57 protein-coding genes and 1 other RNA gene (1 of these 58 running past the window's edge) are annotated in these 56,369 nt (G+C 62.1%); 19 read left to right on the top strand and 39 right to left on the bottom strand.

Annotated elements, in window-relative coordinates; translation table 11 throughout:
* The 4 genes from rsmH to rsmI form a co-directional block, all read right to left on the bottom strand.
* Positions 1-351, bottom strand: the start of a protein-coding gene (rsmH, locus tag B3397_RS22375; RefSeq protein WP_414704425.1) for a 16S rRNA (cytosine(1402)-N(4))-methyltransferase RsmH. The gene continues 597 nt to the left of window position 1, outside the view; the window shows 351 of its 948 coding nt (coding positions 1-351); it begins with the start codon at positions 349-351; its stop codon lies off the left edge, out of view.
* Complete coding sequence (gene mraZ / locus B3397_RS22370; RefSeq protein ID WP_296254101.1) at positions 348-803, bottom strand: division/cell wall cluster transcriptional repressor MraZ; 456 nt, start codon at positions 801-803, stop codon at positions 348-350. Before mraZ ends, rsmH begins: the two co-directional genes overlap by 4 nt.
* 308 nt (positions 804-1,111) lie before the next feature.
* An RNA gene (gene rnpB / locus B3397_RS22365) (RNase P RNA component class A) lies at positions 1,112-1,471 on the bottom strand.
* Positions 1,472-1,545: 74 nt separating this feature from the next.
* Positions 1,546-2,448, bottom strand: coding sequence for a 16S rRNA (cytidine(1402)-2'-O)-methyltransferase (rsmI, locus tag B3397_RS22360; protein WP_296254100.1), 903 nt, complete (start codon positions 2,446-2,448; stop codon positions 1,546-1,548).
* 165 nt (positions 2,449-2,613) lie between these two features.
* Here rsmI and B3397_RS22355 point away from each other — a divergent pair, with 165 nt between their 5' ends.
* From B3397_RS22355 to B3397_RS22340, 4 genes are all read left to right on the top strand, one after another.
* Positions 2,614-4,410, top strand: coding sequence for a penicillin-binding protein activator (locus B3397_RS22355; protein ID WP_296254099.1), 1,797 nt, complete (start codon positions 2,614-2,616; stop codon positions 4,408-4,410).
* On the top strand, positions 4,410-4,781 hold the full coding sequence (locus tag B3397_RS22350) for a YraN family protein (RefSeq protein ID WP_296254098.1): 372 nt from the start codon (positions 4,410-4,412) through the stop codon (positions 4,779-4,781). Before B3397_RS22355 ends, B3397_RS22350 begins: the two co-directional genes overlap by 1 nt.
* Before the next feature lie 120 nt (positions 4,782-4,901).
* The gene (locus tag B3397_RS22345) at positions 4,902-5,495 is read left to right on the top strand and encodes a phosphoheptose isomerase (protein WP_296254097.1); all 594 of its coding nucleotides are present in this window, start codon (positions 4,902-4,904) and stop codon (positions 5,493-5,495) included.
* The gene (locus B3397_RS22340) at positions 5,492-6,070 is read left to right on the top strand and encodes a BON domain-containing protein (RefSeq protein ID WP_296254096.1); all 579 of its coding nucleotides are present in this window, start codon (positions 5,492-5,494) and stop codon (positions 6,068-6,070) included. The genes B3397_RS22345 and B3397_RS22340 overlap by 4 nt, the downstream gene beginning before the upstream one ends.
* Positions 6,071-6,131: 61 nt before the next feature.
* Here the strand turns inward: B3397_RS22340 and B3397_RS22335 are convergent, their stop codons facing one another.
* The 7 genes from B3397_RS22335 to rplM all read right to left on the bottom strand — a co-directional run bounded on the left by B3397_RS22335 (position 6,132) and on the right by rplM (position 10,739).
* A complete protein-coding gene (locus tag B3397_RS22335; protein ID WP_296254095.1) occupies positions 6,132-6,563 on the bottom strand; it encodes a ClpXP protease specificity-enhancing factor in 432 nt (143 codons plus the stop codon).
* 18 nt (positions 6,564-6,581) lie between these two features.
* The gene (locus tag B3397_RS22330) at positions 6,582-7,199 is read right to left on the bottom strand and encodes a glutathione S-transferase N-terminal domain-containing protein (protein ID WP_296254094.1); all 618 of its coding nucleotides are present in this window, start codon (positions 7,197-7,199) and stop codon (positions 6,582-6,584) included.
* Between the two features lie 89 nt (positions 7,200-7,288).
* On the bottom strand, positions 7,289-7,939 hold the full coding sequence (locus B3397_RS22325; RefSeq protein WP_296254093.1) for a cytochrome c1: 651 nt from the start codon (positions 7,937-7,939) through the stop codon (positions 7,289-7,291).
* Positions 7,939-9,150, bottom strand: a complete 1,212-nt coding sequence (locus B3397_RS22320) for a cytochrome b (protein ID WP_296254092.1) — start codon at positions 9,148-9,150, stop codon at positions 7,939-7,941. The genes B3397_RS22325 and B3397_RS22320 overlap by 1 nt, the downstream gene beginning before the upstream one ends.
* Positions 9,150-9,746 (bottom strand): ubiquinol-cytochrome c reductase iron-sulfur subunit, encoded by a 597-nt coding sequence (gene petA, locus B3397_RS22315; protein ID WP_296254116.1) that lies wholly within the window; start codon positions 9,744-9,746, stop codon positions 9,150-9,152. The genes B3397_RS22320 and petA overlap by 1 nt, the downstream gene beginning before the upstream one ends.
* Before the next feature lie 157 nt (positions 9,747-9,903).
* Positions 9,904-10,296 carry a 30S ribosomal protein S9 gene (rpsI, locus tag B3397_RS22310; RefSeq protein ID WP_296254091.1) on the bottom strand — a complete coding sequence of 131 codons (393 nt, stop codon included), beginning with the start codon at positions 10,294-10,296 and terminating at the stop codon, positions 9,904-9,906.
* Between the two features lie 14 nt (positions 10,297-10,310).
* Positions 10,311-10,739 (bottom strand): 50S ribosomal protein L13, encoded by a 429-nt coding sequence (gene rplM, locus B3397_RS22305; RefSeq protein WP_007928449.1) that lies wholly within the window; start codon positions 10,737-10,739, stop codon positions 10,311-10,313.
* A gap of 251 nt (positions 10,740-10,990) precedes the next feature.
* Between rplM and B3397_RS22300 the strand changes: the two genes are divergently transcribed.
* Both B3397_RS22300 and B3397_RS22295 read left to right on the top strand, forming a co-directional pair.
* A complete protein-coding gene (locus tag B3397_RS22300) occupies positions 10,991-12,031 on the top strand; it encodes an NADP(H)-dependent aldo-keto reductase (protein ID WP_296254090.1) in 1,041 nt (346 codons plus the stop codon).
* 264 nt (positions 12,032-12,295) lie between these two features.
* Positions 12,296-13,192 (top strand): GlxA family transcriptional regulator, encoded by an 897-nt coding sequence (locus tag B3397_RS22295; RefSeq protein ID WP_296254115.1) that lies wholly within the window; start codon positions 12,296-12,298, stop codon positions 13,190-13,192.
* A gap of 51 nt (positions 13,193-13,243) precedes the next feature.
* On the opposite strand, the gene zapE is transcribed toward B3397_RS22295, so the two are convergent.
* The 3 genes from zapE to B3397_RS22280 all read right to left on the bottom strand — a co-directional run bounded on the left by zapE (position 13,244) and on the right by B3397_RS22280 (position 16,427).
* Positions 13,244-14,338: a cell division protein ZapE gene (gene zapE, locus B3397_RS22290; protein ID WP_296254089.1), complete on the bottom strand. Its 1,095-nt coding sequence runs from the start codon at positions 14,336-14,338 to the stop codon at positions 13,244-13,246.
* An 85-nt stretch (positions 14,339-14,423) separates the two neighbouring features.
* A complete protein-coding gene (locus tag B3397_RS22285; protein WP_296254088.1) occupies positions 14,424-15,773 on the bottom strand; it encodes a tryptophan--tRNA ligase in 1,350 nt (449 codons plus the stop codon).
* 24 nt (positions 15,774-15,797) lie between these two features.
* Positions 15,798-16,427 (bottom strand): alpha/beta hydrolase, encoded by a 630-nt coding sequence (locus tag B3397_RS22280; RefSeq protein ID WP_296254087.1) that lies wholly within the window; start codon positions 16,425-16,427, stop codon positions 15,798-15,800.
* Positions 16,428-16,566: 139 nt separating this feature from the next.
* Between B3397_RS22280 and B3397_RS22275 the strand changes: the two genes are divergently transcribed.
* On the top strand, positions 16,567-17,004 hold the full coding sequence (locus tag B3397_RS22275; RefSeq protein ID WP_296254086.1) for a YhcB family protein: 438 nt from the start codon (positions 16,567-16,569) through the stop codon (positions 17,002-17,004).
* A 94-nt stretch (positions 17,005-17,098) separates the two neighbouring features.
* Here the strand turns inward: B3397_RS22275 and B3397_RS22270 are convergent, their stop codons facing one another.
* The 4 genes from B3397_RS22270 to B3397_RS22255 form a co-directional block, all read right to left on the bottom strand.
* Entirely contained in the window at positions 17,099-21,691 is a 4,593-nt protein-coding gene (locus B3397_RS22270) for a hypothetical protein (protein WP_296254085.1), read from the bottom strand.
* A gap of 200 nt (positions 21,692-21,891) precedes the next feature.
* Entirely contained in the window at positions 21,892-23,790 is a 1,899-nt protein-coding gene (gene cysN, locus B3397_RS22265) for a sulfate adenylyltransferase subunit CysN (protein WP_296254084.1), read from the bottom strand.
* 14 nt (positions 23,791-23,804) lie between these two features.
* Positions 23,805-24,722, bottom strand: coding sequence for a sulfate adenylyltransferase subunit CysD (cysD, locus tag B3397_RS22260; RefSeq protein ID WP_296254083.1), 918 nt, complete (start codon positions 24,720-24,722; stop codon positions 23,805-23,807).
* Positions 24,723-24,927: 205 nt separating this feature from the next.
* On the bottom strand, positions 24,928-25,686 hold the full coding sequence (locus B3397_RS22255; protein ID WP_296254082.1) for a Nif3-like dinuclear metal center hexameric protein: 759 nt from the start codon (positions 25,684-25,686) through the stop codon (positions 24,928-24,930).
* A 123-nt stretch (positions 25,687-25,809) separates the two neighbouring features.
* Here B3397_RS22255 and algW point away from each other — a divergent pair, with 123 nt between their 5' ends.
* Positions 25,810-26,973, top strand: coding sequence for a Do family serine endopeptidase AlgW (gene algW, locus B3397_RS22250; protein WP_296254081.1), 1,164 nt, complete (start codon positions 25,810-25,812; stop codon positions 26,971-26,973).
* 64 nt (positions 26,974-27,037) lie between these two features.
* Here the strand turns inward: algW and hisC are convergent, their stop codons facing one another.
* The 10 genes from hisC to B3397_RS22200 all read right to left on the bottom strand — a co-directional run bounded on the left by hisC (position 27,038) and on the right by B3397_RS22200 (position 34,923).
* Positions 27,038-28,081, bottom strand: a complete 1,044-nt coding sequence (gene hisC / locus B3397_RS22245; protein WP_296254080.1) for a histidinol-phosphate transaminase — start codon at positions 28,079-28,081, stop codon at positions 27,038-27,040.
* Between the two features lie 2 nt (positions 28,082-28,083).
* Positions 28,084-29,412, bottom strand: coding sequence for a histidinol dehydrogenase (gene hisD, locus B3397_RS22240; protein ID WP_296254079.1), 1,329 nt, complete (start codon positions 29,410-29,412; stop codon positions 28,084-28,086).
* A gap of 127 nt (positions 29,413-29,539) precedes the next feature.
* Entirely contained in the window at positions 29,540-30,175 is a 636-nt protein-coding gene (gene hisG / locus B3397_RS22235; protein ID WP_296254078.1) for an ATP phosphoribosyltransferase, read from the bottom strand.
* Between the two features lie 68 nt (positions 30,176-30,243).
* Positions 30,244-31,509: a UDP-N-acetylglucosamine 1-carboxyvinyltransferase gene (gene murA / locus B3397_RS22230; RefSeq protein ID WP_296254077.1), complete on the bottom strand. Its 1,266-nt coding sequence runs from the start codon at positions 31,507-31,509 to the stop codon at positions 30,244-30,246.
* 21 nt (positions 31,510-31,530) lie between these two features.
* A complete protein-coding gene (locus tag B3397_RS22225) occupies positions 31,531-31,770 on the bottom strand; it encodes a BolA family protein (protein WP_296254076.1) in 240 nt (79 codons plus the stop codon).
* Between the two features lie 113 nt (positions 31,771-31,883).
* Complete coding sequence (locus B3397_RS22220) at positions 31,884-32,186, bottom strand: STAS domain-containing protein (protein WP_296254075.1); 303 nt, start codon at positions 32,184-32,186, stop codon at positions 31,884-31,886.
* Positions 32,186-32,839, bottom strand: coding sequence for an MlaC/ttg2D family ABC transporter substrate-binding protein (locus tag B3397_RS22215; RefSeq protein WP_296254074.1), 654 nt, complete (start codon positions 32,837-32,839; stop codon positions 32,186-32,188). The genes B3397_RS22220 and B3397_RS22215 overlap by 1 nt, the downstream gene beginning before the upstream one ends.
* Before the next feature lie 10 nt (positions 32,840-32,849).
* Complete coding sequence (gene mlaD / locus B3397_RS22210) at positions 32,850-33,317, bottom strand: outer membrane lipid asymmetry maintenance protein MlaD (protein WP_296254073.1); 468 nt, start codon at positions 33,315-33,317, stop codon at positions 32,850-32,852.
* A complete protein-coding gene (gene mlaE, locus B3397_RS22205; protein ID WP_296254072.1) occupies positions 33,317-34,114 on the bottom strand; it encodes a lipid asymmetry maintenance ABC transporter permease subunit MlaE in 798 nt (265 codons plus the stop codon). Before mlaE ends, mlaD begins: the two co-directional genes overlap by 1 nt.
* A complete protein-coding gene (locus tag B3397_RS22200; protein ID WP_296254071.1) occupies positions 34,114-34,923 on the bottom strand; it encodes an ATP-binding cassette domain-containing protein in 810 nt (269 codons plus the stop codon). Before B3397_RS22200 ends, mlaE begins: the two co-directional genes overlap by 1 nt.
* A 268-nt stretch (positions 34,924-35,191) precedes the next feature.
* Between B3397_RS22200 and B3397_RS22195 the strand changes: the two genes are divergently transcribed.
* From B3397_RS22195 to B3397_RS22150, 10 genes are all read left to right on the top strand, one after another.
* Complete coding sequence (locus B3397_RS22195) at positions 35,192-36,166, top strand: KpsF/GutQ family sugar-phosphate isomerase (RefSeq protein WP_296254070.1); 975 nt, start codon at positions 35,192-35,194, stop codon at positions 36,164-36,166.
* Complete coding sequence (locus tag B3397_RS22190) at positions 36,167-36,706, top strand: KdsC family phosphatase (RefSeq protein ID WP_296254069.1); 540 nt, start codon at positions 36,167-36,169, stop codon at positions 36,704-36,706. It begins immediately after the preceding gene.
* Between the two features lie 8 nt (positions 36,707-36,714).
* Positions 36,715-37,287: an LPS export ABC transporter periplasmic protein LptC gene (gene lptC, locus B3397_RS22185; RefSeq protein WP_296254068.1), complete on the top strand. Its 573-nt coding sequence runs from the start codon at positions 36,715-36,717 to the stop codon at positions 37,285-37,287.
* Positions 37,274-37,819 (top strand): lipopolysaccharide transport periplasmic protein LptA, encoded by a 546-nt coding sequence (gene lptA, locus B3397_RS22180; RefSeq protein WP_296254067.1) that lies wholly within the window; start codon positions 37,274-37,276, stop codon positions 37,817-37,819. The genes lptC and lptA overlap by 14 nt, the downstream gene beginning before the upstream one ends.
* Positions 37,819-38,544 carry an LPS export ABC transporter ATP-binding protein gene (lptB, locus tag B3397_RS22175; protein WP_296254066.1) on the top strand — a complete coding sequence of 242 codons (726 nt, stop codon included), beginning with the start codon at positions 37,819-37,821 and terminating at the stop codon, positions 38,542-38,544. The genes lptA and lptB overlap by 1 nt, the downstream gene beginning before the upstream one ends.
* A 161-nt stretch (positions 38,545-38,705) precedes the next feature.
* Entirely contained in the window at positions 38,706-40,199 is a 1,494-nt protein-coding gene (locus tag B3397_RS22170) for an RNA polymerase factor sigma-54 (RefSeq protein WP_296254065.1), read from the top strand.
* Positions 40,200-40,276: 77 nt separating this feature from the next.
* Positions 40,277-40,585, top strand: coding sequence for a ribosome hibernation-promoting factor, HPF/YfiA family (gene hpf, locus B3397_RS22165; RefSeq protein ID WP_049860579.1), 309 nt, complete (start codon positions 40,277-40,279; stop codon positions 40,583-40,585).
* 12 nt (positions 40,586-40,597) lie between these two features.
* On the top strand, positions 40,598-41,062 hold the full coding sequence (gene ptsN / locus B3397_RS22160) for a PTS IIA-like nitrogen regulatory protein PtsN (protein ID WP_296254064.1): 465 nt from the start codon (positions 40,598-40,600) through the stop codon (positions 41,060-41,062).
* Between the two features lie 2 nt (positions 41,063-41,064).
* Positions 41,065-41,922, top strand: coding sequence for an RNase adapter RapZ (gene rapZ, locus B3397_RS22155; protein ID WP_296254063.1), 858 nt, complete (start codon positions 41,065-41,067; stop codon positions 41,920-41,922).
* Positions 41,923-41,938: 16 nt separating this feature from the next.
* Positions 41,939-42,211, top strand: a complete 273-nt coding sequence (locus B3397_RS22150) for an HPr family phosphocarrier protein (RefSeq protein ID WP_296254062.1) — start codon at positions 41,939-41,941, stop codon at positions 42,209-42,211.
* 170 nt (positions 42,212-42,381) lie between these two features.
* Here B3397_RS22150 and B3397_RS22145 read toward each other — a convergent pair whose 3' ends face one another.
* The 5 genes from B3397_RS22145 to pmbA form a co-directional block, all read right to left on the bottom strand.
* Positions 42,382-42,993 carry a superoxide dismutase gene (locus B3397_RS22145; RefSeq protein WP_296254061.1) on the bottom strand — a complete coding sequence of 204 codons (612 nt, stop codon included), beginning with the start codon at positions 42,991-42,993 and terminating at the stop codon, positions 42,382-42,384.
* 1 nt (position 42,994) lies between these two features.
* Positions 42,995-43,447 carry a hypothetical protein gene (locus B3397_RS22140; protein ID WP_296254060.1) on the bottom strand — a complete coding sequence of 151 codons (453 nt, stop codon included), beginning with the start codon at positions 43,445-43,447 and terminating at the stop codon, positions 42,995-42,997.
* 31 nt (positions 43,448-43,478) lie between these two features.
* Complete coding sequence (locus B3397_RS22135) at positions 43,479-44,855, bottom strand: class II fumarate hydratase (protein WP_296254059.1); 1,377 nt, start codon at positions 44,853-44,855, stop codon at positions 43,479-43,481.
* The gene (locus B3397_RS22130) at positions 44,848-45,243 is read right to left on the bottom strand and encodes a FagA protein (protein ID WP_296254058.1); all 396 of its coding nucleotides are present in this window, start codon (positions 45,241-45,243) and stop codon (positions 44,848-44,850) included. The genes B3397_RS22135 and B3397_RS22130 overlap by 8 nt, the downstream gene beginning before the upstream one ends.
* Before the next feature lie 140 nt (positions 45,244-45,383).
* Entirely contained in the window at positions 45,384-46,730 is a 1,347-nt protein-coding gene (pmbA, locus tag B3397_RS22125; RefSeq protein WP_296254057.1) for a metalloprotease PmbA, read from the bottom strand.
* A gap of 108 nt (positions 46,731-46,838) precedes the next feature.
* Here pmbA and yjgA point away from each other — a divergent pair, with 108 nt between their 5' ends.
* Positions 46,839-47,360, top strand: coding sequence for a ribosome biogenesis factor YjgA (gene yjgA, locus B3397_RS22120; RefSeq protein ID WP_296254056.1), 522 nt, complete (start codon positions 46,839-46,841; stop codon positions 47,358-47,360).
* Between the two features lie 42 nt (positions 47,361-47,402).
* Here yjgA and tldD read toward each other — a convergent pair whose 3' ends face one another.
* The 6 genes from tldD to mreD all read right to left on the bottom strand — a co-directional run bounded on the left by tldD (position 47,403) and on the right by mreD (position 56,243).
* Positions 47,403-48,845 (bottom strand): metalloprotease TldD, encoded by a 1,443-nt coding sequence (gene tldD, locus B3397_RS22115; protein WP_296254055.1) that lies wholly within the window; start codon positions 48,843-48,845, stop codon positions 47,403-47,405.
* A 2-nt stretch (positions 48,846-48,847) separates the two neighbouring features.
* The gene (locus B3397_RS22110; protein WP_296254054.1) at positions 48,848-49,699 is read right to left on the bottom strand and encodes a carbon-nitrogen hydrolase family protein; all 852 of its coding nucleotides are present in this window, start codon (positions 49,697-49,699) and stop codon (positions 48,848-48,850) included.
* 17 nt (positions 49,700-49,716) lie between these two features.
* The gene (locus B3397_RS22105; protein WP_296254053.1) at positions 49,717-53,535 is read right to left on the bottom strand and encodes a YhdP family protein; all 3,819 of its coding nucleotides are present in this window, start codon (positions 53,533-53,535) and stop codon (positions 49,717-49,719) included.
* A 70-nt stretch (positions 53,536-53,605) separates the two neighbouring features.
* Positions 53,606-55,063: a ribonuclease G gene (gene rng / locus B3397_RS22100; RefSeq protein ID WP_296254052.1), complete on the bottom strand. Its 1,458-nt coding sequence runs from the start codon at positions 55,061-55,063 to the stop codon at positions 53,606-53,608.
* Positions 55,064-55,123: 60 nt separating this feature from the next.
* Positions 55,124-55,711 (bottom strand): Maf family protein, encoded by a 588-nt coding sequence (locus tag B3397_RS22095; RefSeq protein ID WP_296254051.1) that lies wholly within the window; start codon positions 55,709-55,711, stop codon positions 55,124-55,126.
* 37 nt (positions 55,712-55,748) lie between these two features.
* Positions 55,749-56,243, bottom strand: a complete 495-nt coding sequence (mreD, locus tag B3397_RS22090) for a rod shape-determining protein MreD (protein ID WP_296254050.1) — start codon at positions 56,241-56,243, stop codon at positions 55,749-55,751.
* Positions 56,244-56,369: the final 126 nt, after the last annotated feature.

Genomic DNA, 56,369 nt, shown 5'->3' with positions numbered 1-56,369 from the left:
TTCGGCGTCGTCCAGTTGCGGCGAAGACACGCCCAGGTCCAGCAGGATGCCGCTGACCTTGCCGTGCATGCCACGGGCGGTCACTTCCGCGCCGAGTTCGGCAAAGCTGCGCTGCACAATGACAAAGCGGCCGTCTTCGGCCGCCAGCGCTTGCCCAGTGGCAATCGCTTGAGGGTCTTTGTCGAACCCTAGCAGTTGGCCATCGGGCCCTAGGTGCTTGAGGATCAAGCGGCTGTGGCCACCTCGGCCAAAGGTGCCATCCAGATAGCAGCCATCGTCGCGCACGGCCAGAGCCTCGACAGCTTCGTCGAGCAGCACGGTGATGTGGTTGTAGCCGCTATCAATAGTCACAGAATCAGATCACGCAGTTCGTCAGGCATGGCGCCCGGTTGTTGTATAGCTGCCAGGTCCGCCGCACTCACGGCATTCCAGGCACCCTCGTCCCACAGTTGAAACTTGTTGAGCTGGCCCACCAGCATCGCGTGCTTGTCGAGCCTGGCGTATTCGCGCAGCCGCGGCGGCACCAGAAAACGCCCACTGCCATCGAGCTCGAGGTCGACGGCATTACCGATCAAGAGACGTTGCAGACGGCGGTTGCTTTCTACCAGCGATGGCAAGGTGCGCAATTTGGCTTCGATGATTTCCCATTCATCCATGGGATAGACGCAAAGGCAGGGATCGACCGTGTCGACAGTGATGATCAACTGTCCGGAGCACCTCGAATCCAACTCGTCACGATACCGACTCGGCATGGCGAGCCGACCCTTCGCATCGAGATTGATCGGATTTGCTCCACGAAACACGTCGCGCTTCCCCTGATTTTAGAATTTTGCGCTGGAAAAACCCACTTTATGCCACTTTCCGCCACTCGCGCACACTATAGGAACCCCCCCACCACACCGTCAAGGCGCGTCTGTAGGGAAAATCCTTATAGATCGGAGATTTAGGACGCAAACTAATACGCGGGGAGTGTTTCTGACGGATGTTTCACGAATAAACGCTTTAGAGTTCAAGCAGCTGCGGCCCGAACTTAAAGTAGTTTGTTAAGACTAAGAATTTTTCGACATTACAAATGGGCTTCTGCTATCGATTCAAGCAGGGGAAGGAAGAGGTGGAGAGTCGATCTGTAAGCCGGGTTTTGTCGAGGACAGTCATTCCTCTACGATGGCCATCACTGGACACCTCTAGCAACCTACCCGGTTCCAACGCGGGCCGCGCCATATGGAACCCTATTTGGTCTTGCTCCGAGTGGGGTTTACCTAGCCACGAACTGTTGCCAGACGTGCGGTGCGCTCTTACCGCACCTTTTCACCCTTACCGGCGCTTGCGCGCTTAGGCGGTTATTTTCTGTGGCACTTTCCGTAGGCTCGCGCCTCCCAGGCGTTACCTGGCACTCTGCCCTATGGAGCCCGGACTTTCCTCCCCCCCTTTTTGCGGAACAAAAAGAGGCAGCGACTGTCCGATCGACTCTCCGCCGCGCAGGTTAACGGCATGGGCAGCAGAGAACAAGCTTTTCCGGTGCGGCCTGAGGGCGCAGCGACCCGATCATTCCTTCTGCTTGTCCAGCGCCGCCTGGTAGAGCAGGTTCTTGCGCACCCCGGTAATCTCTGCTGCCAAGGCAGCAGCGCGCTTGAGTGGCATCTGCGCCAGCAACAGGTCGAGCACCCGCAGGGCTTCACTGCCAATGGCGTCGTCGCTCTCCGGCGCCGTCCAGCCCGCCACCAGCACCACACACTCGCCCCGTTGCTGATTGCTGTCGCCTTCCACGAACGCACACAACTCGGACAATGGCAGCCCTTTGAGGGTTTCAAATGTTTTGGTCAGCTCCCGCGCCAGCACAGCCGGGCGCTCGCCCCCGAACACGCGCTCCATGTCCTGCAGGCTCTCGAGGATGCGATGCGGCGCCTCATAGAAGATCAAGGTGCGCGTTTCCTCGCGGACCTGTTGCAGCCGCGCCTGGCGGCCTACCGTCTTGGCCGGCAGGAACCCTTCGAAGATGAACCGATCCGACGGCAGACCGGCGGCCGATAATGCCGCAATCAGGGCGCAGGCTCCTGGCACTGGCACCACCTGCACGCCCGCCGCACGCGCCTGGCGCACCAGGTGGTAGCCCGGATCGGAAATCAGCGGCGTGCCGGCATCGGAAATCAGCGCCACGTCATCACCCGCCAACAGACGGGTCAGAAAGCGGCTGCCCTCGTCACGCTCGTTATGCTCGTGACAGGCCGCCAACGGCGTATTCAAGCCGAAATGCTGCAACAGCCGAATGGAGTGGCGGGTGTCCTCGGCGGCGATCAGCGCAACATCACCCAGCACCTTCAGCGCCCGGGCACTCATGTCGTCCAGATTACCGATGGGCGTTGCCACCACATAAAGTGTGCCCGCAGTGGAATTAGAAGCGCCTGAAACAGTCACAGCACACACCTTATCGTTCGGCAAAACCGGCATTGTACAGGCTCACACCGGGTCAATGCGCGGCGGGCTGCCGTCGACTAGGCTGCTGGAAACATTTGCACGCCGTATATAAAGGCTTTGGCGCCATCTTCATCGCGTCATCGCCGACGCTTGGGTACACTTGCCCGTTAATTTGATCGAGTAATCAGGACGATATCCATGACAGCCTGCCTGCGGCTTCTATCTGCCCTATGCCTCGCCGCCCTGCTGGCCGCGTGCGCCAGTTCACCGTCATCCAACCTGGGTGAACTGCCCCGCACCCCGGACGCCACCATCGAACAGTTGCTCGAACGCGCGGCGGCCAGCAAGACGCCTGAAGACGCCGCCGTGCTGCGCCTGAGCGCCGCCGACCAGGCCGCCCGCCAGGGCGATCCCACACGCAGCGCGCAGATCCTGCAGCAGGTGCGCCTTGAACTGCTCAAGCCTGGCCTGCAAGTGCTGGCCAGCACCCTGGCAGCCGAGCTGGCCATGGGCCGCAACGACCCCAAGGCCGCTCTGACCGCACTGAGTCACCCCAGCCTGGAGCGCCTGGCGGAGCTGCCGGTGGATCAACAGGTGCGTACCCACACCGTGCGTGCACGCGCCTTCGAAGCCGACGGCCAGACCCTGGCCGCCGCCCGCGAGCGCATCTTCGTTGCGCCCTTGCTCAACGGCGACGCCGCCAGTCAGAACCACGAGGCCATCTGGAGCCTGATCGGCTCGCTACCGGTCGAACAGCTGCAAGGCGCTGGCACCGATGACCTGGGCGGCTGGATGAGCCTGGCGCTGGCGGTCAAATCCGCGGGCACCCTGGAGCAGCAGCAAGCCGCCATCGACAACTGGGTCACCCAGCATCCTGGCCACCCTGCTGCCAAGCAGCTGCCCGCGCCGCTGGTCAAGCTCAAGGAGCTGGCCAGCCAGCCACTGACCAAGATAGCCCTGCTGCTGCCCCAGGATGGTCAGTTGGCCGGCGTGGCGCGCGCGCTGCGTGAAGGGTTCATGGCTGCGCACTTTCAAGCCCAGCAGGCCGGCCAGAAGCCTCCGGTCATCGAGGTGTTCGACAGCTCGCGGCTGACTTCGCTGGATGACTTCTACCGTCAGGCCCAGGCACAAGGTGTGCAATTGGTGGTTGGCCCGCTGGAGAAGCCGCTGGTCAAGCAATTGGCCGCGCGCCCTCAACTGCCGCTGCCGACCCTGGCCCTGAACTACAGCGACAGCACCCAGGCCGGCCCGCCGCAACTGTTCCAGTTCGGCCTGGCCGCCGAAGACGAAGCCCGCGAGGTTTCGCGTCGCGCCCGTGCCGACGGCTTGGTCAGCGCCGCCGCCATGGTGCCCAAGGGCGACTGGGGCGATCGCGTGCTGGCGGCCTTTCGCCAGGACTGGGAAGCCAACGGCGGCACCCTGGTGGCCGCTCAGCGCGTCGACCAACCGGTGCAACTGGCCCAGCAGATCGCCGATCTGTTCAACGTGCGCAACGCCAGCAGCGGCAGCCTGCAAGACGGTAGCGGTGCGCAGCCTTCGCGCCGCCAGGACATCCAGTTCATTTTCCTCGCCGCCACGCCTCAACAGGCACAGCAGATCAAGCCGACACTGAACTTCCAATACGCCGGCGATGTTCCGGTCTACGCCACATCCCACGTGTTCAGCGCCAGCGGCGATCAGGCCCAGTACAACGACATGAATGGCATCCGCTTCTGCGAAACTCCCTGGTTGCTGGATGTCGGCGGCACGTTGCGCCAAGAGGTTGCGCGCCAGTGGCCCCAGGCCAACGGCAGTCTGGGCCGGCTGTACGCCATGGGCGTGGATGCCTACACCCTGGCCCCACGACTGGGCCAGTTGAAGGCCCTGCCCGATAACCGCGTCGAGGGTCAGTCGGGCAGCCTGAGCATGAACCCCGTGCAGCGCATCGAGCGCCAGCTGCCGTGGGCCCAGTTCGTCAACGGTCAGGTCCAGCGCCTGCCGAACACGCCGCAGTAATGCCGCTCAGCCCGCGCCAGCAGGCCGGCCGCGAGGCCGAGGAGCAAGCCCTCGAGCATCTGCGCCAGCACGGCATGACCCTGCTGGCGCGCAACTGGTTGTGCAAACGCGGCGAGCTTGATCTGGTCATGCTAGATGGCGATACAGTAGTATTCGTCGAAGTCCGCTACCGGCTGCATTCCGGTTGGGGCGGCGCGCTGGCCAGTGTCGATGCACGCAAGCGTGAGAAACTGGTCTTCGCGGCGCAGTACTTTCTTTTGAAAGAGTCGCGCTGGAGCCACTCCCCGTGCCGTTTCGACGTGGTTGCCTTGGAAGGCACCGCCAGCCAGGCCACTCGCCTGAACTGGATACGCAATGCGTTCGACAGCTGACACCCACACTAAAATCAGACGTTTTTGCACTTTGCTTTGCGGGCTGCACATTCTTGTGCCGGGAGCCGCCGCGGATACGCGGTATTACCCGACCAGCCGCCCTAATTAAGGTCACCTTTGATGGACATGCAATCCCGAATTCGCCAGCTTTTCCAGGCCAGTATCGATACCAAGCAACAGGCGATGGAAGTCCTTGCACCGTACATCGAACAAGCCAGCCAGGTCATGGTGGGCGCCTTGCTCAGCGACGGCAAGATGTTGTCCTGCGGCAATGGCGGCTCGGCCGGCGATGCCCAGCACTTTTCCTCGGAGCTGCTCAACCGCTTCGAGCGCGAGCGCCCCAGCCTGCCGGCCATCGCCCTGACCACCGACAGCTCCACCCTCACCTCGATCGCCAATGACTACAGCTACAACGAGGTGTTTTCCAAACAGATTCGCGCCCTGGGCCAGCCCGGTGACGTGCTGCTGGCGATTTCCACCAGCGGCAACTCGGCCAACATCATCCAGGCAATCCAGGCCGCACATGACCGCGATATGGTGGTCGTAGCACTGACGGGCCGCGACGGGGGTGGCATGGCCTCGCTGCTGCTGCCAGAAGACGTGGAGATCCGTGTACCGGCCAACGTCACCGCTCGCATCCAGGAAGTCCATCTGCTGGCGATCCACTGCCTCTGTGACTTGATCGACAGCCAATTGTTCGGGAGTGAAGAATGACCCCTAATCGCCTAGCCCTAGTGGCACTGACCCTCGCCCTGAGCGTTACCGGCTGCAGCTCGGTGCTCACCGCCACCCGCGACAAGCCCATCGACGACGACCGCGGCACCCGCACCCTGGGCAGCAAGATCGACGACTCACTGATCGAAACCAAGGTGTCGGTGAACATCGCCAAGGCCAACGTCGACCTGGACCAGAACTCCCACATCGTGGTGACCAGCTACAACGGCGTGGTCCTGATCGCCGGGCAGACCCCACGGGCCGACCTCAAGGCCATGGCCGAGCAGGCTGCCAGCGAGGTGCAGCGAGTCAAGAAGGTGCACAACGAAATCCAGGTACTGCAGCCCTCCTCGCTGCTGGCGCGCAACAACGATGCCTGGCTGACCACCAAGATCAAGACTCAGATGCTGGCGGACAGCGCCATTCCGGGTTCGCGCATCAAAGTCGTGACCGAGAACGGCATTGTCTACCTGCTGGGCCTGCTGACCCAGGCCGAAGCCACCCGTGCCACCAATCTGGTGCAGGGCGTTTCCGGCGTACAGAAGATCGTCAAGCTGTTCGAGTACATCGACTGATCACCACCCGTTGGTAGAAAAAAAGGCGGCCCCGAGGGGCCGCCTTTTTTTCACCTGTAGATCACTTCACCACTTTCAGGCTTGGGCGCCCGGACGGCCGGGGTGGCTGACCACCAGGCGGCGGGACATTGTCGTCGGGATCGACGATATCCTCGAATTCGGCCTCTTCCTCATCGAGCACCGGAGGCTCCAGGTCGAACACCATGCCTTGGCCATTCTCCCGGGCATAGATGCCCAGAATGGCACCCGAAGGCACGAACAGGGTGTGGGATACGCCGCCGAAGCGACCATCGAAGCTCACCGCATCGTTGTCCATGTGCAGGTTGCGCACGGCACTGGGGGAAATGTTCAGCACGATCTGGCCATCGCTGGCGAAACCCTGCGGGACCTGTACCGAAGGGTATTCGGCATTGACCAGCATGTGCGGGGTGCAATCATTGTCCACGATCCACTCATACAGAGCGCGGACCAGATAGGGACGACTGGAGTTCATCAACGGCTCCTCAAAAACCTAGCGCATTTCACGTTCAGCGGCCGACAGGCTGGCCTGAAAGGCTTCCCGGGCGAACTGACGGTCCATATAGTCGAGCAGCGGCTTGGCAGGCCGCGGCAATTCGATACCCATGATCGGCAAACGCCAGAGTATCGGCAGTAGACAGCAGTCGACCAGACTTTGCTCCTCACTGAGGAAATAAGGCTTGTCGGCGAACAGCGGCGAAACACCGGTCAGACTCTCGCGCAGCTCCTTGCGCGCCTGCACGCGGGCCGCTTCCTTGCTGCGCGGATCGAGAATCAGATCCACCAGCCCACACCAGTCGCGCTGGATGCGGTGCATCAGCAACCGGCTGTTGGCCCGCGCCACCGGATACACCGGCAACAGCGGTGGATGCGGGTAACGTTCGTCCAGGTATTCCATCACCACGGTCGACTCGAACAACGCCAGGTCGCGGTCGACCAGCGTCGGCGTGCTGCCATAGGGGTTCACTTCGATCAGCTTGGGCGGCAGGCGGTCTGCGTGCACATCGATGATCTCTGCGCTGACACCCTTCTCGGCCAGAACGATGCGTACCCGGTGAGAATAGTGGTCGGCGGGGTCGGAGTAACAGGCCAACCGATTGGTCACGCCCATGGCGGTCCTCCTCGCGTATAGATTATGAACATGCAAAAACAAGCGCGCCCCGCAGGGCGCGCAAACAAGCCGCGAAGTTTACCGCACTTTCAGTGCACGTCCTTCCAGTATTCGCGTTTCAACAGGTAAGCAAAAATGAAGAAGACCGCCAGGTACAACAATACGTAGGTACCGATGCGCTGACTCTGCAGTTTTACCGGGTTGGCCGAGTAGGCCAGGAAGGTCACCAGATTCTTGATCTTCTCGTCGAACTGCTCAGGCGCCAGGCTTTGTCGGACGCCAGCGAGCACGTCGGGCATGCCGACATTGGGAAATACCGTGTTGTTCACGCCCCAGGGCCGCGACGGGTCGGCGTAGAAGCCACGCAGGTAGCCGTACAGCCAATCGATGCCGCGCACCCGCGCCACCAGGGTCAGGTCCGGCGGCGCGGCACCGAACCACGCCTTGGCATCGGCAGACTGCATGCCGATGCTCATGTGGTCACCGATCTTGGCACCGGTGAACACCAGCTTCTCCAGCATCAGGTCATGGGGTATGCCCAGGTCATCGGCCACCCGCTCATAGCGCTGGAACCTGGCGCTGTGGCAACCCATGCAATAGTTGACGAAGGTCCTCGCCCCGTCCTGCAGCGCAGGCTTGTCGGCGACGTCGATGTCGACCTTTTCCAGCGCACCCTGTTCGGCCGCCAACGCGAGTGCCGGCAGCAACAGCAGCATCAGCACCGCCATCAGTGTCTTCATCAGCCGGTCACTCGTTCGGGGACGGGCCGGGTCTTTTCCAGACGCGTATAGAACGGCATCGTCAGGAAGTAGGCGAAGTACACCACGGCACAGATTCTCGACACCACCGTGCCGGTGGGCGTCGGGGCTTGCACACCCAGGTAGCCGAGAATCACGAACGCTACGCAGAATGCGGCCAGGGCAATGCGGCTGAGCCAGCCCTTGTAGCGCATCGACTTCACCGGGCTACGATCCAGCCACGGCAGCACGAACAGGATCGCGATCGCAGACCCCATGGCAATAACGCCCATGAGCTTGTCGGGAATTGCCCGCAAGATGGCGTAGAACGGCGTGAAGTACCACACCGGCGCGATGTGTTCAGGCGTCTTGAAGGCGTTGGCCTGCTCGAAATTGGGTTTCTCCAGGAAGTACCCGCCCATCTCCGGATAGAAGAACACCACCGCGCTGAACACGAACAGAAATACCACCACGCCCACCAGGTCCTTGACCGTGTAGTAGGGGTGAAAGGCGATGCCGTCCAGCGGCTTGCCGTGCTCATCCTTGAATTTCTTGATGTCCACCCCATCCGGATTGTTCGAGCCCACCTCATGCAGGGCCAGGATATGCAGCACCACCAGGCCGAGGATGACGATCGGCAGGGCAATCACATGCAGCGCAAAGAAACGATTGAGGGTGATCCCGGATACCAGGTAATCACCGCGAATCCACTGGGTCAGGTCGCCGCCGATGACGGGAATGGCGCCAAACAGCGAAATGATCACCTGGGCGCCCCAGTAGGACATCTGCCCCCAGGGCAACAGGTAGCCCATGAAGGCTTCCGCCATCAAGGCCAGGTAGATCAACATGCCGAAAATCCACACCAGCTCCCTGGGCTTCTGGTACGAACCATAGAGCAGGCCGCGAAACATGTGCAGGTAGACCACGATGAAAAACGCCGAGGCGCCGGTCGAATGCAGGTAGCGCAGAATCCAGCCGTACTCGACATCACGCATGATGTATTCGACCGAAGCAAACGCTTCTTCTGCCGATGGCGTGAAGTTCATGGTCAGCCAGATGCCGGTGAGGATCTGATTGAGCAGCACCAGCAGGGCCAGGGAGCCGAAGAAGTAGAAAAAGTTGAAGTTGCGCGGCGCGTAGTACTGCGTCAGGTGGTCCTGCACCAGCTTGCTGGCAGGAAAGCGCGCGTCGACCCATCGCATGAGCTTGCTCATCAGGCGTTCTCCTGATCGACGCCCAGTACCACAATGTCATCGGACTCGTAGGAATGGGGCGGCACGGGTAGGTTCAGCGGTGCGGGCTGAGCTTTGTAGACGCGCCCCGCCAGATCGTAGTGCGAACCGTGGCAGGGGCAGAAATAGCCGCCTAGCCAATCGGCCCCCAGATCCGCCGCCGCGACTTCGGGACGAAAGGTAGGCGAGCATCCCAGATGGGTGCAGATGCCCACCACAATCAGCAGTTCTGGCTTGATGGCTCGCAGCTTGGGATCGACATAGTCAGGCTGGTCGGAATTCTTCGACTCGGGATCGGCCAGGCGGTCGGCCATGGTGTCGAGGGTGGCGAGAGTCTGGGCGGTACGCCGGCAAATGAACACCGGTTGGCCACGCCATTCGGCAACCATCTGCTGGCCGGGCTCGATCTTGCTGACGTTGACTTTGACCGGGGCACCGGCAGCCTTAGCTCGAGCGCTGGGTTGCCATGAACCGACGAAAGGTATCGCCGCGCCCACCGCACCTGCCGCGCCGACCAACGCGGTCGCCGTTACCAGAAAGCAACGGCGCCCCTCGTTGATGTCGCCATCGTTGATCAGGTCCTCTGCCATGGCGTAACCCCGGCCTGTTGCGACAGGCGTCTGCATTGTTCTGAAATGCAGTGTAGCAGCGGATTCGAAGCCGCCAGGGCCGATACGCAGACGAAAAAAAACCCGGTTCGCGAGAACCGGGTTTCTTTTTGAACGAAGACGCGAATTAACGCTTCGAGTACTGAGGACGCTTACGCGCCTTACGCAGACCGACTTTCTTACGTTCAACTTCACGGGCGTCGCGAGTCACGAAGCCAGCTTTACGCAGCGCAGGACGCAGCGCTTCGTCGTAGTCCATCAGTGCACGGGTGATACCGTGACGGATCGCACCGGCCTGACCGCTGACACCACCACCGATAACGGTGACGTAGATGTCGAACTTCTCGGTGGTCTCGGTCAGCTCCAGCGGTTGACGAACTACCATGCGGGCAGTTTCGCGACCGAAGAAGGTGTCCAGAGTGCGGTTGTTGATGGAGATGTTACCAGTGCCCGGACGCAGGAAAACGCGTGCGGTTGCAGTCTTGCGACGGCCAGTGCCGTAATTTTGAGTCGCCGACATAATGAACTATTCCGTTAAATCTTCAGTTCTTGGGGCTGCTGAGCAGTATGAGGGTGTGCAGCGCCCGCATAGACTTTCAGCTTACGGTACATGTCGCGACCCAGCGGGTTCTTGGGCAGCATGCCCTTGACCGCGGTCTCGATCACGCGCTCAGGCGCTTTGGCGATCAGCTTTTCGAAGTTGATCGACTTGATACCGCCCGGGAAACCGGAGTGGGAGTAGTACATTTTGTCAGTGGTTTTGGCACCAGTGACACGCACCTGCTCGGCGTTGATGACGACGATGTAATCGCCGGTGTCAACGTGAGGAGTGTACTCAGGCTTGTGCTTGCCACGCAGACGGCTCGCGATTTCTGTAGCCAGACGACCCAGGGTCTGACCAGCAGCGTCAACGACGAACCAATCGCGTTTTACTGTTTCCGGTTTAGCAGTAAAAGTTTTCATTCTTTATAGCCTCAGGGGCCGCCCAGCAAAAATAGACGGCGGATCTTACTGAATAGTGCTTACTTTGACAAGTCAAAGGCAGCCGGGCACAGGACGCTTTTGGGGGGCTCGGGTCTTCGCGTCACATACACGGCAAAATTCTTCCACGAAGCGGGGCATCACTTCCACTTCACAGAGAGGTGCCGAATTATCCAGATTGCGAAAAAAATATCAACCTGCTTTTATGATTCCTTTGCCAAGAGGAGCCACCGATGCACTATCGCCAGCTGGGACGTACCGACCTGAACGTGAGCGCGCTGTGCCTGGGCACCATGACCTGGGGCGAGCAGAACACCGAAGCACAAGGCTTCGAGCAGATCGAAAGGGCCAAGGCGGCCGGCGTCAACTTCATCGACACCGCGGAGATGTATCCGGTGCCGCCGCGCCCGGAAACCTACGCCGCCACCGAACGGGTGATCGGCAACTGGTTCAAGCGCCAGGGCGATCGCGCCGACTGGATCCTGGCCAGCAAGATCGCCGGGCCCGGTAATGGCATCAGCCATATCCGCGATGGCCAGCTGAAATTCAACCGCGAGCACATCGTCGCCGCCCTGGACGCCAGCCTGCAACGCCTGCAGACCGACTGGATCGACCTGTACCAGTTGCACTGGCCGGAGCGCAGCACCAATTTCTTCGGCAAGCTGGGCTACCAGCATACCCAGGACCATCTGGACACGCCGCTGCAGGAAACCCTGCAAGTGCTCGACGAACAGGTCAAGGCCGGCAAGATCCGCCACGTTGGCCTGTCCAATGAAACCCCCTGGGGCACCATGAAGTTCCTGGGCCTGGCCGACAGCGGCAGCCTGCCCCGCCCGGTATCGATCCAGAACCCCTACAACCTGCTCAACCGCAGCTTCGAGGTGGGCCTGGCGGAAGTCGCCATTCGCGAGCAGTGCGGCCTGCTGGCGTACTCGCCTCTGGCCTTTGGCATGCTGTCGGGCAAGTTCGAGAACGGCGCCCGTCCCGAGGGCAGTCGTCTGGCGCTGTTCAGCCGCTTTACCCGCTACGCCAACCCCGAGGCGGTGGCCGCCACCAGCCGCTACGTAGCCCTGGCCCGCGAGCACGGTCTGGACCCCGCGCAGATGGCCCTGGCCTTCGTGACCGCACAGCCGTTCGTGACCAGCAATATCATCGGCGCCACCTCGCTGCAGCAGTTGGAGAGCAACCTGGGCAGCATCGATCTGGTGTTGTCCGAGGAGGTCTTGGCCGGTATCGAGGCGATTCACAAGGCTCAGCCTAATCCGGCGCCTTGATTGAGTGGTGTCAGTGTCGGCCCCTTCGCGGCTGTACGCCGCTCCTACAAGGGACCGTATGCCTCTGGGCCGGCGCTGACACACCCTACCCTCCCCAGCAAACTTGAACCCAACGACACTTCAGCCATATCCTGACCGCTTTCACCCTACAAGAATAAAACAATGATCCTCACGCCCCATACGCCCTCCCTGCGGCGGGTCAGCATCCTGGCCACCGATCAGGTGCTCGCCTCGACCTTGATGCAAGCCAAGGACTTCTTCCACATGGCCAGCCTGCGCTACGGCAAGCAGATGGGCCTGGGCCTAAAGGCACTGTTCGAAACCCGCCTGGTGAGCCCCGACGGGCTGCCTGTGCGCAGCTTCAGCGAGGTCGTGCTGCCAGTGGATGGCGGGCTGGAAGACAGCGACCTGATCGTGCTGCCGGCCTACTGGGACGATTTCGACGCGGTGATCCAACGCTACCCGCAGGTGTTGCCTTGGCTACGTCAGCAGCACGCCCGCGGCGCCGTGTTGTGCGCCGAAGCCAGCGGCGTGTTCTGGCTGGCCGCCAGTGGCCTGCTGGACGGCAAGGAGGCGACCACCTATTGGCGTTTCTTCGAAGAGTTCAAGCAGCGCTTCCCCAGGGTATTGCTCAACCCGGACAAGCACCTGACCGATGCCGACAACCTGTTCTGCGCCGGCGGCCCGGTGTCGGCGTGCGACCTCTACATCTATCTGATCGAACGCTTCTGCGGCGCGCCCGTGGCCCAGGCCGTGTCCCGCGACACGCTCTATGAAGTGCAGCGCAGCTATACGCCCGGACGCATGGGCTTTGGCGGGCAGAAGCTGCACCGTGACGTGCCGATCCTGCATATCCAGCAGTGGCTGGAGGAACATTTCGCCGAGAAATTTCGTTTCGAGGATGTGGCCCGAGAGCATGGCATGAGCATTCGCAACTTCATGCGCCGATTCCACACCGCCACCGGCGACAAGCCGTTGCACTACTTGCAGCGCTTGCGCATCGAGACGGCGAAGGGGCTGCTGTCCGGCACGCGCAAGAGCATCAAGACCATCAGCTACGAGGTGGGCTATGACGATGCCAGTTTCTTTGCGCGTTTGTTCCGCCAGCATACGGAGCTGTCGCCCAATGAGTACCGGCAGCAGTTCATGCAGGAGGCTTAGGATCGGGCAGAGGCGGGATGTGGGGTGAGGGGTCTCCTCACCCCACACGTGTCAGGGCTTGTGCGCCCGCGAAAGAAACTCGTGGCTCTGCATCTCCAGCAATCGGCTCAACGTGCGCTGAAATTCGAAATTCAGCCGGCCACCGGTGTAGAGATCCTTGAGTTCCACCTCGGCCGAAATGATCAGCTTCACGTTGCGATCATAGAATTCGTCGACCATGTTGATGAAACGCCGAGCGATGTCGTCGGTGGTCACGCTCATCTGCTCCACGCCGCTGAGCAGGACAGCATTGAAGATCTTGCCCAACTCGATGTAATCGTTCTGGCTGCGCGGCCCGTCGCACAGTTCGCGGAAGTCGAACCAGGCCACGTCATCACAGGTACGCAGCGCGCGGATCTCGCGGTTCTCGATCATCAGCGGATCGTTTTCCACGACCTTGGTGCTGCTGTGGGTCAGCGCCTTGAAGCTGTCGCGCATGCTCTTGTCCGCCGCCTCGTCCAGAGGCGAGTGAAACAGTTCGGCCTGTTCCAGATGACGCAGGCGATAGTCCACGCCGCTGTCGACGTTGACGATCTCGGTGTTCTCCTTGATCAGCGCAATGGCCGGCAGGAACCGCGCACGCTGCAAGCCATCCTTGTACAAACCGTCGGGAACGATGTTGGACGTCGCCACCAGGGTCACGCCGTTCTTGAACAGCTCTTCCATCAAGGTGCCCAGGATCATCGCATCGGTGATGTCGGAGACGAAGAACTCGTCGAAACAGATGACCCGCGCTTCATCGGAGAAGCGCTTGGCGATCACCGTCAACGGGTTCTTCTGGTCCTTGAGCGACTTGAGCTCTTCATGCACGCGCTTCATGAAGCGGTGAAAGTGCGTGCGCACCTTCTGCTCGAACGGCAGCGCATCGAAGAAGGTATCCACCAGGTAGGTCTTGCCGCGACCTACGCCACCCCAGAAATACAGACCCTTGACCGGCTTCTGTTCTTTCTTGCCGAACAGCTTGCCGAACATGCCAGGCTTGCTGTGGTCGGCGGCGATCAGATCGTCGTAGAGACGCTGCAGATGGCGAACGGCATTTTCCTGGGCGGCGTCATGAAAGAACTCAGGACGTTTGAGATCGGCTTGGTATCGTTCTAGGGGCGTCATATTCGTTAGCAAGGCAACAAAAACGGGCCGTCACTGTAGCGACGGCCCAGGATAATGGCAATGAGCGTTGCGACAGACCGTCGCATCACTCCCCTTGTGGCTGCAAGGCCTGGCGCAGTGTGGCAATGGCCGCATCGCGCGCGTCGCTATCGGCGAAGGCCGGACTGTCGGCCACACAGGCGCCATCGAGCCACAGCGTGAAGCTCGCCGCTTCGACGCGGATGTCCAACTCGCCGCCCTGCTGCAACTGCTTGCTCACCTGCCCGGCAGCCTTGCCGTCGGCGAAGCTGCGCGACAGCACCAGCTGCTCGCCTGCGGCATCGAGCAGGCGGAAGCGGAAGCTGCCGTCGTCTTCACGAAAGCTCACGAAACGCGCAGCCTTGACGGCTTTTTTCTTGCTGGCGGTACCGGCCTGAACCTGCTCGCGGAACGAACGCAGGCCCACGGCTTCGCGCAGTTCGCCGAGGAACGGAGTCGCGACCCTGCGGGCTTTCTGTGCACCGGCCAAAAGGATGTCTTCCAGATCGGCCGGGCGTTCGATGAAATGATGGTAGCGCTCACGCGCTTCACCCAGCTCCGCGTCCAGCAGGGAGAACAGGCGATTCTTGGCCTCGCCCCAGCCCAGCCCCTCACGCAGTGCAGCCGCGAACTCGGCGCTCTGCTCGGACGTGGCGAAGGCCTGGAACAAGGTGAACAGGTGAGCGTTCTCCGGGTCCTTGGCTTCGCCCGGCGCACGGGAATCGGTGACGATCCGCGAAATGGCGTCTTTCATGTCCTTGGCGCTGGTGAACAACGGGATGGTGTTGTCGTAGCTCTTGGACATCTTGCGTCCGTCCAGGCCGGGCAACGTGGCCACGCTCTCCTCGATCAGCGCTTCAGGCATGACGAAGAACTCGCGCCCCTGGCCGAACAGATGATTGAAACGCTGGCCGATATCCCGAGCCATCTCAACGTGCTGGATCTGGTCCCGGCCCACCGGCACCTGGTGCGCGTTGAACATCAGGATGTCGGCGGCCATCAGCACGGGGTAGCTGTACAGGCCCATGGTGATACCGGCATCCGGGTCTTCACCGGTCTCGACGTTCTTGTCCACCGAGGCTTTGTACGCGTGGGCACGGTTGAGCAGGCCTTTGGCGGCGACACAGGTCAGCAGCCAGGTCAGCTCGGGAATCTCGGGGATATCGGACTGGCGATAGAATGTCACGCGATCCACATCGAGGCCGGCTGCCAGCCAGGTCGCGGCGATTTCCAGGCGCGAGCGCTGGATGCGCAGCGGGTCATCGCATTTGATCAGGGCGTGGTAGTCAGCCAGGAAGTAGAACGAATCGGCGTCGCTCTGGCGGCTGGCGACGATGGCCGGGCGGATGGCCCCGGCGTAGTTGCCCAGGTGAGGCGTGCCGGTGGTGGTGATGCCGGTCAGGATACGAGTGGTCATGGGTCGGTTCTTATTCAGGAGCGATCAATTCGAAAGGCGCGGCAGCAACAGATCCTTGAGATCGGTGAGCTTGCCGTGGAAAAAGTGTCCGCATTCTGCCACTTTCAGCAGCTCGTGGGGGCGTTCGAGGTTGTTCGACCAGTCGTACACCAATTGCGGATCGACCACTTCGTCGGTTTCCGGCTGGATCACGGTCAACGTGCTGTGCTGCGGCATGTTCTCGGTGATGCGCATCACCGCCGGTGCCACCATGAACAGATGCTTCACGGCTACGCCCTGAGCCTCCAGTCGGCTGTTCAAGGTCGCGGCAACGAAGCCGCCGAACGAGAAGCCCAGGATCGTCAACGCCAACTGTGGATGACGCTCCCTGAGCCACGCGGCAACGGCCTGGGCGTCGTCGACTTCACCACTGCCCATGTCGTGACTACCGGCACTCTGCCCCACACCCCGATAATTGAACCGCAAGGTGATCAGGCCGGCATCGCGCGCCGTACGCTGCAGGGTCGAAACCACTTTGTTGAGCATGGTCCCGCCCTGCACCGGGTTGGGGTGGCAGATCAGGGCGATGCCTGTGGCATCGGCGGTGTCCAGATACAACGCTTCTAGCTGGCCCAGCGGGCCATCGATGAAAACTTCGGTTTCGCGGATGAGCAAGTGATGAACTCCGTGACCTGAAAATGGGTCGACTCGTCTAGCTGAAAGATTCTGTCCTGCGAAAATGCACAAGCGCGCGGTATACAGCGCAGGTCCGAGCCGTTAACGTAAAGCAAAGCCGTTTATAGAGGAAGGACTCGTGGAACTCTCGCTCTTAGTTTGGTTGTTGCCAACCCTGGCCCTGGTGGTCGGTGTAGTCATCGGCTTCGCCGTCGCTCGCCTGGCGCCCAACGCCGTGCCCAATGGCACGCAACGCCAGCTGGATGATATCCAGGAACGTTTCGATACTTATCAGAATGAGGTGGTAACCCACTTCAACAGCACCGCGATCCTGGTCAAGAAACTGACCCAGAGCTATCAGGAAGTGCAAGATCATCTGGCCGAAGGCGCCGACCGCCTGGCCCTGGACGAACTGACCCGCCAACGCCTGCTGGCCGCGCTGCACTCCGATGCGCCGCAAGGCCCGCGCGAGCGCCTGACGCCACCTCGCGACGCCGAGCCGCCCCGTGACTACGCGCCCAAGGCGCCGAACTCGCCTGGCATGCTCGATGAGCAGTATGGCCTGAAGCGCAAGTAACCTCGCCAGGTCAAAAAAAGCGGCGCCTGCTGTCAGGCGCCGCTTTTTTTTTGTGCCGGTGTCGTGTCGATACCTTAGCCGGTTCGCCCGAACGCTACACGTCCAGATACGCCTGATCCAACGGCGGATCGATGCGACTGCGCAGGATGCCGATCACTTCTTCCCCGCTCATCTCCTGAGCTCGCTGGGTCTGCACGCCATCGAACCGCTGCGCCACCGTCTTCAGGTGGGCGCGAGTGTAGGCAAGGGCCGGCCCACGCAGTTGGTCGTAGTGGAAATGGGCATACCACAACGCCTTGCCCTCCAGGTCGTTGACCACATACTCCTGCATGAAATCCCGACCCTTGCGCAGCACCTTGCGCTCACCCACCTTGGCGATCCGCACCGCCTCCTGACGCAGCAAGTAGTCCACGCGCAGGGCAGTCGGCGGCTGACGCTTGATCATGTCGATGCGAATCAGTCGTCCCTCCTCGGTGATCTGCGCGGCCTTCTCTCGCAAGGTCTTGGCCTTGACCTCGGCGGACTCATGGGATGCGGTGGCCAGGTCCGTGGCATTGTTGCGGGTCAGGTACTGCTCGATCGCATCGGCACTGTCTTGCAGGTGTCGGGCATAGGCCACTACCTGATCCTCGACCTCACTGGGGAGCCAAGGCTTGTTCACCAGACGCCAAGCGTTGAGCACTTCCTTGTCGGCCGCCTTGAGCAACTGCTGGCTCTTGTTGACCAGTGCATCGAGCGAGCCTTGAGTCTGGCGCCGGGCTACTGGCTCATCGATTTGCGCCCAGTCGCCCGCCACCGTGTCCTTGCCGAACGAGGCGACGACACGCTGTTCGATCGGATCGATGACATCGATGATCTCCTGGGCCGCACCGGGAGCCCGCGCCCGGTGCTGGCCGACCACCAGGCCGCGGCGGCGTGTCACCACGATATTGCGGTCGCGGGCCAGGCGCCGCTCCTTGCGCGACATCTTCAACTGCTCCCGCGCCAGCGGCACCAGGGTTTCCTGCGCCTGGGAGCGCAACTCGTCGATCAGTTCGCCCAGGCGCAGCAGCGCCGGTTGGTCCAGGCCATTGCCCAGAATCCCGCGATAGTAGTCCAGCGATGCCTTGGCTCCGGCGTATTGCAGGTCCAGGCTGTTGAGCACCTCGACCCGATCGTTGAGCGTGTACTGAGCGGTTTCCTGCAGCGCTGCGTGGCTCTGAGCGGCCAGCCGTACGGGCTCGGTAACGGCCTGAAGCATGCGCGCGGCGGCCTCCATCTCGGACACCTTGCGGACGCACACCAGCCCCAGGCCGTCCACCAGCATGCCGATCCAGCGCTGCACTGGCAGGGTCTCGATCCAGGTCGCGTCGAATTCCTTGAGCGCGCGCGGCCCTTCCAGGGGCATGCGCTGCAGCTGGCCTTTCCAGTCCAGCAGCTCACGGGTCAGACGAATCTGCTTTTCCAATAACGCCGTACTTTCGCCGACAAAGCCGAAGAACCTCTTGGACTGTGCCGGAGTCAGGTGATCCAGAGCGGCGAGCGCTTCCATCTCATCGGCATAGCGCTGATTTTCCTGGCTGCGCAGGCGCAGATTGACCACCTGCTCCTGGCCGACTTCGTACAGCTGGGAAAGAATATTGGCATGATCCCGGGAGCGATCCAGCGCCGGATCCAGACGAATCATGTCCACGCACACCTCCAGCACTTCGCGCAGGGCCTGCATGTAGCTATCGGCCTTGGCGTCGAACTCGATACGCAACGCACGGGTGCTGGCGGCGTCCTTGGCCAACACGGCAGCCTCGACCTTGGTCAGGACATTGTTGACCTCTGCGTGCAGGGCCGACTTGCGCTGGTTGAATGTCACCAACTTGGCATTGCCGGCCAACAGCAACGCACGGTTGGCTTGCCGCTGCGCGGCAATGCGTCCGGTGGGGCCGCCCCCGCGCAGGCGCAGGCGCAGATCCAGACGCCAGCGGTCGACCTCGTCGCGCTCCACCCAGGGCCCGGGCTCGGCGGGACGCAGCGGGTCAACGATGCGCATCTGTTCGCCGCTGACGTCGACGGGGTAGAACTGGCCGTCCAGTGGCATCAACCAGCGGTCCTGATCCAGATACAGCCCGCGAAAGGTGCCGTGAGGCACCGCAGCGAGTTGGGCCGGCGGGGCGGTAACCGCATAGCTGGCCAGGCGGCGCTGGTCTAGCGCGCTGAGCACATGGCGGGCGCGGGCCCAGCCGAAGTCGAGATTGCCCCGCAGCTGGTTCACCTCCAGCGCCGTAGGTGCAATGCGGGCGGTAGCCTTGGCAGCAGGTACGGGCGGCCTCACACGGTAGGCCTTGTCCAGCGGTGCTCGGGGCGCACCGTGGGCCAGCAGCACCAGGGCGATATTGAACAGCAGGTCAATCATCTGCTCCTCGGCCGGCTGACCATCGCCCGCTGCTTGCGCGCGCAGCGCGTCCTGCAGGGTAGCCAAGGTCTGAATCAACCAGGCCGCTGTCGCTACAGGTCCGCAGAGAAAAGGCATGAGGCCATTGAACAAGGTCCAACCCAGAGCCTTGTAGCCGATCCAGCGGCTGCGTTCGGTACTCAGCGATTGCCGCGAGGCCACGGTGGTCAGTGCTTGGACATTTTGCCGATAAAGCTGGGCCAACAGTGGCTGGGCAAGTGCCGTCAGCCTCAGCTGCGCGGGTGCCGGCGTGGACAGCGGAGCAAATTCCGAGCCCTGGCCAAAACGCACCACGTGAGGCTCCAGGAAGCCGCCGTTGGCATAGCGGGCTTGCGCCGACTCGTCCAGCCAGTCCAGGACACTGCGCTGCAACTCGCCCTCCTCGGCCACCGCGTCGAACAACGCCCGCGCGTCCTCGAATTGCCTGAGGATGGGTTGGCACAGCGGGCGGTACAGAACCTGCGGCCCCATGCCACCCACGGCACCGATCACGTACATGTTGGTAACCTTGTCCACCGCAGCCTCGGGCGTGGCACGAAAGCCCAATTGACTGAGCACCAGCGGCGGATCGTTGCTCGCAGTGGTTTCGTCACCCAGCAACACCTGATCCACATAACGCCAACCGGTGTGGGTGAACCCATGAAGCTTTTGCACACTGTTCTGCAACGCCAGCATCGGCAACTGCAGGGTCAACTGCGCACCGAAGTTCTGCTCCCGCCAGGCGCTGCTGACCGGGTCCTTGAGCAGTTTTTCATCCAGCAGCTTGAGATAGCAACCGCCGACGTCAGCCGCTTCGATCAGGTTCTCGATGGCGTCGCTGGTCACCCAGGCCGGTAATGACGCCCCTTCGCGTGCCTTGATCAAAAGCCGCCCGCGCGGCCGGCCGGACAGGTTGAACAGAGAAAAGTCCACCAGGCTGATCTGCTCGTCCTCAAGCGTGCTGTCGCCGGCGTTGACGATGCTGAGCAGGGCATTGGGTGCGGTCAGGATATGCACCTCGACATCATCCAGGCTGGCCAGAGGTGCGTCCGGCCACTGCGTGGCAATCTGCTCGACCAGGCGTTGGGCGGCGAACTCGAGAATCGGGGCGATGCCGTCCAGGAACGACTTGCCGCCCTGCTCGGTACGCAGCAGTGCCAGACTCGCCAGATACAACGAGTAGTTGCGGCGCTCGCGGGTGTCGGCCCCGGAAAGCCAGGTGGGCAGCGCGGCGTTCAATTCCTGAAGTTTGGCGCGCTCTTCCGTGGAGTCGATTTCGAACAGGCAGGTGACCTGCTCGGTTCCCAATTCCAGCGCGGGAATGCCTTGGGCGTGGGTGCGACAGTAGTTGCCAACTGTTTCCACCGCCGCCAGTTGCTGTTCCAGAATGGCTTGCGCCTGGGCTTCGAAAATATTGCCGACGGGCGCGTACAGGGCCAACTCCAATTGTTCGGCGGTCCACTGCATGCCAATGTCGGCGCCGATGGATTCAGCCAGCGCCTGCAAGGTAGGGAACGTCTCCAGACCGTTGAATGGCGTGTACAGCATCACCAGATCACGTTGCTGCTGGCTGACATGACGCTGGATGACCAACGCGTGGGTCAGCTGGGCGAATCGGTTCGGGGGCGCGCCCAGCGCGTCGATGGCCACCAGGCTGGCCGTGAGCGTGTCGCCATTGTAACGGCCGCGCTCCAGAGCATCGGGCATGCCGACCAGCAGCATCGCCGTGGCGCCCTGGGCGTTGTCCAACTGCCCCGCCTTGCCGAGGCGATCGACGTGGCGCTTGAGGCGCACCTGCAACGCAGTGGCCAGCCATTGCCAACGACTGCTACCGTCGGGCTTGACCTGGTCCCAATAGGCGCACAAACGCTGGGCATACTCGACCAGCAACTGCGGGCCCCACTCGTTGATCAATCCCTGAATGAGCGGCATGGCAACGGCCAGCGCTGAAGGATTCTCGGCGCCAGCTTCGACGCTGAGAAAATGGAAGCCTTCCTTGAGACTGATGTTGCGGCCGTGAAGATAACGCCCCAGCAGGGTGTCCACCAGCGACTCTCGACGATATCCGCCAAAGCCTCGGATGCCATCGTTTTGCAGGGGCTCGAACAGCTGCACGGCGGCAGTGTCCAGCAGCAGCTTGGGGTAAAGCCTGGTCAACTCGCGACTCAGCAGTTCCTTGGTCGATTCGCGCAGGGTGGGCCGGCTGGCGAAATGCTTGCTGACGCTGCTGGCCAGCGGGGCCTGCTCAGCCACGCGCGCACTCAGAGACATGAAATCGGTCATGAAGCGGGTCCTTGGTTTGCTAAAAGGACCCCTATCAAGCGCCCGATCGACGGCGCTCAGGTGGTAGACATGTCTGCAAGAATGGTCGGCAGACCTTCACCGCATCGGTGTCATCGACCCCGAACCCATCCTGGATGAAGGCTTTCAGAGGGCATGAAAAAACCCCGCCGAAGCGAGGTTTTTTTGTCCAGCCACAAGCTTTAGATCGCGCCGCGGCTACGCAGCAGATCCAGCACTTGCTTGACGCCTTCATCGACCGACGAGGCCTGGGTGTCGATCACCAGATCGGCGTTCAACGGCACGTCGTACGGGAAGGACTCGCCCGGAATGTTGTCCTGATCAGCGGCATACAAGCCCTGTGGATCACGCTCGCGGCACACCAGCGGCGACGCCTGGACGTAGACCGTAATCAGGCGGTCGGCGCCGATCAGGTCCTTGGCCTGGTCACGCCCGGCAGCATCCGGCGCCACGAAGGCTGCCAGAGTCACCAGACCGGCTTCGTTGAACTGACGCGCCACGTGGGCGGCACGCCGCCAGTTCTCGGTACGGCCAGCGCGATCCTGAGGCAAGCCCTTGTTCAGATCATGGCGCAGGTTCTGGCCATCGAGCACATAGACCGCGCGGCCCATATCGAACAGCTTGCGTTCCACGGCATAGGCCAACGTGCTCTTGCCGGCGCCCGAGAGGCCGCTGAACAGCACGGTGGCCGGTTGCTGGCCAAAGCGCTGAGAGCGTTCTTCGGTGGTCACATGGGCCGAACGGCCATGCGCCTTGCTCCCTTGCGAGGCATTGGCAGGCGCGACGATCATGCCAGCGCCCACGGTGCCGTTGGTCAAGCGGTCGATGACGATGAAGGCGCCGGTGGTGCGGTTGCTGTCGTAGCCGTCCAGGGCAATGGCCGAGTCCAGAGACACCTTGACCTTGCCGATTTCGTTGAGCTGCAGCGCACTGCCCGGCCCTTCGGCCAGGGTGTTGACGTCCACCTTGTGCACGATGCTGGCGATCGAACCCGGCACGTAGCTGGTGGCGCGCTTGATGTCGTATTTCTTGCCCGGCAGCATCGGTTCTTCGGCCATCCATACCAGCATGGCTTCGAAGCTGTCGGCCACGGTCGGCACATTGTCGGCATGCACCAGCAGGTCACCACGGGAGATGTCGATCTCGTCTTCCATGGTCAGGGTCACGGCCTGGCCTGGCCCGGCGTGTTCCAGCTCACCTTCGAAGGTAACGATGGATTTCACCCGGCTGCTCTTGCCCGACGGCAACACCACCACTTCGTCGCCCTTGTGCACGATGCCGCTGGCCAGGGTGCCGGCGAAACCACGGAAGTTCAGGTTGGGGCGGTTGACGTACTGCACCGGGAAGCGCAGATCGTCGAAGTTGCGATCAGCGGCGACTTCAACGGTCTCGAGGATTTCCATCAGCGTCTGGCCGCTGTACCAAGGCGATTGCTCGCTGCGGTTGACCACGTTGTCGCCTTTCAAGGCCGACATGGGCACGAACGCCAGCGTCGTGGGCTTGAGGCTGATGGCCTCGGCGAATTTCAGGTAGTCGGCCTTGATCTGCTCGAACACACCTTCATCGAAGCCCTTGAGGTCCATCTTGTTGATGGCCACCACGATGTGCTTGATGCCCAGCAACGAGGCTATGTAGCTGTGCCGGCGAGTCTGGGTCTGCACGCCGTAACGGGCATCGACCAGAATGATGGCCAGGTCGCAGGTGGACGCGCCGGTGGCCATGTTGCGGGTGTACTGCTCGTGGCCCGGAGTGTCGGCAATGATGAACTTGCGCTTGGCAGTGGAGAAGTAGCGGTAGGCCACATCGATGGTGATGCCCTGCTCACGCTCGGCCTGCAGGCCATCCACCAGCAATGCCAGATCGACTTCTTCGCCCGTGGTGCCGGACTTCTTCGAGTCCCGGGTAATGGCTTCCAGATGATCTTCGTAGATCATCTTGGAGTCGTGCAGCAGGCGCCCGATCAGGGTGCTCTTGCCGTCGTCGACGTTACCGCAGGTAAGGAAGCGCAGCAGTTCCTTGCGTTCGTGCTGGGCCAGGTAGGCGAGGATGTCCTCGCTGATCAATTCGGATTGGTGCGACATGTTCTGACCCTGATTTAGAAGTAGCCCTGACGTTTCTTGTCTTCCATGGAACCGGCGCCGTCATGGTCGATGACCCGGCCCTGGCGCTCGGAAGTTCGCGTCAGGAGCATTTCCTGAATGATGTCGGTGAGGCTCTCGGCCTCGGACTCCACCGCGCCCGTCAACGGGTAGCAGCCAAGGGTGCGGAAACGCACTTTCTTTTTGACGATCCGCGCTTTCTCTTCCTCGCTGAGGTGCTCGAGGATGCGGTCGTCGTCGATCATGATCAGGGTACCGTTCTTCTCGATGACTTCGCGCTCGGCGGCGAAGTACAACGGCACGATCGGGATACCTTCCAGATAGATGTACTGCCAGATGTCCAGCTCGGTCCAGTTCGACAACGGGAATACACGAATGGATTCGCCTTTGTTGACCTTGCCGTTGTAGACGTTCCACAGCTCCGGACGCTGGTTCTTCGGGTCCCAGCGGTGCTTGCTGTCACGGAACGAATAAACGCGTTCCTTGGCCCGGGACTTCTCCTCGTCGCGGCGGGCACCACCGAAGGCAGCATCGAAGCCGTACTTGTCCAGCGCCTGCTTGAGGCCCTGGGTCTTCATGATGTCGGTGTGTTTGGAGCTGCCGTGGGTGAAGGGGTTGATACCCTGCGCCACGCCCTCGGGATTGACGTGCACCAGCAGGTCCAGGCCCAGTTCCTCGACCATGCGATCGCGGAACTTGTACATCTCCTGAAACTTCCACTGGGTGTCGACGTGCATGACCGGGAAGGGCAGCTTGCCGGGGAAGAAGGCCTTGCGCGCCAGGTGCAGCATCACGGCCGAGTCTTTGCCGATGGAATACAACATCACCGGGTTATCGAACTCAGCGGCCACCTCACGAATGATGTGGATGCTTTCCGCCTCCAGCTGTTTCAGATGCGTCAGTTTGTCGACCATGGCTACTCACGGAATACAGTCTTTATGGACGGCCTGCGGGCCGTGTTCGAGCCGGGCACTTTAACACGGGCTCCGGTTCTGTTGATTGGGGGTGGTTAGATCGAAGCGATATAAGGATATGCCTGTGGGTTTGGGGCTAGGGTATCGTCCTGACTGACGCCATCGCGGGCAGAGCCCGCTCCCACAGAATCTACGCGGCCGTGGCTCAAATCGGATTGGGACAATCGATGAACACATGCTCGAGCGCAAACCGTCGAGCCAGGTAATCGCCCAGCGCCTGCACGCCATAGCGCTCGGTCGCGTGATGCCCGGCGGCGATGAAACTGATGCCGTTCTCCCGCGCACTGTGGAAGGTCTGCTCCGACGCCTCGCCACTGATGAAAAGATCCACACCGGCGGCGATCGCCTGGTCGATGTAGCCCTGCCCGCCTCCCGTGCACCAGCCCACGCGACTGATTTTCTCGCTGCCTTCGATCAACAGCGGCTCGCGGCCCATGACCTCCTGCACACGGCGGGCAAAATCCCGCGGCCACAGAGGCTCGGCCAACGAACCGACCAGACCCACGACCTTGCTGTTGTCCGGATCGAGGGGGCCCTCGACGGTGATCTCCAGCTGCCGCGCGAGCTGGACGTTATTGCCCACCTCGGGGTGCACATCCAGTGGCAGGTGGTAGGCCAGCAGGCTGATGTCGTGCTTGAGCAAGGTCTTGAGCCGGCGCTGCTTCATGCCGACGATGCAGGGATTCTCGCCCTTCCAGAAGTAGCCATGGTGCACCAGCACCAGGTCGGCCCTGGCCTCGACGGCGGCATCGAGCAGCGCCTGACTGGCCGTGACGCCGCTGACGATCCGCATCACCTGGGGCCGGCCTTCCACCTGCAGGCCATTGGGGCAGTAATCCTGGATTTTCCCGCTGGCCAGGTAGCGGTCCGCTTCCTCGACCAGGGTGTTGAGTGCGACAGCCATAAAAGTCTCCATAAAGGCAGTTCAGAGCGGCGCAAGCCCCCGTATAATGCGGCCCATTATGGGCGCCCTGGAGGTTTCAGGGAATCGCTCAAGCTCCCTTTGCCACCTCCCAGGATTCTTTACATGTTCAAGGCCCTGCGCTTTTTTGGATGGCCGCTGCTGACCGGCATTTTGATCGCACTGCTGGTGATCCAGCGGTTTCCGCAGTGGGTCGGGCTGCCCAGCCAGGACGTGAACCTGCAGCAGGCGCCGCAAAGCGCCAGCGTCATCCAGGGCCCGGTGTCCTACGCCGATGCCGTCGCCATCGCGGCACCTGCGGTGGCCAACCTGTACACCACCAAGGTGGTCAACAAGAGCGCTGCCCACCCGCTGTTCGAAGACCCGCAGTTCCGCCGATTCTTCGGCGACAACCTGCCCAAGCAACGGCGCTGGGAGTCCAGCCTGGGTTCGGCGGTGATCATGAGTCCGGAAGGTTATCTGCTGACCAACAACCATGTGACCTCCGGCGCGGATCAAATCGTGGTAGCGCTGAAGGATGGCCGCGAGACCCTCGCTCGGGTGATCGGCAGCGACCCTGAAACCGATCTGGCGGTGCTCAAGATCGACCTGAAAAACATCCCTTCGATCACCATCGGTCGTTCCGATGGCATCCATATCGGTGATGTCGCACTGGCCATCGGCAACCCCTTTGGCGTCGGCCAGACCGTCACCATGGGCATCATCAGTGCCACCGGCCGCAATCAGTTGGGCCTCAATACCTATGAAGACTTTATCCAGACCGATGCCGCCATCAACCCGGGCAACTCCGGCGGCGCCCTGGTGGACGCCAATGGCAACCTGACCGGCATCAACACGGCAATCTTCTCCAAGTCCGGCGGTTCGCAAGGCATCGGCTTCGCCATCCCCACCAAGCTGGCGCTGGAGGTGATGAAATCGATCATCGAGCACGGCCAGGTGATTCGCGGCTGGCTGGGCATCGAAGTGCAGCCCATGACCGAAGAGCTCGCCGAGTCCTTCAATCTCAAGGATCGCCCCGGCATCGTGGTGGCGGGAATCTTCCGCGATGGCCCGGCGCAAAAGGCCGGCTTGCAGCTGGGTGACGTGATTCTGAGCATCAACGGCGAGCCCGCGGGGGATGGACGCAAGTCGATGAATCAGGTCGCCAGGACTCGGCCCAACGACAAGATCGCGATTCAGGTGATGCGCAAGGGCAAGGAGATCACCCTCAATGCCGAGGTGGGCCTGCGGCCACCGCCGGCACCGGCGGCGCCGAAGGAAGAGAAGTAGCGCTTTTTGTGGCGGGGTAGGACTTGGATCTTGCGGTGACGGGTCCCCTCACCCCGCCCCACACTTACAAAGCGTCCAGCAACGCCTGATTCTGCTCTGGCGTGCCAATGCTGATCCGCAGGAACTGGGCAATCCGCTGCTGCTTGAAGTGCCGCACGATCACGCCCTGCTCCCGCAGCTTTGCCGCAATGCCGGCTGCATCCTGCTCCGGATGGCGGGCGAAGATGAAGTTGGCGGCCGAGGGCAAGACCTCGAAACCCTTGTCACGCAACGCCTCGACCAACACCTCACGGCTGTCGACGACCTTGGCGCAGGTCTGCTCGAAGTAAGCCTTGTCGGCGAACGCGGCCGCCGCGCCAGCCACCGCCACGCGATCGATCGGGTAGGAGTTGAAGCTGTTCTTGATCCGCTCCAATGCCTCGATGAGATCCGCATGGCCCACGGCCAACCCTACGCGCAGCCCCGCCAGCGAGCGAGACTTGGAGACGGTCTGGGTCACCAGCAGGTTGGGGTAGCGGTCCACCAGAGTGATCGCGGTTTGCCCGCCAAAATCGACGTAGGCTTCATCCACCACCACCACCGAATCGGGGCTGGCCTTGACGATCCGCTCTACCGCTTCCAGCGGCAGCAGGCAGCCGGTGGGCGCGTTGGGGTTGGGGAAGATGATCCCGGCATTGGCCTTGGCGTAGTCCTGCGGCTGAATCTGGAAGCTATCGTCCAGCGGCACCGCCTCGAAGGGGATGCCATACAACCCGCAATAGACGGGATAGAAGCTGTAGCTGATGTCCGGAAACAGCAACGGCTGGTCGTGTTGGAAAAGGCCGTGGAAGATATGCGCAAGCACCTCATCCGAGCCGTTGCCGAGGAACACCTGATTGGTCTTCACGCCGTAGTAATCCGCCACCGCCTGCTTGAGCAGGTCGCTGTTGGGATCTGGATAAAGGCGCAGTGCGTCGGTCAACTCCGCGCGCATTGCCTCCAGCGCTTTGGGCGATGGACCGTAAGGGTTTTCGTTGGTGTTCAGCTTGACCAGGTTGGCAACCTTGGGTTGCTCGCCTGGGACGTAGGGCACCAGGTTCTTGACGAAGGGACTCCAGAACTTGCTCATGCTCACTCCCCCTTGGCCGGGTCAGGTTGGATACGGTATTCAGCGCTGCGGGCGTGGGCACTGAGAGACTCGCCCCGGGCGAGGATGGAAGCGGTCTTGCCCAGTTCCGAAGCGCCCTGCTCGGAGCAGAAGATGATCGACGACCGCTTCTGGAAGTCATACACCCCCAGCGGCGAGGAGAACCGCGCAGTGCCGGACGTCGGCAACACGTGATTGGGGCCCGCGCAGTAGTCGCCCAGCGCTTCGGAGGTGTGGCGACCCATGAAGATGGCGCCGGCATGGCGAATCTGCGGCAGCCAGGCCTGCGGGTCTTCTACCGACAATTCCAGGTGTTCTGGGGCGATACGGTTGGCCACCTCGATGGCCTGCTGCATGTCGCGAACCTTGATCAGCGCACCGCGACCATTGATGGAGGTGTTGATGATCTCGGCGCGATCCATGGTAGGCAATAGCTTGTCGATGCTGGCGGCAACTCGGTCGAGGAACTCGGCGTCGGGGCTGACCAGAATTGCCTGGGCGTCTTCATCGTGCTCGGCCTGGGAGAACAGATCCATGGCAATCCAGTCAGGGTCGGTACCGCCATCGCACACGACGAGGATTTCCGAAGGGCCGGCAATCATGTCGATGCCGACCTGGCCGAACACGTGTCGCTTGGCAGTGGCGACGTAGATATTGCCCGGACCGACCACCTTGTCCACCTGCGGTACGCTCTGGGTGCCATAAGCCAACGCAGCCACGGCCTGAGCACCGCCGATGGTGAACACCCGGTCGACACCGGCGATGCAGGCGGCGGCCAGTACCAGTTCGTTGACCTCGCCACGGGGTGTCGGCACCACCATGACGACCTCGGTCACACCGGCGACTTTGGCGGGGATCGCGTTCATCAACACCGACGAAGGATACGAGGCCTTGCCGCCTGGCACGTACAGACCGGCGCGATCCAGCGGCGTGACCTTCTGCCCCAGCACCGTGCCATCGGCCTCGGTGTAGCTCCAGGAGTCCTGCTTCTGTTTTTCGTGATAGCTGCGCACCCGGTCCGCGGCCTTTTCCAGCGCGGCGCGCTGCGGCGCGGTGATGCGGGTCAACGCCAGCTCCAGGCGCTCACGGGGCAGGATCAGGTCGGCCATGGAGGCCACCTGCAAGCCGTCGAACTTCTGGGTGAACTCCACCAGCGCGGCGTCGCCACGCTCGCGCACGGCTTTGATGATGTCCAGCACCCGCTGGTTGACCGAATCATCGGACACACTTTCCCAGCTCAGCAGATGGTCCAGATGGCGCGCGAAGTCCGGATCAGTGGCGTCGAGTCGGCGGATAGCAGTGGGAGCGGTCATAGCGGGGCCTCAAATAATGGCAATTGCTCAAGCACCGATAGATTACCAATCGATCCACGTAGGCACTTGAGTTATTTGGCTATGACGCGGATAGACGGGCGCGACGGTTCAAGGCCGCGCGGGTGGGTCAGCCGCGGTGTCGCGACTCCACTGCCTTGCGCAGGGTGTCGATCAACGCCTGGATGCGGGCGTGCTGCATCTTCATCGAAGCCTTGTTCACCACCAGGCGCGAGCTGATGGTGGCAATCAGTTCCTGAGGCTCCAGGCCGTTGGCGCGAAGGGTGTTGCCGGTGTCGACCACGTCGATGATCTTGTCGGCCAGACCCACCAACGGCGCCAGTTCCATGGAACCGTACAGCTTGATGATGTCGACCTGACGACCTTGCTCGGCGTAGTAGCGCTTGGCAACGTTGACGAACTTGGTCGCCACCCGCAGCCGCCCCTTGGGTTCGGGGGCACCGACTGCACCGGCGGTCATCAGCTTGCACTGGGCGATCTGCAGATCCAGGGGCTCGTAGAGGCCCTGGCCGCTGTACTCCATCAGTACGTCCTTGCCTGCCACGCCAAGGTCGGCGGCGCCGTGCTCGACATAGGTCGGTACGTCGGTGGCCCGAACGATCAACAGGCGCACATCGTCCTGGGTCGTGGGAATGATCAGTTTGCGGCTTTTATCCGGGTTCTCGGTGGGCACGATGCCCGCCTCCGCCAGCAGCGGCAGGGTGTCGTCGAGAATGCGGCCTTTGGACAGCGCAATGGTCAACATGGAAAACGTCGGTCCTTACAGGAGAGTTTCTTGGCAACAGGCGGGCGCATCCGTGCGCCCAGGCAGGATCAGCCCGGAACGCGGCGGATCTTGGCGCCCAGCATCTGCAGTTTTTCCTCGATGCATTCGTACCCACGGTCGATGTGGTAGATGCGATCGATCAGGGTGTCGCCTTCGGCGGTCAACGCCGAAATCACCAGACTGGCCGAAGCACGCAGATCGGTAGCCATCACTGGCGCGCCTTTGAGCTTGGTGGTGCCGGTCACGATGGCGGTGTTGCCTTCGACCTGGATCTGCGCGCCCATGCGGTGCATTTCGTACACGTGCATGAAACGGTTTTCGAAGATCGTCTCGATGACCGCGCCGGTGCCTTCGGCAATGGCATTGAGCGAGATGAACTGCGCCTGCATGTCGGTGGGGAACGCCGGGTACGGCGCCGTGCGCACGTTGACCGCCCTGGGACGCTTGCCGTGCATGTTCAGCTCGATCCAGTCGGCGCCGGTAGTGATTTCGGCACCGGCCTCCTTGAGCTTCTCCAGGACAGCTTCAAGAATGGTCGGATCGGTGTCCTTGACCTTGACACGGCCACCGGTACAGGCAGCGGCAACCAGGTAGGTTCCGGTCTCGATGCGATCGGGCATGACTTTGTAGGTCGCCGAATGCAGGCGCTTGACGCCTTCGATGGTGATGGTATCGGTGCCGGCGCCCTGGACGTTACCGCCCATGGCGTTGATGAAATTGGCCAGGTCGACCACTTCCGGCTCGCGCGCGGCGTTCTGCAGCACGCTGCGACCGTTGGCCAACGCTGCGGCCATCATGATGTTCTCGGTACCGGTCACGCTGACGGTATCGAAGAAGAAGTTGGCGCCACGCAGGCCACCCTCGGGAGCCTTGGCCTTGATGTAGCCGCCTTCGACGTCGATATGCGCGCCCATGGCTTCCAGGCCACGGATGTGCAGGTCGACGGGACGCGAGCCGATGGCGCAACCGCCAGGCAAAGCCACTTCGGCCTCGCCGAAGCGCGCGACCATGGGGCCGAGTACCAGAATCGAAGCGCGCATGGTCTTGACCAGCTCGTACGGTGCGACCAGGGTCTTGATGGTGCGCGGGTCGATCTCTACGGCCAGCTTTTCGTCGATCACAGGCTCGATGCCCATGCGGCCGAACAGCTCGATCATGGTGGTGATGTCGTGCAGGTGCGGCAGGTTGGCGACCGTCACCGGCCCATCGGCCAGCAAGGTAGCGGCCAGGATCGGCAGGGCCGAGTTCTTCGCCCCGGAAATGCGGATTTCGCCATCAAGGCGAACGCCGCCGGTAATAATCAGTTTGTCCATTGGAATCTCGACGCGGGTGGCTCAGGAACGCTCAGCCCAGGCTGCGCTGCTGAAGAATTTCATAGTGACCGCATGGATGCTGCCATCGGCGATCCATGGGTTCAAATGAGCATAGATCTGTTGCTGGCGCTTGACCGGGCTCAGTGCCGTCAGCTCGTCACTGATCACATTCAACTGGAAGTTGCAGCCTTCGCCTTCAACTTCAACCAGAACTCCTGGCAACTTCCCTTCAAGGAAGCCCTTAACTTCTACGGCCTGCATGCTCAACCTCGATCGGCGCCCTGTGCGCGCGGGTCGGCCATCATACAAAAAAAGCCGCCCGCCTGCGAACCCCGCTTGGGGAGCTCAGACGGAGGGCGTTCGTAGACGACCGCTCAACCTTGTGGAAAGAACTCGGTCATGCCCGTGACCTGGGCAATCTGCTTCATGTCGTGAGGCAGCGACCGCACCTGCACCGCCTTGCCGGCGGCCTCGGCATCGCGCATGAAACCCAGTAGCAACGACAGGCCGACGCTGCTGGATTTCTCGACACCCGCACAATCGATGACCAAGGCCTGGGCGGGGCTGGACTGGATCAGTGCCTGCCCCTGCTTGCGCAGGGCAGCACCGGTGCGGTAGTCGAGCACGCCGGCGAGCTGCAGCTGCTCTGCCACGAGCTGGACAGATGCCTGGGCCATTACTGGGCAGCCTTCGGTGCAGCGTCGTCAGTGACCTTCTTGGCCTTTTCCACTTCACCGGCCCAACCGTCGATGGTCTTGTCCAGGTCGTTGCCGTTGCGCTGCATGCTGTCGGCGAACTGATCACGGAACAGCTTGCCGATGTTGATGCCGTTGATGATGACGTTACGCACTTTCCATTCGTTGTTCAGGTTTTCCAGGGTGTAGGACACCGGGTAGACGGCGCCGTTGTTGCCCTTGACCTGCATGTCGACGCTGGTGCGCGTCCCGCTTTCATCCTTGGCCGGGCCTACGGTGATGCCCTGGTTGTTGTACTCGAGCAAGGCATTGCCATAGAACTGCATCAGGCTGCGTTTGAAGTTTTCCTGGAAACGCTGCATCTGCGCTGGCGTCGCCTTGCGCGAATACTTGACGGTCATGATGCTGCGCGAGATGCCGTCGGCATCCACCACCGGGCCTACGATGTTGTTCAAAGCCTCGTAGAAGGCCTGCGGGTTGGTGCGGTAGGTTTCGCGGTTGGCTTCAAGGTCACCAAGCAGCTTGTCGGTGACGCCCTGCACCACCTGGTGGGCGGATACGGCAGGGGCCGCGTTGGCCCACATAGGCAGCAAAGCCACCAGCACCAACAGGCTGCGTCGCAAAATCGAAAACATGGAAAACTCCTTATTTGGCATCTTTGCTAACCGTATTAAGCAGGAACTTGCCGATCAGGTCCTCGAGCACCAGTGAAGACTGGGTGTCGTGGATGGTCCCACCGTCGGTGAGCAAGGCCTCTTCGCCACCGACGCTGATACCGATGTACTTCTCGCCCAGCAAACCGGCTGTGAGGATCGAGGCAGTGGAGTCGGTGGGCAGGTTGTCCACTTTCTTGTCCAGTTGCAGCGTCACTCGACCGGTGAAGGTGTCGCGGTCCAGATCGATTGCCGTGACCTTGCCGATGGTTACACCGGCCATGGTCACCTTGGCTCTGACAGTCAAACCGGCGATATTGTCGAAATAAGCATAAAGTTTGTAGCTTTCGGTGTTCGCGTTGGTGGACAGACCACTGACACGCAAGGCCAACAGCAGCAAAGCCAGGATACCGGCCAGAAGAAACAGGCCGACTCCGACTTCCAGGGATCGGTTTTGCATCAGAAATCTCCAAACATCAGGGCAGTCAGAATAAAGTCCAGGCCGAGCACGGCCAGCGACGCATAGACCACCGTCTTGGTGGTGGCGCGGCTGATGCCTTCGGACGTGGGTTCACAGTCATAACCCTGGAATACCGCAATCCAGGTGACCACAAAAGCAAAAACCAGGCTCTTGATGACACCGTTGAGCACGTCATCGGTGAAGTTGACGCTGTTCTGCATGTTGGCCCAGAACGATCCTTCATAGACCCCCAGCCAGTCCACGGCAACCCAGGAACCACCCCAGATACCCACGACGCTGAAAATCATGGCCAGCAACGGCAGGGAAATGAAACCGGCCCACAGTCGCGGTGCAACGATGTACTTGAGCGGATCGACACCGATCATTTCCAGGCTGGAAAGCTGCTCGGTGGACTTCATGTTGCCGATCTCGGCAGTCAGCGCAGAACCGGCACGTCCGGCGAACAGCAGCGCGGTGACCACCGGGCCGAGCTCGCGCAGCAACGTCAGGGCGACCATCTGCCCCACGGCCTGCTCCGAGCCGTACTTGGCCAGGATGCTGAACCCCTGCAAGGCCAGCACCATGCCGATGAACACGCCCGACACGACGATGATCAGCAGCGACATGACGCCGACCGAGTAAAGCTGCTTGATCAGCAGCTGGAAGCCGCCACCGATACCGCCTCGCCCCAGCAAGGCATGCCCCAGGAACAGCCCGGAGCGACCCAGCACGCCAACCATGTCCATGGCCGAGCGGCCGAACAGACGAATCCGTTCGATAATTGATTTTCTGCGCATCAACGCTTCCCCAGCAGATCGGCGCGGTAATCGGGCGCGGAAAAATGAAAAGGCACGGGCCCGTCAGGGTCGCCTTTCATGAATTGGCGGACACGCGGATTATCCGACCCCATCAGCTCGTCGGGAGTGCCCTGACCCAGTACCTGTCCATCGCCCACTACATAGATGTAGTCGGCGATGCTGGCGGTCTCTGCCAGGTCGTGGGAGACCACGACACTGGTGATCCCCAGGGCATCGTTGAGCAGGCGGATCAGGCGCACCAGCACGCCCATGGCGATCGGGTCCTGCCCCACGAAGGGCTCGTCGTACATCAGAATCTGCGGATCCATCGCGATGGCACGGGCCAGTGCCACGCGACGCTTCATGCCACCGGACAGCTCGTCGGGCATCAGCTCTATGGCACCGCGCAAGCCCACGGCCTGCAGCTTCATCAGCACGATGTCGCGAATCATGTCTTCCGGCAGGTCGGTATGTACCCGCAGCGGGAAGGCGACATTCTCGAACACGTCCAGGTCGGTGAACAGCGCGCCGCTCTGGAACAGGACACCCATGTGCTTGCGTGCATCGAACAGGTCGCTTCGCGACAGACTCGGCAGGTTCTGCCCGTTGACCCAGACCTCCCCCGCGGACGGCCGCAATTGCGCTCCCATCAAACGCAGGAGCGTGGTCTTGCCACATCCCGAAGGCCCCATGATGCCGGTGACCTTGCCGCGTGGAATGCGGATATCGACATTGTTGAAAATGCTCCGCGAGCCGCGCTTGAAAGAGACTCCCTTCAGCTCGACTGCGTAGGCGCTATCGGCACTCATCTAAACTCCTTGCGGTACAACCTCACCTTCGGACGCTCGCCCCCTGCTCGGAGACACTTGGACCGGGTGGGCCGAACAAGCGGCGAACTATAGCATTGCAGACAGCGCGCGCCCAAGATCGTTGGCCCCCTTGTCAATTGTTGATACAGAAAGCACCATGGCCCCGCCGTACGGGCCATGGATTGTGCCGTGATGAAATAGGCAGGTGAGTCAAACGTTCATTCCCGCTATAATCGCCGCCTTTTCACCGGGCCAAACGATTTCTGCCATGAGCCAGACCAGCGACCTGATTCAATCCGCGCACCGTACCATCCGCCTCGAGATCGAAGCGGTGGAAGGTTTGCTCGCACATATCGACGCCGATTTCGTGAAAGCGTGCGAATTGATTCTCGGCATTCAGGGTCGCGTCATCGTGCTGGGCATGGGCAAATCGGGCCACGTGGGCAACAAGATTGCCGCCACCCTGGCCAGTACCGGTACGCCCTCGTTCTTTGTCCACCCTGCCGAAGCCAGCCATGGAGACATGGGCATGATCACCCGCCAGGACGTGATTCTGGCACTGTCCAACTCCGGGTCCACGGCGGAAATCGTCACCCTGCTGCCACTGATAAAACGCATGGGCATCCCCATGATCAGTCTGACCGGCAACCCTGATTCGCCCCTGGCCCGAGCGGCCGAGGTCAACCTCGATGCTCGCGTCGCCCAGGAGGCCTGCCCGTTGAACCTGGCACCGACCTCCTCCACCACCGCTGCGCTGGTCCTGGGCGACGCCCTGGCCATCGCCCTGCTGGAAGCCCGCGGGTTTACCGCCGAAGACTTTGCCTTCTCCCATCCCGGCGGCGCCCTGGGTCGACGCCTGTTGCTCAAGGTCGAGCATGTGATGCACACCGGCAGCGCGCTGCCCCACGTACCACGCGGCACCTTGCTGCGCGACGCGCTGATGGAGATGACCCGCAAGGGCCTGGGCATGACCGCAATTCTGGAAGCCGATGGCCGCTTGGCCGGGATATTCACCGACGGTGACCTGCGCCGGACATTGGATCGCACCATCGACGTCCACAGCGCTCGAATCGATGACGTGATGACGTCCCATGGCAAGACCGCGCGGCCCGACATGCTCGCGGCCGAGGCGTTGAAAATCATGGAAGACAACAAGATCAACTCACTGATCGTCGTTGACGATCAAGACTGCCCGGTAGGCGCCTTCAACCTCGGCGACCTGCTGCGCGCGGGAGTAATGTGAATGAGCACTGAAGACATCAGCCGCAATCTGCTGCAACGCACCCAGGCCATCAAGCTGGCGGTATTCGACGTCGACGGTGTACTCACCGATGGGCGCCTGTACTTCCTCGAGGATGGCAGCGAATTCAAGAGCTTCAGCACCCTGGACGGCCAGGGCATCAAGATGTTGATCAACAGTGGCGTGACCACCGCCATCATCACCGGCCGCAAGAGCCCGGTGGTGGAGCGGCGCGCGAAGAACCTGGGCATTGCTCACCTGTTCCAGGGACGCGAAGACAAATTGGTGGTGCTCGACGGCCTGATCGCCGAACTCGGCCTAAGCTATGAGCAAGTGGCCTATCTGGGCGACGACCTGCCGGATCTGCCCGTGATTCGCCGGGTAGGCCTGGGCATGGCCGTGGCCAACGCCAACGGTTTCGTGCGCGAACATGCCGATGGCATTACCCAGGCCCGGGGCGGCGAAGGCGCCGCTCGGGAATTCTGCGAGCTGATCCTGCGCGGCCAGGGCAACCTCGAAGCAGCCCAGGCGGCTTACCTGTAGAGCGACCCATGCTGACCAAGAAAATACGCACTATCCTGCTGTTCGGTACCCTGGCCCTGTTGTTTGCGGCCATCGGCTACTGGAACGTGAGCCCTGAACGCTTCCTCGACCAGCCCGTGGCAGCCGTCGATGAAAGCCAGATCGACTACTACGCCACGAATGCGCGGGCCAAGCAGTTCCTGCCTGACGGTGGCATCCAGTACGACATGACCGCCGAGAAGGTCGAGCATGTCAAAGCCTCCGAAGTGACCCTGCTGACCAAGCCCGACATGCAGCTGTATCGCGGCACGGTCTACCCGTGGCACGTGACCAGCGAGCGCGGCGAGGTGAATCCGGATGGCTCCGAGGTGGAACTGATCGACTCGGTGCGGGTTGCGCGTACCGACCAGAAAAGCCGCGCGACGGTGATCACCAGCTCGCGCATGACCGTTTTCCCACAGAAGCAATATGCGCAGACAGACCAAGACGTTAGAATCGACGGCGCCGGCGGCGTGTCGACGGCCAAGGGAATGAAAGCGTACCTGAATGACAGCAAGATCAACTTGCTGTCCAACGTAAGAGGACAGTATGAGGCTCGTTAAAACCCTCCCCTTTTTGCTCAGCCTGAGCGCAGCACTGGGAAGCGCGAGCGCCTGGGCACTGCCGACTGACCGCGATCAGCCCATCCATATCCAGTCCGACGACGCCCAGCTCGACGACAAGCAGGGCGTGGCTACTTACAAGGGCAATGTCATCATTACCCAGGGATCGATGAAGATCACCGGCAACACCGTGACCATCACCCGCAATGCCACCGGCGACGTGGACGTGTTCACAGCCGTGGGCAATCTGGCCTATTACGAGCAGAAGCCTGCGGTGGACAAGCCCATCGTCCAGGCTTACGGCGTGACCATTCAGTACTTTGCGGCACAGGACCGCATCGTGCTGATCGACAAGGCCAAGGTCATCAATGACGGCAACACCTCCGAAGGCGAGAAGATCGTCTACGACACCGTGCGCCAGGTGGTCAACGCCGGCCGCGCCAACGGCAGCAAGATCACCACGCCGCGTCCGCGCATCGACATGGTGATCCAGCCGAAAAAGAAAACCGACGCACAGCAGAAGGCCCAGTAATGGCAGTCCTCAAAGCCCAGCATCTGGCCAAGAGCTACAAGAGCCGGCAGGTCGTGCGCGACGTCAGCCTGTCCATCGAAAGCGGACAGATCGTCGGCCTGCTGGGCCCCAACGGCGCTGGCAAGACCACCTGCTTCTACATGATCGTAGGCCTGGTGCAGGCCGACCAGGGTCGCGTGCTGATCGACGACCTGGACGTCAGCCACCAACCGATGCATGGTCGCGCCCGCTCCGGCATTGGCTACCTGCCGCAGGAAGCCTCGATCTTCCGCAAGCTGTCGGTGGCCGACAACATCATGGCCATCCTGGAAACCCGCAAGGAACTGGACAGCTCGGCTCGTCTGGCGGAACTGGAAAGCCTGCTGCAGGAATTCCACATCACCCATATCCGCGACAACCTGGGCATGAGCCTGTCCGGTGGTGAACGTCGGCGCGTGGAGATCGCCCGAGCCCTGGCGACGGCGCCCAAGTTCATCCTGCTGGACGAACCCTTCGCCGGTGTCGACCCGATTTCGGTGGGTGACATCAAGCAGATCATCCATCACCTCAAGACTAAAGGTATCGGTGTTCTTATAACCGATCACAACGTGCGCGAGACCCTGGACATCTGCGAGACTGCTTATATCGTCAACGATGGCCAGTTGATCGCCGAAGGCAATGCCGAAACCATCCTGGCCAATGAGCTGGTGAAAGAGGTTTATCTGGGGCACGAGTTCCGCCTGTAACGCCACCCCTACCGCGGCGGTCTGGCGCGGTAATTTCAGCGCAGGTCTAGGCAAAGGCTCGGCTTTCAGGCATATAATTTGCTTACGACATAAGTTGGGTACCTCGGTACCCCGTAGTAGAAGGCGCCTCGCGCCGGCGAATAAGGTGTTAAGCCCCTGCCATGAAACCATCGCTCGTCCTACGAATGGGCCAGCAACTGACGATGACACCGCAGTTGCAACAGGCCATACGCCTTCTCCAGCTCTCCACCCTGGACCTCCAGCAGGAAATCCAGGAAGCGCTGGAGTCCAATCCCATGCTGGAACGCCAGGAAGAAGGCGACGACTTCGATAACAGCGATCCATTGGCTGACAATATCGAGCACAAGCCCGCCCAGGAAATCCAGGAGCCGAGCTTTCAGGAGTCCGCACCGACGGTGGACAACCTGGAAGAAGGCGACTGGAACGAGCGCATCCCCAATGAACTGCCGGTGGACACGGCCTGGGAAGACATCTACCAGACCAGCGCCAGCAGCCTGCCCAGCAACGATGACGACGAGTGGGATTTCACCACGCGCACCTCGGCTGGAGAGAGCCTGCAAAGCCACCTGTTGTGGCAGTTGAACCTGGCACCGATGTCCGATACCGACCGGCTGATTGCCGTGACGCTGATCGACTGCATCAACAACCAGGGCTACCTCGACGAAAGCCTGGAAGAGATCTGCCAGTCGTTCGATCCCGAGCTGGATATCGAGCTCGATGAAGTCGAAGCCGTGCTGCATCGCATCCAGCAGTTCGAACCGGCCGGTATCGGCGCCCGCGACCTCAGTGAATGCCTGGCCCTGCAATTGCGTCAATTGCCGGCCAAGACCCGCTGGCTGGCCGAGGCCCAGCGTCTGGTGGGCGATTTCATCGACCTGCTGGGCAGCCGCGACTACAGCCAATTGATGCGGCGCATGAAGCTCAAGGAAGACGAACTGCGCCAGGTGATCGAGCTGGTCCAGAGCCTGAACCCGCGCCCTGGTTCGCAGATCGAGTCCAGTGAACCCGAGTATGTGGTGCCGGACGTGATCGTGCGCAAGGACAGCGAGCGCTGGCTGGTGGAGCTTAACCAGGAAGCGGTGCCACGGTTGCGGGTGAACCCGCAATACGCCGGCTTCGTGCGCCGCGCCGATACCAGCGCCGACAATACGTTCATGCGCAACCAGTTGCAGGAGGCACGCTGGTTCATCAAGAGCCTGCAGAGCCGCAACGAAACCCTGATGAAAGTGGCCACTCAGATCGTCGAGCATCAGCGCGGCTTCCTGGACTACGGCGACGAGGCGATGAAGCCGTTGGTGCTGCACGACATCGCCGAGGCGGTCGGCATGCACGAGTCGACCATTTCCCGGGTTACCACGCAAAAGTACATGCACACGCCCCGTGGCATATACGAGCTGAAATACTTTTTCTCCAGCCATGTCAGCACATCCGAGGGCGGCGAATGCTCGTCCACGGCGATCCGCGCGATCATCAAGAAACTGGTCGCCGCCGAAAATCAGAAAAAGCCGTTGAGTGACAGCAAGATCGCTGGTTTACTGGAGGCACAAGGCATCCAGGTAGCCCGCCGAACCGTCGCCAAGTATCGCGAGTCCCTCGGGATTGCGCCGTCCAGCGAACGCAAGCGGTTGATGTAAGCCTGCGGTGTGCCACAGCGTTCCAGTGGCAGGCCTCCAGCCTGCCTCTTTATGCAATGGCAATAAGGAGAAGCGGTATGCAAGTCAACATCAGTGGACACCAACTGGATGTGACCGAACCCCTGCGGACCTACATCGGGGAGAAACTTGAACGTCTTGAACGCCATTTCGACAAGATCACCAATGTTCAGGTGATCATGGAGGTCGAGAAGCTCAAACAGAAAATCGAAGCCACCTTGCGCATACCCGGTGGTGAAGTGGTTGCCAATGCTGAACATGATGACATGTACGCGGCCATCGACCTGCTTACCGACAAGCTGGATCGCCAACTCAAAAAGCATAAGGAAAAACAGCAGAGTCTGCTGCAAGGCGCGACTGCTCGCTGACACTCCCCTCCCATGATTCGACTAGAAACCATCCTGACCCCCGGCCGTTCCCTGGTGAACGTGCCGGGCGACAGCAAGAAGAAAGTGATCGAACAGATCGCCAACCTGATCGGCCATGAAGTGCCAGATCTGAACACTCAAACCGTGTATGCAGCGCTGCTGGCTCGAGAAAAACTCGGCTCCACTGGCTTCGGCAACGGCATCGCCATCCCGCATTGCCGCCTGAAAGGCTGCATGCAGCCGGTCAGTGCCCTGATTCACCTCAAAGCGCCGATCGACTACGACGCCATCGACGGTGCACCGGTCGATCTGCTGTTCGTATTGCTGGTGCCGGAGGCTGCGACCGACGCGCATCTGGAGCTGCTTCGCCAGATTGCCAGCATGCTGGACCGCAAGGAGGTTCGGGAAAAACTGCGCGCCGCCTCCACCAACCAGGCCTTGTACCAAGTGGTATTGGACGAACAGAACGGTCATTAGCCATGCGTTTGATCATCGTCAGCGGCCGTTCCGGCTCAGGCAAAAGCACCGCCCTGGATGTCCTCGAGGACAACGGTTTCTATTGCATCGATAACCTGCCGGCGGGTTTGTTGCCAGAACTGGCGGAACGAGCGCTGATCCACACCGAGTTGGCCCAGCCACTGGTGGCGGTATCGATCGACGCGCGCAACCTTCCCAGTCACCTGTCGCGCTTCCCGCAATTGCTGGAAGAGGTGCGCGCCAGGCACATTCACTGCGACGTGCTGTATCTGGACGCAGACGAGGAAACCCTACTCAAGCGTTTCTCCGAGACACGCAGACGCCACCCATTGAGCAGCAACAATCGCTCGCTGGCCGAAGCGATTCGCGTGGAAACCGACCTGCTGGGCCCCATCGCCGACCTGGCCGATCTCAAGATCAACACCACCAATCTCAACCTGTACCAGCTGCGCGATGCCATCAAGGTGCGGCTGCTGAACAAGCCTGAGCCGGGCACGGCGTTTCTGGTGGAGTCCTTCGGGTTCAAGCGTGGCATGCCGGTGGACGCCGATCTGGTGTTCGATGTGCGCTGCCTGCCCAACCCCTACTGGAAACCGGAGCTGCGCGAACAGTCAGGGCTGGATGCGCCCGTGGCGGAGTACCTCGCCGCCCAGCCGGATGTCGAGGAAATGTACCAGGACATCTCCAGTTACCTGCTCAAGTGGCTGCCTCGCTTTGCCGCCAGCAACCGAGCCTATGTCACCATCGCCATTGGCTGCACCGGTGGGCACCACCGCTCCGTTTACATCACCGAGCGTTTGGGCCAACTGCTGCAGCAGTCGCTCAAGAACGTCCAGGTTCGCCATCGCGACCTCAGCTGAAAGGATCCCCCGCGCAATGCCCGCTCTCCAGATCGAAATCATCAACAAGCTCGGCTTGCATGCCCGGGCCGCGGCCAAGTTCGTCGGCGTGGCCGGCAAATACCCTTGTCAGGTGCGCGTGGGCCGCACAGAGCAATCCATGGTGGACGGCAAGAGCATCATGGGCGTCATGATGCTGGCGGCGGGCAAAGGGACTTCGATCTTTCTGAGTACCGAGGGAGAGCAGGCTCAGGAAGCGCTGGATGCGATAGCGAAGCTGATCGAGGCGAAGTTCGACGAAGGGGAATGAGTGAGGGGGCTTTGCGCTGCCCCCCACCCCAGAGTCCTAGAGCCCCATCCAGGTCACCAACTCCCCCACCAGCAACAAGCCCCCCGCCAGCAACAGCGTGGTACCTAGCGCCAGACGCAGCAGCCGGACATTACTCAATGGCAAGGCTCTGGATCCCATAGGTCCTGGCCTCAGCCAATCGCGGCTTGGTAGCGTTTTTCGACGTTGGCCCAATCCACCACGTTATAGAACGCATTGATGTATTCAGGGCGACGGTTCTGGTACTTCAGGTAGTAGGCATGCTCCCAGACGTCCAGACCCAGAATCGGCGTATTGCCGCTCATCAATGGACTGTCCTGGTTACCGCTGCTTTCCACCACCAGTTTTTTCTCCGGGGTCACGCTGAGCCAGGCCCAACCGCTGCCAAAGCGGCTCAGGGCCGCCTTGGTGAAGGCCTCCTTGAAGGCGTCGAAGCCACCCAACTGGGAATCGATGGCGCTGGCCACGTCGCCTTGAGGCTGGCCACCACCCTGGGGCGACATGACTTCCCAGAACAAGCTGTGGTTGGCATGGCCGCCACCGTGGTTGGTCACTGCGCCCTGTAGCTTTTCAGGCAACTGCTTGACCGCACCCACCAGCTTTTCCACCGGCCAGTCGGCGTATTCGGTCCCCTCGATCGCGGCATTGACGTTGGTGATGTAGGTCTGGTGGTGCTTGGTGTGGTGGATTTCCATGGTGGCCGCATCGATGTGCGGTTCCAGCGCATCGTAGGCGTAAGGCAGAGCAGGCAAGGTATAAGGCATTTCAGTGAACTCCGTGATGATGGGTCGGCGCGGCAATGTGAGCCGCCGCCACGTGGGTATCGACGCCGCTGTAGAGCAGCCGTTGCGTACGGGGGTATTCCCCGTGCCGGCTGATGAAGCCAAGCAGTTCGGCATAGGTTTTACTGCTGTGGCGCAACGCGGCTTCGCGCAGGGCCGGGGATAGACGAGTGTCCTGGGCAGCTTGCAGCAACCGTTGGTGAATGGCACACAGGTACTCGGCGCTTTCCTCTGGCTGATTTAACTGTAGATGCAGATCCGCCAGGTTGTGATGAGAGATCACACAGGCCGCCACGGCCTCGTCGACATCCGCCCAGCGCTCGAAGAGCACCTGGGCCCAGGCCAATGCATGCAGGTAGTGCTCTCGCGCATCGATGAGTTCACCCTGCATGAAGCAGCGGTTGGCTTGCTCGATGGTGCTTTTCCAGTGCTGCATGGCGGATGCCTCCCAAACAGTGGCCAAGCGGCTAGATGCCGCCTGCGGTGAGTTTTTCCGGGTCCAGCAAGGTCGTCAGCTGGTCGCGGCTGAGGTCGGTGTTCTCCAGGGCGACATCGATGATCGGGCGCCCTTCCTTGTAGGCCTGCTTGGCGATTTGCGCCGCTTTCTGATAACCGATGATCGGATTCAACGCCGTCACCAGGATCGGGTTGCGGGCCAGCGCTTCCTGGAGCTTGGCTTCGTTGACCTTAAAGGTCGCGATGGCCTTGTCACCCAGCAGGCGGCTGACATTGGCCAGTAGCTCGATGCTCGAGAGCAGGTTCTGGGCAATGATCGGCAACATGACGTTGAGCTCGAAGTTGCCCGACTGTCCGGCCACGGTAATGGTGGCGTCGTTGCCGATCACCTGGGCCGCAACCATGGCGGTGGCCTCGGGGATCACCGGATTGACCTTGCCGGGCATGATCGAGGACCCCGGCTGCAAGGCTTCGAGTTCGATTTCACCCAGGCCCGCCAACGGACCGGAGTTCATCCAGCGTAGGTCATTGGCGATTTTCATCAAGCTCACGGCCGTGCCCTTGAGCTGCCCGGACACGGCGACGGCGGTGTCCTGGGAGCCAATCAGGGCGAACAGGTCCTGGCCGGGCTTGAACTGCACCTGGGTAAGGGCGCTGAGCTGAGTGCTGAAGCGTGCTGCGAACTGGGGGTGGGCATTGATGCCGGTGCCCACCGCAGTGCCGCCCTGGGCCAGCGATTGCAGGGCCGGTTGCAGCGATTGCAGATGGCCGATATTGGCCTTGATCTGGGCGGCCCAGCCATTGAGCACCTGGCTCATGCGCACCGGCATGGCATCCATCAGGTGGGTGCGGCCGGTCTTGACGTGATGATGAACCTGTTCGGACTTGCGCTCGATCACCTCTACCAGATGCTCGAGCGCGGGCAGCAGTTGCTCGTGCAACGCCAGTGCGGCACTGACGTGAAGGGTGGTAGGGATGATGTCGTTGCTGCTCTGACCGCAATTGACGTGGTCATTCGGGTTAACGGCCTCGCCGAGCAGGCGCGTGGCGAGCGTGGCGATCACCTCGTTGGCGTTCATGTTGGAACTGGTGCCGGAACCTGTCTGGTAGATGTCCACCGGAAAATGCTGCATGTAATCGCCAGCCAGCAGCTGTTCGCAGGCTTTGACGATGGCCTCGCCCTGGGCCGCACTGATCTGCTCCAGTTCCACGTTGGCTTTGGCCGCCGCCGCTTTGGCCAGTACCAGCGCGCGAATGAACTGGCTGGGCATGCGCAGGTGACTGATCGGGAAGTTGTTGACCGCGCGTTGAGTCTGGGCGCCATACAGGGCCGCTTCGGGCACGTGCAGTTCGCCCATGCTGTCACGCTCGATACGGGTATTACTCATCGGAATATCCTTGCAGCAGATCGGTGACTGGAATCGATGGCAGCAGTTCGCAGCGCGCCAGTTGCTGGGCGCACGCTTGCCATTGCTTGATAAGGTGAGGGGTGTCGGCGGCGTTGCGCAGGTCACGCAGCGGGCGCCAGGCCTGGTCGAGGCACAGGCCTCGCCAGTGCCAGGGCAGTGCCTGATCCTGAGCGGTGTCGAGCAACAGGCGGAACGAGGTGTGAGCCACCGTCCAGGACGACGTGGGCGTGAACCGGGCCAGGTAGCGGCCCTCTGCGAGGTAATGATCGATCACCCGCGGCTCGTCCGGCACCAACGCGCAGCGGATCTGGCGACTCAGCCAACGCCAGTTTTCCAGGTAGGGCAGCTCGTGTACGACGGCTCTCATCGGCGCATCTCATTGCCGGAATGAGTTTTATTATTAATTGATATTGAGAATCAACGCAAGGTTTGTGGTGACCTCGGGGGCCCTATCACGGGTAGAATCCGCTCCCACAGGGGATCTGCGTCGCCTGTGGGAGCGGTCTCTCAGCTCCCCGCCACCGTCATTTTCTCGATCAGCACCGAGCCGGTGCGGATGTTGCTGCGCAGCTCCAGGTCATTGCCCACCGCCAGGATCTGCTTGAACATGTCGCGCATGTTGCCGGCAATGGTGACTTCCTGGACCGGGAATTGAATCTCGCCGTTCTCCACCCAGAATCCTGCCGCGCCGCGGGAGTAGTCGCCGGTGACCATGTTCAGACCATGGCCCATCAGTTCGGTCACCAGCAGGCCGCGGCCCATGCGCCGAATCAGCGCCTGCTGGTCTTCATCACCATGGGTAACGAACAGATTGTGCACGCCGCCGGCGTTGGCAGTGCTTGGCAGGCCCAGTTTGCGGCCCGAGTAGGTACTGAGGATATAAGACACCAACTGGCCATTTTCGACGAACGGCTTGGCGTAGGTGGCCAGGCCATCGCCATCGAACGCCGCACTGCCCATGGCCCGCATCAGGTGCGGACGTTCGTCCAGAGTGAGCCATTCGGGGAACAGCCGCTCGCCCAGCGCCCCTTCCAGAAACGAAGACTTGCGATACAGGTTGCCGCCCGATACGGCCGCCAGCAGATGGCCGAACAGTCCACCGGCCAACTCCGCGGAAAACAGCACCGGCACTTCGCACGTCGGCACCGGACGCGCGCCCAAACGACTGGCCGCGCGCTGTGCAGCGCGCTGGCCAATGAACGCAGGGTCGGCCAGCAGTTCGCCCTGGCGGCTGACGTCGTACCAGTAGTCGCGCTGCATCTGGCCGTCGCCTTCGGCGATCATCACGCAGCTCAGGCTGTGGCGAGTGGAGGCATAGCCACCGATGAAACCGTGGCTGTTGCCGTAGACCCGGCAGCCCTGATGGGTGTTGAGCGTGGTGCCGTCGGCATTCTTGATGCGGGGTTCGGCATCGAAGGCCGCCGCCTCGCAGGCCAGGGCTTTTTCGATGGCCTGCTCGGGACTGATATCCCAGGCGTGATAGAGATCGAAATCCGGCTGCTCCCGGGCCATCAGCGCGGCGTCGGCAAGGCCCGAGCTTTCGTCTTCGGAGGTGTGTTTGGCAATCGCCAGTGCCGCCGCCACGGTCTCGCGGATCGCGTCCGGGCCGCTGGCCGAGGTGCTCGCCGAGCCCTTGCGCTGGCCCACGTACAAAGTGATGCCAAAGCCCTGGTCACGGTTGAATTCAACGGTTTCGACTTCACGCTGGCGCACCGACGTCGACAGGCCCTGCTCCAGCGACACTGCCACTTCACAGGCACTGGCCCCCTGGCGCTTGGCCTCGGCGATGATCTGCTCGACCTGCTCCTGCAAAGCCGGCAATGCCTGCGGGCCGACACTCTGGGCTGCGTTCATGCTGTTCTCCACTCAAATTCCTGTTTCGGCTAAGGCCGATCTACGGCCGGGCCAGACAAGCGGCCCCCGACTGGTTATCATGGCGGCGTTTATTTGCGGACTGCCCCCATGGTTGATTCTTACGACGACTCCCTCGACGAGGGAAAAAGCAAAACTCAGGTCAAGCGCGAGCTGCATGCGCTGGTGGATCTGGGCGAGCGCCTCACGACCCTCAAGCCCGATGTTCTGGCCAAGCTGCCGTTGACCGACGCGCTGCGCCGGGCACTGGCCGATGCTTCCAAGCACACCGCGCACATCGCCCGCAAACGGCATATCCAGTTCATCGGCAAGCTGATGCGCGACCAGGACACCGACGCCATTCTGGCGCTGCTGGACCAACTGGATGCCTCGACCCGGCAGTACAACGAGCGCTTCCACAATCTGGAACGCTGGCGCGACCGCCTGGTGGCAGGCCCGGATCAGGTTCTGGAGGCGTTTTTTGCCGAGTACCCGGACACCGATCGTCAGCACCTGCGCAACCTGGTTCGCCAGGCTCAGCACGAGACGGCCCACAACAAGCCGCCGGCCACCACGCGCAAGATCTTCAAATACATCCGCGAACTCGACGAGACCCAACGGGGCTTACGCTAGTCCGCTGTTTCAGGCAGGCCGCTCGGCCTGCCCGGCACGTCCTCACGCGCCCGTACCGCCTACGGTGATGGCATCGATCTTCAGGGTCGGCTGGCCGACACCCACTGGCACCGACTGTCCATCCTTGCCACACGTCCCTACCCCGCTGTCCAGCGCCAGATCGTTACCGACCATCGACACCTTGCTCATCGCTTCCGGGCCGTTGCCGATCAGTGTCGCGCCTTTGACAGGTGTGGTGATCTTGCCGTCTTCGATCAGGTAGGCCTCGCTGGTGGAGAACACGAACTTGCCGCTGGTGATATCGACCTGGCCACCGCCGAGGTTGGCGCAGTAGATGCCCTTCTTCACCGAGGCAATGATTTCGGCCGGATCACTCTGCCCGCCGAGCATGTAGGTGTTGGTCATGCGCGGCATCGGCAGGTGAGCGTAGGATTCACGACGACCATTTCCGGTACAGGCCACGCCCATCAGGCGCGCATTCAGCTTGTCCTGCATATAGCCTTTGAGCACGCCGTTTTCGATCAACGTGGTGCATTGGGTGGGGGTGCCTTCGTCATCGACGCTCAGGGACCCACGGCGGCCCGCCAGGGTGCCGTCGTCAACGATGGTGCACAGGCTGGAGGCAACCATTTCGCCGATGCGGCCACTGTAGGCCGAACTGCCCTTGCGGTTGAAGTCGCCTTCCAGGCCATGGCCTACGGCTTCGTGCAGCAGCACACCGGACCACCCCGCGCCCATCACCACTGGCAAGGTGCCGGCAGGCGCCGGAATGGCTTCGAGGTTCACCAGTGCCTGGCGCAGCGCCTCGCGGGCATAGCTCATGGCGCGGTCTTCGGCGAGGAAATAGCGGTAATCGGTACGCCCGCCGCCACCGTGGCCACCCCGTTCGCGTCGACCGTTCTGCTCCACGATCACACTGACGTTGAAGCGCACCAGTGGCCGGACATCGGCCGCCAGGCTGCCATCGGCGGCGGCGATCAGAATGCGCTCCCACACCCCCGCCATGCTCACGGTGACCTGCTGAATACGCGGGTCCAGCGCTCGGGTGGCGGCATCGACGCGCTTGAGCAGGTCGACCTTCTCGGCCCGAGTCAACACTTCCAACGGATTGTCCGGACCATACAACTCGGTGATCGCCGGGCTGCTGAATGCCTGCACCCGGCCGTTCTGACCGGCACGGGAGATCGAACGGGCTGCGCGGGCAGCCTGGACCAGGGCATCCTGGGTGATGGCATTGCTGTAGGCAAAGCCGGTTTTCTCGCCGGACTGCGCGCGCACGCCTACACCTTGGTCGAGATTGAAACTGCCTTCCTTGACGATGCCGTCTTCCAGCGCCCAGGACTCCGAGATCTGCCCCTGGAAATACAGGTCGGCGGCATCGATACCGGGGCCGGCCAACTCGCCCAGCACCGATTGCAGGCTGTCGATGGTCAGGCCGCCTGGGGCCAGCAGGTGTTCACTGACGGTGGATAACATCTGGCTCATATTTACTCCGCGCTGTTCGCAGGTCGCAACGCGCCCTGCGCAAATAGTCGCCGGTGACTGACCACCGGCATGCGCGCCCGAATGGACGCTTGTTCGGTACTGTCGCGCTCGGCCAGCAATACTGCTTCGCCTTGCGCCTGCTGGGCCACGATGCGTCCCCAGGGATCGACAATCGCGGCATGACCGTAGGTTTCCCGAGGGCCGGGGTGCATACCCCCCTGGGCCGCCGCCAGGATGTAGCACTGGGTTTCGATGGCCCGCGCGCGGATCAGCACATCCCAATGCGCCGCACCGGTCACGGCGGTAAAGGCCGAAGGCGCGGTGATCAATTCTGCCCCAGCCTCGCGCAGGGCGCTGTAGAGCTCGGGGAAACGCAAGTCATAGCAGACCGTCAGGCCCAGTCGACCGACCGGGGTGTCCGCCACTACGATCCGTTGCCCGTGGGCATAGTCATCCGACTCTCGATAGCGGCCGCGATTGTCGGCCACGTCGACGTCGAACAGGTGCAGCTTGTCGTAGCGCGCCACTACCTGGCCCTGATCGTCGATCAGCAACGAACAGGCACATGCCTTGCCCAACGGCACTGCTGCCGGCGGCAATGGCAAGGTACCGGCCACTATCCATAACTTGAGGTCGCGGGCGGCCTGTTTCAACCACGGCAGTATCGGTCCCTGCCCAACGGCTTCGGCGCGCCCCAGTTCGGCGACGTCGCGCCGCCCCATGGCCGCGAAGTTTTCCGGCAGAACCGCCAACCGGGCACCGGCCTCGGCCGCCTGCTCGAGCAAGCGTCGAGCCTGGGCCAGGTTGACCGCCACATCCGGTTGGCTGACCATCTGAATCACGGCGAGGGACATGCAGCCTCCAATGTCGGTCACTTGGCGAAGGGTCTATCCAGCGTCATCTTCGGATCTTTCCACGGGCCCTCGATGCGGTATTGCACGCTGGCAAACCGCGACACCCGGTCACCCAGCAGCTTATCGACCAGAAACAACGCACCGCCCACCGCCGGAGCGCCCACCAGCAGCGCCGCGATCGGCAGGCTGTTGGTGATCGGCAGCGCCACCTGCAGCTTGGCATTCACCTGATCGTTGACCATGTCCAGGGTGCCGTTGAGTTCAATGTTGGTCGACGGGCCTTCCATGGTGATCGGCGTGCGCGTCACGTAGACGCCATCACTGGCCACCAGCAAGCCCTTGACTCGATCGTAGCTCAAACCCTTGCCAAGCACATCGGAGAAGTCCAGACGCAGGCGTCGGCCGATGGAGTTGAAGTTGAGCAGGCCGAACACCCGCAAGGCTTGCGCTCCCCCCTCCACTTCGACGAACTGGCCGTCACGCAAGGTAGCGTCCAGGCTGCCGGAGTAGCGTTTGAGGCCCACCCAGGCGGGCGAGCCCGGCCAGCGCCCGTCGGCATCCAGGTGAAAATCGCGGCTGGTCACGGTCGGCGCAAAATTCCAGGCCTTGAGCACGTCGGCCAGGTTCTTGCCTTCCAGGCGACCCTTGAACCAGGTGCTGGAAGCGCCCGGCGCGCCTTCCCAGCCAGCGGCACCTTGCAGCTGCAAACCCTTGAGGCCCAGGTCGAGATCGTTGAGGGCGACGCCGTTGGTGGTGGGACGCAGCTTCAACGACCAGGCACCGATCAACGAATCACCCTGCAACAGCTTGAGGATTTTCACGTCCACCGCCGGAATCTTGCGCGGGTCTACCGAGGCCAACGGATCAGGCGCTTCGACCGGATTGTCGGGTTTGATGGCGTCCGGGTCCACGGGCGGCAGGCGCACGGTGTCGAGGTTGACATCAATAGGCACACCCTTGGCATCGGGCAACGTCACCTTGCCCGTGATCTGTTGACTGGCCACGGCCAGGTTCCAGGCACTGGCACTGCGCTTGAGCTGGACACTGGCCTGATCCAGCTGCTGACCAAAGCCCTTGAGGGTGCCGACCCGCAGATCGACCTCGTTCAATACCTGCTTGGCACTGCCTGCCGGATCGCCGCCGGTGTAGTTCTGCGCCTGCTGCTGCCAGGGGTCCAGGTCCAGGGTTTCGAAAGTGCCGCGAACGCGCAGGCCCTTGGCCGTTGGCAGTTGCGCGTTGGCCTGGCCGATCAGCAATTCGCCACGGCCATCGGCCAGGGCGGCAGGCGGGGCCGCATAGACAAAGCTGGCCAGGCCCGCGTAAGCAACGTCGATACGCCGCTCCGGCCCTTGCAGATTCATGCGAAAGGCAGTGTCGCGGGCCTCGTCGACAGCCTTGCCGAACGGCGCCGGCAGATCGATGCTGACCCCCTTGAGATTGGAATTCACGGCCAACTCACTGCTGCTACCGGCGAGCAGAAGCTGGAGCTGGTAGTCGATGTCGCCGGAAGCCGGCAGCGCCTGCTTGACCTGCAACCAGTCCGCCAGACGCTTCACGCCGATCTGGCTGCTGGCGGTGAGCCGGGTGCGGGGGCTGCCGGGTTTGCCTTCGGCAAAGATCTGCGCATTGACCGGTCGATCGAACGCGCGGGCGGTGATGCCCTGTCCGCTGAGGCCCTTGTCGAAATCGAAGCGGAACGCACCTTTGAGTTGGCTCAACTCAAGCTCGGGGGACTTGATCTTCAGCCGTGCGCCGACGGTATTGAAGTCCACCACCACCTTGGGCTCCAGCCCCTTGACCAGGGGCACGTCGAGATCCAGCTTGCCCTTGATCGGGCCCTCGCCCTCCCAGCCGGCGAAAATCTCGTCCGTGCCGATGGGTGCGTCCTGCAGGATTTTCAGGCCGTCCGCGAGACCACCGTCGAAGCTGCCCTTGACGTACAGATGGCTCGGCTCGCCCAGGGGGACATGGGGCACGGTGACCGAGACATCCCTGACCTGGGTATCGAGGATCTGGCCTTTGCTGGCCTCGATGCGCACGTCGCCATCCTGGATGTAGACGTTGCCGTCCACCTTGCGGGCCTCCGGCCAGCCGGGCTGAAAGGCCAGCACCGCGTCGTGGACCTTGAAGAACAGGGTAATGCTGCGCGAATGGGCCGGCGCGGCCTTGGCGAGGGAACCCTGATACTGAAAATAGCCCTGTTCCACTGCGCCCTGCTTGACCGCGGTGCGCAGCCACTGGTCGACCGCCGGGCTCAGGGCTTCAGGCAGGTATTTGCTGGTGTAGGCGCCATCGCCCTCCACCAGGCCGACGCGCAGGTCCATATAGGGTTCGACATCATGATCGAACGGCAATCGAATAAGGAAGTCAGCGGCCACCTGACCCTCCTCGCCCAACACCTTGATGTAGGGCGCGATCAGGGTGAAGCCTTGCTGATCGAGCTTGAAGTTCAGGCGGGCATTGGCCTTGAGGTAGTGCCAAGGCTTATCGAAGATCGGGTCCAGGTGCAGCATGAAGTCGTCGGTGGCCAGGCGCAGTTCGCCCTGGCCGAGATTGCCGCTCAGGCTGCCGCTGACATTACCGGCCGCTGGCGCGCCATGATAGGCATTGAAGCCTACCTTCTCCAGGTTGGCGGCATAGCTCAGGCGCTGGTCCCCGCTGGCCTTGGGGCGGATGTCCAGGAGCACGTTGCGCAGCGCCCCGGTGACCTTCAGACCGTCCACCACAGGCGCTACGTTCTCCGGCAGCGGTATCAGGGCATCGAGCAGCGGCGTGATCGGGGTCAGGTCGAGGCGATCGGCCTGCACGTGCCAGGTCTCCTCGTGGCCATCACTGGCAGCCGATTGCCTGAGCGCCACATGGCTTTCCCAGCGATCCTTGCCCAGCGTCATGGCCAGGGAGCTGAGGTTCAGGTCGAAGCCTTCGGCATTGCGCTGGAACCAGGCATTGAGTGCCAAGTCGTCAATGGCGTAGGGCTTGCGCTCGGCGTACGCGGCGCGCAACGTCGGGGCGTTGAGCCGGGTGACGGCGCTTTGTACGGTGCCATCTGCCCAGTCCAGCCAGAATTCGCCGCCCGCCTTGAGCGCCTCGACGCGCCAGCGCTGGGTGTATCTGGCCGGGAGCCACTGGGCCCAGTCACTCTGCGGCAGGTTCAGGTAGGCCTTGGCTGAGCCCTCGCGCCAGCGCTCGGCGCGGATGCGGGTGGCCAGGTTGAACGCCAGCGGCTGACCGTCGGGCAGGTTCAGACGCACGTCCAGACGCTGGCTGGAAGCGCCGCTGCGCAGGCTCACGCCCACGTAGGTGAGCGTCATGGGCTCATGCTCGAACGGTTGCAGGGTCAGTTGGCTGTCGAGCACCGAGAGCCGATGGACCTGCTGCATCTGGCGCAGGGTCTGCTCGGGGTCGAACGGCTTGTCGTCACGGCTGGGCAGGCCTTTGAGCGACCACTTGCCCGCTGCGTCCTCGGCCAGGGCTACCTGCAATCCGCTGACCTCCAGATGCTCGATGCGCGGTGCACGCGCCAGCAGGCTGCCCCACACATCAGGCAATACGCGCACCTGGTCCAGACGCACGGCGCTGGCGCCCTGCCCCACGGTCACATCATGGGCCAGGATCACTGGCGCCAGGCGGCTCCAGCGGCCCTCCAGGCTGCCAATGCTGACCGGCATGCCCAGGGCTGCCGAGGCCTTGGCCTCGACCTCGGCGTCGTATTCAGCCACCAACCCAATGAACTGGCGGCCCAGACTGACGTACAGCGCCAGCAGGATCAGCAACAAGGCGCACAGCCCCAGGCCCCAACGCGCCAAACCCGCGATGAAACCGGTCAGGCGGGCCATGTCGGCATGCCCCCGCGACGCGCGGCGTCAACCTGGGGCATGAAGGTGTCGAATCGAACGGCTAGTGGGTTCAGAGCAGCACCACGTCGTATTGTTCCTGGGAATACATTGACTCGACCTGGAAGCGAATGGTTCGGCCGATGAACGCCTCGAGTTCGGCCACATTGCCCGATTCTTCGTCGAGCAATCGGTCCACCACTTTCTGGTTGGCCAGCACCCGGTAGCCCTCGGCCTGATAGGCGCGCGCCTCACGCAGGATTTCCCGAAAAATCTCGTAGCAAATGGTTTCCGGCGTTTTCAGCTTGCCGCGCCCCTGACAGCACAGGCAGGGCTCGCACAGCACCTGCTCCAGGCTCTCGCGGGTACGCTTGCGGGTCATCTGCACCAGACCGAGTTCGGTGATGCCGATGATGTTGGTCTTGGCGTGGTCGCGCTCCAGCTGCTTCTCCAGGGTGCGCAGCACCTGGCGCTGGTGCTCTTCATCTTCCATGTCGATGAAGTCGATGATGATGATGCCGCCGATGTTGCGCAGGCGCAGCTGCCGGGCAATGGCGGTAGCCGCTTCCAGGTTGGTCTTGAAGATGGTCTCTTCGAGATTGCGGTGGCCGACGAAGGCGCCGGTGTTGACATCGATGGTGGTCATGGCCTCGGCGGGATCGACCACCAGGTAGCCACCGGACTTGAGCGGAACCTTGCGGTCCAGCGCCCGCTGGATCTCGTCTTCCACACCGTACAGGTCGAAGATGGGCCGCTCGCCGGGATAGTGCTCCAGGCGATCGGCGATTTCCGGCATCAGCTCGGCGACGAACTGGGTAGTCTTCTGAAAGGTTTCCCGGGAATCGATGCGGATCTTTTCGATCTTCGGGTTGACCAGGTCGCGCAGGGTACGCAGGGCCAGGCCCAGGTCCTCGTAGATTTCGGTAGGGGCGCCGACCGTCTTGATCTGGGCGTTGATCTGGTCCCAGAGGCGACGCAGATAACGGATGTCCATGAGGATTTCATCGGCCCCGGCGCCTTCGGCGGCGGTGCGCAGGATGAACCCACCGACTTCCTTGATGCCTTCCTGCTCGACGCAATCGGCCACTACCTTCTTCAGGCGGTCGCGCTCGTTCTCGTCTTCGATCTTCAGCGAAATGCCGACATGACTGGTGCGGGGCATATACACCAGATAGCGCGAAGGGATCGACAGCTGAGTGGTCAGGCGCGCGCCCTTGGACCCGATCGGGTCCTTGGTCACCTGCACCACCAGGCTCTGGCCCTCGTGCACCAGCGCACTGATGGTTTCCACCGCCGAACCTTCACGGACCGAGATTTCCGAGGCATGAATGAAGGCGGCGCGGTCCAGGCCGATGTCGATGAACGCCGCCTGCATGCCGGGCAGCACGCGCACCACTTTGCCTTTGTAGATATTGCCGACGATGCCGCGGCGCTGGGTGCGCTCGACGTGGACTTCTTGCAGGACACCGTTTTCTACCACGGCCACGCGCGATTCCATCGGCGTGATGTTGATCAGAATCTCTTCGCTCATGGCTGGGTTCTCGTTCCTGGTGTCTTTATTGTAATGAGGGCGGCGTGTTCCCACCGCGAGTCATACGGCCTGCCAGCAAGCGATTCCGTTGCGCTCCAGGGCCAGGGCCGTCTGGTAGAGGCCTAGGCCCACTACCGCAGAATAACTGCCTTCGACCTTTTCTACGAATACTGCGCCAAGGCCCTGGATAGCATAGCCACCCGCTTTGTCCGCCGGTTCGCCGCTGGCCCAATAGGCACGCGCCTGATTGACGCAGATCTGGCGAAAGGTCACCACCGCGGACTCGGCCAGCGTCTGGTGCTGCTGACCATCGAACAGCGCCACGGCGGTGATGACCTGATGGCTGCGACCCGCCAGCGAGGTGAGCATGGCCAGCCCATCGGCCTGGTCCACGGGTTTGCCAAGAATCCTGCCGTCGAGCACCACAGCAGTGTCCGCACCGAGCACCAGTGCATCGCTGGGCTCGGCCAGGCTCTGCCAGCCGGCACGGGCTTTTTCCATGGCCATGCGCTGAACGTAGTGCTCGGGCGCTTCGCTCGGGTGTGGGGTTTCGTCGATCGGGGCGGTTACCACGGTGAAGGGCACGCCGATCTGCGTCAGCAGTTCACGGCGGCGGGGAGAACCGGAAGCCAGGTAGAGTCGTGTCACGGGGAGCCTCTCCTTGTCGGGCCGGCGTGCGGGCCAGTCAGTTGATGCCCAGGCGTTTTCTCAGGCCGCGCAGCAGGTAACTGACCCACGGCCAGAGCAAGGCGCTCATCAGGGCCGGCAGCAGCAGGGCCAAGGTGGGTTGGCGGTTGCCGGTCAGGGCGCTGAGCCACAGCTGCACCAGTTGCGCCAGGCCGAATACCACCAGGATCACCAGGCACTGCTGCCACATCGGGAAATTGCGCATGCGTTGCGCCAGAGACAGGATCAGGAAGGTGATCAGGCTCAGGATCAAGGCATTCTGCCCCAGCAGGGTGCCGTACAACACGTCTTCGGCCAGGCCCAGCACCCAGGCGGTGGTCATGCCGACGCGGTGCGGCACGGCCAGGCACCAGAACGACAGCAGCAGCGCCAGCCACAGCGGACGCAGGATTTCCATGAACTGCGGCATGGGTGAAACGCTGAGCAGAAGGCCAACCACGAAGGTCAGCCAGATCACCCAGCCGTTACCGCTTCTGGCGCGAGTACCCACCATTATTGCCTCTCCCTGTTCGTGGCCGGCGCGGTGCTACGCGGTTGCGTGGCAGGCGCCGAGCGGTTGGGGGTGGCTGCCGGAGCAGCAGGGGTGGACGCGGGGTGAGTCGCAGGCGTCGAGCCATGC

It is taken from the genome of Pseudomonas sp. UBA4194 (genome assembly GCF_002379585.1).
Classification (GTDB): Bacteria; Pseudomonadota; Gammaproteobacteria; order Pseudomonadales; family Pseudomonadaceae; genus Aquipseudomonas.
The sequence above is the reverse complement of the archived record's forward strand: the minus strand, read 5'-3'. Positions and strand labels throughout refer to the sequence as shown.

Coding starts and splice junctions, on each gene's coding strand:
- B3397_RS22150 (WP_296254062.1), top strand. CDS start 41,939: ATGCCCGCTCTCCAGATCGAAATCATCAACAAGCTCGGCTTGCATGCC.
- hisD (WP_296254079.1), bottom strand. CDS start 29,412: ATGACCGCTCCCACTGCTATCCGCCGACTCGACGCCACTGATCCGGAC.
- B3397_RS22105 (WP_296254053.1), bottom strand. CDS start 53,535: ATGGCCCGCCTGACCGGTTTCATCGCGGGTTTGGCGCGTTGGGGCCTG.
- hisC (WP_296254080.1), bottom strand. CDS start 28,081: ATGAGCAAGTTCTGGAGTCCCTTCGTCAAGAACCTGGTGCCCTACGTC.
- B3397_RS22350 (WP_296254098.1), top strand. CDS start 4,410: ATGCCGCTCAGCCCGCGCCAGCAGGCCGGCCGCGAGGCCGAGGAGCAA.
- B3397_RS22195 (WP_296254070.1), top strand. CDS start 35,192: ATGAGCCAGACCAGCGACCTGATTCAATCCGCGCACCGTACCATCCGC.
- B3397_RS22325 (WP_296254093.1), bottom strand. CDS start 7,939: ATGAAGACACTGATGGCGGTGCTGATGCTGCTGTTGCTGCCGGCACTC.
- yjgA (WP_296254056.1), top strand. CDS start 46,839: ATGGTTGATTCTTACGACGACTCCCTCGACGAGGGAAAAAGCAAAACT.
- B3397_RS22215 (WP_296254074.1), bottom strand. CDS start 32,839: ATGTTTTCGATTTTGCGACGCAGCCTGTTGGTGCTGGTGGCTTTGCTG.
- hisG (WP_296254078.1), bottom strand. CDS start 30,175: ATGTTGACCATTGCGCTGTCCAAAGGCCGCATTCTCGACGACACCCTG.
- pmbA (WP_296254057.1), bottom strand. CDS start 46,730: ATGAACGCAGCCCAGAGTGTCGGCCCGCAGGCATTGCCGGCTTTGCAG.
- rng (WP_296254052.1), bottom strand. CDS start 55,063: ATGAGCGAAGAGATTCTGATCAACATCACGCCGATGGAATCGCGCGTG.
- B3397_RS22340 (WP_296254096.1), top strand. CDS start 5,492: ATGACCCCTAATCGCCTAGCCCTAGTGGCACTGACCCTCGCCCTGAGC.
- B3397_RS22200 (WP_296254071.1), bottom strand. CDS start 34,923: ATGAGTGCCGATAGCGCCTACGCAGTCGAGCTGAAGGGAGTCTCTTTC.
- lptA (WP_296254067.1), top strand. CDS start 37,274: ATGAGGCTCGTTAAAACCCTCCCCTTTTTGCTCAGCCTGAGCGCAGCA.
- rsmI (WP_296254100.1), bottom strand. CDS start 2,448: ATGCCGGTTTTGCCGAACGATAAGGTGTGTGCTGTGACTGTTTCAGGC.
- ptsN (WP_296254064.1), top strand. CDS start 40,598: ATGATTCGACTAGAAACCATCCTGACCCCCGGCCGTTCCCTGGTGAAC.
- B3397_RS22225 (WP_296254076.1), bottom strand. CDS start 31,770: ATGCAGGCCGTAGAAGTTAAGGGCTTCCTTGAAGGGAAGTTGCCAGGA.
- algW (WP_296254081.1), top strand. CDS start 25,810: ATGTTCAAGGCCCTGCGCTTTTTTGGATGGCCGCTGCTGACCGGCATT.
- B3397_RS22110 (WP_296254054.1), bottom strand. CDS start 49,699: ATGTCCCTCGCCGTGATTCAGATGGTCAGCCAACCGGATGTGGCGGTC.
- mlaD (WP_296254073.1), bottom strand. CDS start 33,317: ATGCAAAACCGATCCCTGGAAGTCGGAGTCGGCCTGTTTCTTCTGGCC.
- B3397_RS22135 (WP_296254059.1), bottom strand. CDS start 44,855: ATGAGTAATACCCGTATCGAGCGTGACAGCATGGGCGAACTGCACGTG.
- hpf (WP_049860579.1), top strand. CDS start 40,277: ATGCAAGTCAACATCAGTGGACACCAACTGGATGTGACCGAACCCCTG.
- cysN (WP_296254084.1), bottom strand. CDS start 23,790: ATGTCGCACCAATCCGAATTGATCAGCGAGGACATCCTCGCCTACCTG.
- B3397_RS22270 (WP_296254085.1), bottom strand. CDS start 21,691: ATGACCGATTTCATGTCTCTGAGTGCGCGCGTGGCTGAGCAGGCCCCG.
- B3397_RS22330 (WP_296254094.1), bottom strand. CDS start 7,199: ATGGGCGTGACCAATCGGTTGGCCTGTTACTCCGACCCCGCCGACCAC.
- B3397_RS22220 (WP_296254075.1), bottom strand. CDS start 32,186: ATGGCCCAGGCATCTGTCCAGCTCGTGGCAGAGCAGCTGCAGCTCGCC.
- lptB (WP_296254066.1), top strand. CDS start 37,819: ATGGCAGTCCTCAAAGCCCAGCATCTGGCCAAGAGCTACAAGAGCCGG.
- rapZ (WP_296254063.1), top strand. CDS start 41,065: ATGCGTTTGATCATCGTCAGCGGCCGTTCCGGCTCAGGCAAAAGCACC.
- rpsI (WP_296254091.1), bottom strand. CDS start 10,296: ATGTCGGCGACTCAAAATTACGGCACTGGCCGTCGCAAGACTGCAACC.
- B3397_RS22285 (WP_296254088.1), bottom strand. CDS start 15,773: ATGACCACTCGTATCCTGACCGGCATCACCACCACCGGCACGCCTCAC.
- B3397_RS22255 (WP_296254082.1), bottom strand. CDS start 25,686: ATGGCTGTCGCACTCAACACCCTGGTCGAGGAAGCGGACCGCTACCTG.
- B3397_RS22140 (WP_296254060.1), bottom strand. CDS start 43,447: ATGCAGCACTGGAAAAGCACCATCGAGCAAGCCAACCGCTGCTTCATG.
- mreD (WP_296254050.1), bottom strand. CDS start 56,243: ATGGTGGGTACTCGCGCCAGAAGCGGTAACGGCTGGGTGATCTGGCTG.
- cysD (WP_296254083.1), bottom strand. CDS start 24,722: ATGGTCGACAAACTGACGCATCTGAAACAGCTGGAGGCGGAAAGCATC.
- B3397_RS22295 (WP_296254115.1), top strand. CDS start 12,296: ATGGCCAGCCTGCGCTACGGCAAGCAGATGGGCCTGGGCCTAAAGGCA.
- tldD (WP_296254055.1), bottom strand. CDS start 48,845: ATGAGCCAGATGTTATCCACCGTCAGTGAACACCTGCTGGCCCCAGGC.
- B3397_RS22130 (WP_296254058.1), bottom strand. CDS start 45,243: ATGAGAGCCGTCGTACACGAGCTGCCCTACCTGGAAAACTGGCGTTGG.
- zapE (WP_296254089.1), bottom strand. CDS start 14,338: ATGACGCCCCTAGAACGATACCAAGCCGATCTCAAACGTCCTGAGTTC.
- B3397_RS22190 (WP_296254069.1), top strand. CDS start 36,167: ATGAGCACTGAAGACATCAGCCGCAATCTGCTGCAACGCACCCAGGCC.
- rplM (WP_007928449.1), bottom strand. CDS start 10,739: ATGAAAACTTTTACTGCTAAACCGGAAACAGTAAAACGCGATTGGTTC.
- lptC (WP_296254068.1), top strand. CDS start 36,715: ATGCTGACCAAGAAAATACGCACTATCCTGCTGTTCGGTACCCTGGCC.
- B3397_RS22170 (WP_296254065.1), top strand. CDS start 38,706: ATGAAACCATCGCTCGTCCTACGAATGGGCCAGCAACTGACGATGACA.
- B3397_RS22145 (WP_296254061.1), bottom strand. CDS start 42,993: ATGCCTTATACCTTGCCTGCTCTGCCTTACGCCTACGATGCGCTGGAA.
- B3397_RS22345 (WP_296254097.1), top strand. CDS start 4,902: ATGGACATGCAATCCCGAATTCGCCAGCTTTTCCAGGCCAGTATCGAT.
- B3397_RS22355 (WP_296254099.1), top strand. CDS start 2,614: ATGACAGCCTGCCTGCGGCTTCTATCTGCCCTATGCCTCGCCGCCCTG.
- murA (WP_296254077.1), bottom strand. CDS start 31,509: ATGGACAAACTGATTATTACCGGCGGCGTTCGCCTTGATGGCGAAATC.
- B3397_RS22335 (WP_296254095.1), bottom strand. CDS start 6,563: ATGAACTCCAGTCGTCCCTATCTGGTCCGCGCTCTGTATGAGTGGATC.
- B3397_RS22320 (WP_296254092.1), bottom strand. CDS start 9,150: ATGAGCAAGCTCATGCGATGGGTCGACGCGCGCTTTCCTGCCAGCAAG.
- mlaE (WP_296254072.1), bottom strand. CDS start 34,114: ATGCGCAGAAAATCAATTATCGAACGGATTCGTCTGTTCGGCCGCTCG.
- B3397_RS22300 (WP_296254090.1), top strand. CDS start 10,991: ATGCACTATCGCCAGCTGGGACGTACCGACCTGAACGTGAGCGCGCTG.